Source organism: Pseudomonas sp. SJZ131 (assembly GCF_007828705.1).
In the GTDB taxonomy this organism is placed as follows: domain Bacteria; phylum Pseudomonadota; class Gammaproteobacteria; order Pseudomonadales; family Pseudomonadaceae; genus Aquipseudomonas; species Aquipseudomonas prosekii.
This window is the reverse complement of record NZ_VIVC01000006.1, coordinates 397,343-446,135: the sequence shown is the minus strand read 5'-3', so window position 1 is coordinate 446,135 and position 48,793 is coordinate 397,343. Positions and strand designations below refer to the sequence as shown.

44 protein-coding genes and 1 pseudogene (1 of these 45 only partly in view) are annotated in these 48,793 nt (G+C 59.9%); 27 read left to right on the top strand and 18 right to left on the bottom strand.

What is annotated here, in order from left to right:
* Positions 1-195 precede the first annotated feature (195 nt).
* Complete coding sequence (locus FBY12_RS25330; RefSeq protein ID WP_145256987.1) at positions 196-1,551, bottom strand: lysozyme inhibitor LprI family protein; 1,356 nt, start codon at positions 1,549-1,551, stop codon at positions 196-198.
* A 230-nt stretch (positions 1,552-1,781) separates the two neighbouring features.
* Between FBY12_RS25330 and FBY12_RS25325 the strand changes: the two genes are divergently transcribed.
* The 4 genes from FBY12_RS25325 (at position 1,782) to FBY12_RS25310 (ending at position 6,973) form a co-directional block, all read left to right on the top strand.
* Entirely contained in the window at positions 1,782-3,386 is a 1,605-nt protein-coding gene (locus tag FBY12_RS25325; RefSeq protein WP_121731413.1) for a tetratricopeptide repeat-containing response regulator, read from the top strand.
* Complete coding sequence (locus FBY12_RS25320; RefSeq protein WP_145256984.1) at positions 3,383-4,072, top strand: sensor histidine kinase KdpD; 690 nt, start codon at positions 3,383-3,385, stop codon at positions 4,070-4,072. The genes FBY12_RS25325 and FBY12_RS25320 overlap by 4 nt, the downstream gene beginning before the upstream one ends.
* A gap of 210 nt (positions 4,073-4,282) precedes the next feature.
* A complete protein-coding gene (locus FBY12_RS25315; protein ID WP_178111811.1) occupies positions 4,283-5,524 on the top strand; it encodes a glutamine synthetase family protein in 1,242 nt (413 codons plus the stop codon).
* 69 nt (positions 5,525-5,593) lie between these two features.
* Complete coding sequence (locus FBY12_RS25310; protein ID WP_145256981.1) at positions 5,594-6,973, top strand: MFS transporter; 1,380 nt, start codon at positions 5,594-5,596, stop codon at positions 6,971-6,973.
* 65 nt (positions 6,974-7,038) lie between these two features.
* Here FBY12_RS25310 and FBY12_RS25305 read toward each other — a convergent pair whose 3' ends face one another.
* The 4 genes from FBY12_RS25305 to flgA all read right to left on the bottom strand — a co-directional run bounded on the left by FBY12_RS25305 (position 7,039) and on the right by flgA (position 9,654).
* Complete coding sequence (locus FBY12_RS25305; protein ID WP_121731409.1) at positions 7,039-7,785, bottom strand: flagellar brake protein; 747 nt, start codon at positions 7,783-7,785, stop codon at positions 7,039-7,041.
* A 98-nt stretch (positions 7,786-7,883) separates the two neighbouring features.
* Positions 7,884-8,351 carry a flagella synthesis protein FlgN gene (locus FBY12_RS25300; protein ID WP_092279088.1) on the bottom strand — a complete coding sequence of 156 codons (468 nt, stop codon included), beginning with the start codon at positions 8,349-8,351 and terminating at the stop codon, positions 7,884-7,886.
* A gap of 47 nt (positions 8,352-8,398) precedes the next feature.
* Positions 8,399-8,725 carry a flagellar biosynthesis anti-sigma factor FlgM gene (flgM, locus tag FBY12_RS25295; RefSeq protein ID WP_121731408.1) on the bottom strand — a complete coding sequence of 109 codons (327 nt, stop codon included), beginning with the start codon at positions 8,723-8,725 and terminating at the stop codon, positions 8,399-8,401.
* Positions 8,726-8,892: 167 nt separating this feature from the next.
* On the bottom strand, positions 8,893-9,654 hold the full coding sequence (gene flgA, locus FBY12_RS25290) for a flagellar basal body P-ring formation chaperone FlgA (RefSeq protein WP_145256978.1): 762 nt from the start codon (positions 9,652-9,654) through the stop codon (positions 8,893-8,895).
* 87 nt (positions 9,655-9,741) lie between these two features.
* Between flgA and FBY12_RS25285 the strand changes: the two genes are divergently transcribed.
* Genes FBY12_RS25285 through flgE form a run of 7 tightly spaced genes read left to right on the top strand, consistent with a single transcriptional unit; the run spans position 9,742 to position 14,755 of the window.
* Complete coding sequence (locus FBY12_RS25285) at positions 9,742-10,674, top strand: chemotaxis protein CheV (protein ID WP_092279094.1); 933 nt, start codon at positions 9,742-9,744, stop codon at positions 10,672-10,674.
* 46 nt (positions 10,675-10,720) lie between these two features.
* On the top strand, positions 10,721-11,548 hold the full coding sequence (gene cheR, locus FBY12_RS25280; RefSeq protein ID WP_074879171.1) for a protein-glutamate O-methyltransferase CheR: 828 nt from the start codon (positions 10,721-10,723) through the stop codon (positions 11,546-11,548).
* A 34-nt stretch (positions 11,549-11,582) separates the two neighbouring features.
* Positions 11,583-11,777, top strand: a complete 195-nt coding sequence (locus tag FBY12_RS25275) for a hypothetical protein (protein WP_145256975.1) — start codon at positions 11,583-11,585, stop codon at positions 11,775-11,777.
* 31 nt (positions 11,778-11,808) lie between these two features.
* Positions 11,809-12,216 (top strand): flagellar basal body rod protein FlgB, encoded by a 408-nt coding sequence (gene flgB / locus FBY12_RS25270; RefSeq protein WP_092279096.1) that lies wholly within the window; start codon positions 11,809-11,811, stop codon positions 12,214-12,216.
* Positions 12,217-12,219: 3 nt separating this feature from the next.
* Positions 12,220-12,663, top strand: coding sequence for a flagellar basal body rod protein FlgC (gene flgC / locus FBY12_RS25265; protein WP_092279098.1), 444 nt, complete (start codon positions 12,220-12,222; stop codon positions 12,661-12,663).
* A gap of 15 nt (positions 12,664-12,678) precedes the next feature.
* Entirely contained in the window at positions 12,679-13,407 is a 729-nt protein-coding gene (gene flgD / locus FBY12_RS25260; RefSeq protein ID WP_145256972.1) for a flagellar hook assembly protein FlgD, read from the top strand.
* A gap of 31 nt (positions 13,408-13,438) precedes the next feature.
* Positions 13,439-14,755, top strand: coding sequence for a flagellar hook protein FlgE (flgE, locus tag FBY12_RS25255; protein ID WP_145256970.1), 1,317 nt, complete (start codon positions 13,439-13,441; stop codon positions 14,753-14,755).
* A gap of 356 nt (positions 14,756-15,111) precedes the next feature.
* Here flgE and FBY12_RS25250 read toward each other — a convergent pair whose 3' ends face one another.
* Positions 15,112-18,006, bottom strand: coding sequence for a ribonucleoside-diphosphate reductase subunit alpha (locus FBY12_RS25250; RefSeq protein ID WP_145256966.1), 2,895 nt, complete (start codon positions 18,004-18,006; stop codon positions 15,112-15,114).
* 733 nt (positions 18,007-18,739) lie between these two features.
* Between FBY12_RS25250 and FBY12_RS25245 the strand changes: the two genes are divergently transcribed.
* Both FBY12_RS25245 and FBY12_RS25240 read left to right on the top strand, forming a co-directional pair.
* Positions 18,740-19,462, top strand: coding sequence for a winged helix-turn-helix domain-containing protein (locus FBY12_RS25245; RefSeq protein WP_092279106.1), 723 nt, complete (start codon positions 18,740-18,742; stop codon positions 19,460-19,462).
* Positions 19,459-21,069: an ATP-binding protein gene (locus FBY12_RS25240; protein ID WP_145256963.1), complete on the top strand. Its 1,611-nt coding sequence runs from the start codon at positions 19,459-19,461 to the stop codon at positions 21,067-21,069. Before FBY12_RS25245 ends, FBY12_RS25240 begins: the two co-directional genes overlap by 4 nt.
* Positions 21,070-21,228: 159 nt before the next feature.
* Here FBY12_RS25240 and FBY12_RS25235 read toward each other — a convergent pair whose 3' ends face one another.
* On the bottom strand, positions 21,229-21,954 hold the full coding sequence (locus FBY12_RS25235) for a 4'-phosphopantetheinyl transferase (RefSeq protein WP_218570650.1): 726 nt from the start codon (positions 21,952-21,954) through the stop codon (positions 21,229-21,231).
* Positions 21,955-22,128: 174 nt separating this feature from the next.
* Positions 22,129-22,920, bottom strand: coding sequence for a dienelactone hydrolase family protein (locus FBY12_RS25230; RefSeq protein WP_145256957.1), 792 nt, complete (start codon positions 22,918-22,920; stop codon positions 22,129-22,131).
* Between the two features lie 146 nt (positions 22,921-23,066).
* Here FBY12_RS25230 and FBY12_RS25225 point away from each other — a divergent pair, with 146 nt between their 5' ends.
* From FBY12_RS25225 to FBY12_RS25215, 3 genes are all read left to right on the top strand, one after another.
* Positions 23,067-23,669 (top strand): outer membrane beta-barrel protein, encoded by a 603-nt coding sequence (locus FBY12_RS25225; protein WP_145256954.1) that lies wholly within the window; start codon positions 23,067-23,069, stop codon positions 23,667-23,669.
* Positions 23,670-23,788: 119 nt separating this feature from the next.
* Positions 23,789-24,466, top strand: a complete 678-nt coding sequence (locus FBY12_RS25220; protein WP_145256950.1) for a response regulator — start codon at positions 23,789-23,791, stop codon at positions 24,464-24,466.
* Positions 24,463-25,809 (top strand): ATP-binding protein, encoded by a 1,347-nt coding sequence (locus FBY12_RS25215; protein ID WP_145256947.1) that lies wholly within the window; start codon positions 24,463-24,465, stop codon positions 25,807-25,809. Before FBY12_RS25220 ends, FBY12_RS25215 begins: the two co-directional genes overlap by 4 nt.
* Before the next feature lie 159 nt (positions 25,810-25,968).
* On the opposite strand, the gene FBY12_RS25210 is transcribed toward FBY12_RS25215, so the two are convergent.
* Positions 25,969-26,967, bottom strand: a complete 999-nt coding sequence (locus tag FBY12_RS25210) for an AraC family transcriptional regulator (protein ID WP_145256944.1) — start codon at positions 26,965-26,967, stop codon at positions 25,969-25,971.
* Between the two features lie 339 nt (positions 26,968-27,306).
* Between FBY12_RS25210 and FBY12_RS25205 the strand changes: the two genes are divergently transcribed.
* Both FBY12_RS25205 and FBY12_RS25200 read left to right on the top strand, forming a co-directional pair.
* Positions 27,307-28,641 carry a dicarboxylate/amino acid:cation symporter gene (locus tag FBY12_RS25205; protein ID WP_121731395.1) on the top strand — a complete coding sequence of 445 codons (1,335 nt, stop codon included), beginning with the start codon at positions 27,307-27,309 and terminating at the stop codon, positions 28,639-28,641.
* Positions 28,642-28,820: 179 nt separating this feature from the next.
* Positions 28,821-30,002, top strand: coding sequence for a CaiB/BaiF CoA-transferase family protein (locus FBY12_RS25200; protein WP_145256941.1), 1,182 nt, complete (start codon positions 28,821-28,823; stop codon positions 30,000-30,002).
* Between the two features lie 119 nt (positions 30,003-30,121).
* On the opposite strand, the gene FBY12_RS25195 is transcribed toward FBY12_RS25200, so the two are convergent.
* Both FBY12_RS25195 and FBY12_RS25190 read right to left on the bottom strand, forming a co-directional pair.
* Positions 30,122-30,616, bottom strand: a complete 495-nt coding sequence (locus tag FBY12_RS25195) for a SprT family zinc-dependent metalloprotease (RefSeq protein WP_092279126.1) — start codon at positions 30,614-30,616, stop codon at positions 30,122-30,124.
* A gap of 182 nt (positions 30,617-30,798) precedes the next feature.
* On the bottom strand, positions 30,799-31,401 hold the full coding sequence (locus FBY12_RS25190) for a Yip1 family protein (RefSeq protein ID WP_145256937.1): 603 nt from the start codon (positions 31,399-31,401) through the stop codon (positions 30,799-30,801).
* Between the two features lie 437 nt (positions 31,402-31,838).
* Here FBY12_RS25190 and ttcA point away from each other — a divergent pair, with 437 nt between their 5' ends.
* Together ttcA and FBY12_RS25180 are read left to right on the top strand one after the other, a co-directional pair.
* The gene (ttcA, locus tag FBY12_RS25185; RefSeq protein ID WP_145256934.1) at positions 31,839-32,663 is read left to right on the top strand and encodes a tRNA 2-thiocytidine(32) synthetase TtcA; all 825 of its coding nucleotides are present in this window, start codon (positions 31,839-31,841) and stop codon (positions 32,661-32,663) included.
* Positions 32,664-32,708: 45 nt separating this feature from the next.
* Positions 32,709-33,383, top strand: a complete 675-nt coding sequence (locus tag FBY12_RS25180; protein WP_092279130.1) for a DNA-3-methyladenine glycosylase I — start codon at positions 32,709-32,711, stop codon at positions 33,381-33,383.
* 101 nt (positions 33,384-33,484) lie between these two features.
* On the opposite strand, the gene FBY12_RS25175 is transcribed toward FBY12_RS25180, so the two are convergent.
* Genes FBY12_RS25175 through arsC form a run of 3 tightly spaced genes read right to left on the bottom strand, consistent with a single transcriptional unit; the run spans position 33,485 to position 34,858 of the window.
* Positions 33,485-33,910 carry a DUF2069 domain-containing protein gene (locus tag FBY12_RS25175; RefSeq protein ID WP_145256931.1) on the bottom strand — a complete coding sequence of 142 codons (426 nt, stop codon included), beginning with the start codon at positions 33,908-33,910 and terminating at the stop codon, positions 33,485-33,487.
* Between the two features lies 1 nt (position 33,911).
* Positions 33,912-34,508: an NAD(P)H:quinone oxidoreductase gene (gene wrbA / locus FBY12_RS25170; protein ID WP_121731389.1), complete on the bottom strand. Its 597-nt coding sequence runs from the start codon at positions 34,506-34,508 to the stop codon at positions 33,912-33,914.
* Entirely contained in the window at positions 34,505-34,858 is a 354-nt protein-coding gene (arsC, locus tag FBY12_RS25165; RefSeq protein ID WP_145256928.1) for an arsenate reductase (glutaredoxin), read from the bottom strand. Before arsC ends, wrbA begins: the two co-directional genes overlap by 4 nt.
* A gap of 114 nt (positions 34,859-34,972) precedes the next feature.
* Here arsC and FBY12_RS25160 point away from each other — a divergent pair, with 114 nt between their 5' ends.
* Complete coding sequence (locus FBY12_RS25160; RefSeq protein ID WP_145256925.1) at positions 34,973-35,440, top strand: TlpA disulfide reductase family protein; 468 nt, start codon at positions 34,973-34,975, stop codon at positions 35,438-35,440.
* A gap of 539 nt (positions 35,441-35,979) precedes the next feature.
* Here the strand turns inward: FBY12_RS25160 and FBY12_RS25155 are convergent.
* The 4 genes from FBY12_RS25155 to FBY12_RS25140 all read right to left on the bottom strand — a co-directional run bounded on the left by FBY12_RS25155 (position 35,980) and on the right by FBY12_RS25140 (position 40,898).
* Positions 35,980-36,384, bottom strand: a complete 405-nt coding sequence (locus tag FBY12_RS25155; RefSeq protein WP_092279140.1) for an META domain-containing protein — start codon at positions 36,382-36,384, stop codon at positions 35,980-35,982.
* The gene (locus FBY12_RS25150) at positions 36,384-36,818 is read right to left on the bottom strand and encodes a hypothetical protein (protein ID WP_092279142.1); all 435 of its coding nucleotides are present in this window, start codon (positions 36,816-36,818) and stop codon (positions 36,384-36,386) included. The genes FBY12_RS25155 and FBY12_RS25150 overlap by 1 nt, the downstream gene beginning before the upstream one ends.
* Before the next feature lie 77 nt (positions 36,819-36,895).
* Positions 36,896-37,885: a 2-hydroxyacid dehydrogenase gene (locus tag FBY12_RS25145; RefSeq protein WP_145256921.1), complete on the bottom strand. Its 990-nt coding sequence runs from the start codon at positions 37,883-37,885 to the stop codon at positions 36,896-36,898.
* A 262-nt stretch (positions 37,886-38,147) separates the two neighbouring features.
* Positions 38,148-40,898 carry a response regulator gene (locus FBY12_RS25140; RefSeq protein WP_145256918.1) on the bottom strand — a complete coding sequence of 917 codons (2,751 nt, stop codon included), beginning with the start codon at positions 40,896-40,898 and terminating at the stop codon, positions 38,148-38,150.
* Positions 40,899-41,112: 214 nt separating this feature from the next.
* On the opposite strand from FBY12_RS25140, the gene FBY12_RS25135 reads away from it, so the two are divergent.
* From FBY12_RS25135 to relA, 6 genes and pseudogenes are all read left to right on the top strand, one after another.
* Entirely contained in the window at positions 41,113-41,835 is a 723-nt protein-coding gene (locus tag FBY12_RS25135) for a response regulator transcription factor (protein WP_145256915.1), read from the top strand.
* Positions 41,822-43,246: a sensor histidine kinase gene (locus tag FBY12_RS25130; RefSeq protein WP_145256912.1), complete on the top strand. Its 1,425-nt coding sequence runs from the start codon at positions 41,822-41,824 to the stop codon at positions 43,244-43,246. The genes FBY12_RS25135 and FBY12_RS25130 overlap by 14 nt, the downstream gene beginning before the upstream one ends.
* A 180-nt stretch (positions 43,247-43,426) precedes the next feature.
* Positions 43,427-44,061 (top strand): annotated as a pseudogene (locus tag FBY12_RS25125) (PDDEXK nuclease domain-containing protein); the annotation flags it as partial.
* 124 nt (positions 44,062-44,185) lie between these two features.
* Entirely contained in the window at positions 44,186-45,088 is a 903-nt protein-coding gene (gene cysM / locus FBY12_RS25120; protein ID WP_145256909.1) for a cysteine synthase CysM, read from the top strand.
* The gene (gene rlmD, locus FBY12_RS25115; RefSeq protein WP_145256906.1) at positions 45,088-46,440 is read left to right on the top strand and encodes a 23S rRNA (uracil(1939)-C(5))-methyltransferase RlmD; all 1,353 of its coding nucleotides are present in this window, start codon (positions 45,088-45,090) and stop codon (positions 46,438-46,440) included. Before cysM ends, rlmD begins: the two co-directional genes overlap by 1 nt.
* A gap of 123 nt (positions 46,441-46,563) precedes the next feature.
* A protein-coding gene (gene relA / locus FBY12_RS25110; RefSeq protein ID WP_092279156.1) for a GTP diphosphokinase crosses the window boundary here: on the top strand, positions 46,564-48,793 show its 5' portion. The gene runs 14 nt beyond the window's last position; 2,230 of the gene's 2,244 nt are visible here — the first part of the coding sequence; the start codon lies at positions 46,564-46,566; its stop codon lies beyond the right edge, outside the window.

The window sequence follows — 48,793 nt, the reverse complement described above, 5'->3', positions numbered from 1 at the left end:
GTGTGGGGTTTCCCCATGTGAGAGTAGGTCATCGTCAAGATTAAATTCCGAAACCCCTATCTGCGTATGCAGGTAGGGGTTTTGTTTGTCCGCTACAAACACAAAACGCGCCTACAAAAAAGCCCCACTCAGACAACGTCTGGTGGGGCTTTCTTACATCTACCGAAAATCAAACCACAGAACCAACCCAACCCACTAAATACCATTGTCGCCTTCAACTTTCCCAACCGAAGTCGTCACCCCCGTCATACTCCGTCGCCCATTAACCTGATAACCACGCCCGCCATCTACGGTCTCTGGCTTACGCATCAAAAGTTGCGCATACAGCCCGTCCTTGGCGTTATAACCTCCGAACCAATCCATCAATCGCCCGATATAACAATCGCTGCCCAGCGTGATCGACATATCACCGACAATTTCAAACGTGTAATGCCCGGTGCCATAAGAGGAATAAGCGCCGTCACCCTCACCTGTCGGTGGAATAGGGCACAACGGACGGCTCTGATCGCCCACATCTTTCGCTTCAGTCTTGCTGACTTCACTTAATGCTTGAGTCAGCGCTGTATGCAGCGCCGCGTCCAGCGTCGTTACCACTCCTGTTTCTTCATCTTTCTGAGTCTTGGGTACAGACAGCTCGTAGCGATAGTTGACACTTACCGTCGGGACATCGCCGTTCAGCTTCAATGGATTGAGCAGGTAAACATGATCAACCCCGTAATAACTATTCTGATAAGCCGCATAAATGCGTCCACGAATCTTCACCCACGTCACGGTTTGATTCGCCCCGCGACCACTCAGAGAAAAAAGAAAGCTTTCAGAACTCGTTTCAGAATCAGGCGCGGCGACTCTCTTTACAAAAACATCGCCACTGCGCCGAAACGTCTCAATGTACTCAAACAACCCAGTGCCGCCGGTATAGGTATCGACCACCAAATCCCGAAGTCCATCGCCGTCCAGGTCCATCAACGTGTATGACCGGGTTCCGTAGTCCCCGGGAATCTCAGAAGCAGCCAAAGCCTTCCATTCATCCTTTGTCACCCCCGCCGGGGCAGTCGTGGGCAGATGAGGCTCGTCATCAGCGCCCTCGCTTGAAAAATCGGTCGTTCCAACCTTGACCGCCAGCGAGCCTAACACCCGCTCCAAAGGAAACTCAGGGTCGGACTTTTCTATCGCTTGCCGTAAATCTTCAGATGCCAACTTGTCGACATCATCCGGCCTGTAAGCAACTGCATCACTCCAATGCGCCCTCAACTCCTGCAAGCGTTCGCGATAGCGCTGATCAAGACACGCAACATCTTCTACGCAACGATCACGACTCTTCAGCCACGCACGCTGCGCCGTTCGCAATTCAACCTGTTGTTCGGAACTGGCCTTGACCAGCGCCCGATAAGCCGCGCCCATCTGCGTATCCAACGCGTATAGCGCGGCATTCGCGCAGATGGATTTCTCGACGGTGCTCACCGCTTTCGTGCAATCCATTCCAGTCGCCAGCGCATGCTCAGTAGAGAGCAATGCACAGGCAGACAAAATCCAGCGTCCTTTGGTGTACACGTAATAAGACCTTGAGTTCGTAGAGTAAGTAAGTCCCGGCAAAGTGTGCATCAACCAGGCCTCTCAATACATGATTCTGCGCAGAACTCTTCAAGAGAACGCCACTGCTGGCCGATAACCCGAACGGCCGTTGTTTACTTTATCTGCAGCCGTTCGCCAGTCCCTCACGGGCGCGCGAAATCGTATGTTTGCCTTTGGGTTGTTCTTCTTAAATTGCCTGGAAATCTTCGATGCTGTCGTATCACCAAAAGAGTTTTCTGATCGTCGATGATTTCTCGGATTTCCGCAGCTCCGTCAGGTCCATGCTGCGTGAACTGGGCGTCAAGGATGTCGACACCGCTGATACCGGTGAGCAGGCGCTGCGCATGTGTGGGCAGAAGTCGTATGACTTCATCCTCCAGGACTTTCACCTCGGCGATGGCAAGAAGAACGGTCAACAGGTGCTCGAAGACCTGATGATCGAGAAACTGATCAGCCATGAAAGCGTGTTCGTCATGGTCACCGCCGAAACCAGCCAAGCCATGGTACTCAGCGCCCTCGAGCATGAGCCCGACGCGTACCTGACCAAACCGTTCAACCGCTCCGGCCTCGCTCAGCGGCTTGAGCGACTGGTGCAGCGCAAGACCTTGCTCAAGCCGATCCTGCAAGCGCTTGATCGCAACAAACCGGTGGAAGTGCTCAATGCCTGCATCGCCCTGTGCAAGCAGGACGTGCGTTATGCGCCGCTGTGCCTGCGTTATCGCGCCGATGCCTTGCGCGACCTGAATCAGAACGACGCGCTGGAACGCCTCTACGACAGCATCATTGCTGATCGGCCACTGCCGTGGGCATTCGCCGGGTTGGGCAAGTTGCTGTTCAAGCGCGGACAGGTCACTCAGGCCAAAGAAGTGTATGAAAAAGCCCTGAAAGTGTTTCCGATGATGCCGGCACTGTATGACGGCATGGCCGACGTGTTGATTGCTCAGGGTGATACCAAAGGTGCCCAGCGCATTCTGGAAGAAGCCATTCGCCTGTCGCCACTGGCGGTGCGGCGTCAGGCGTTGCTGGGTAAGTTGGCCATGACCAACGAAGATTTCGAAACGGCCTCCAAAGCCTATCGCCAAGCCGTGTCGCAAGGTGCGCAGTCGCGTTTCAAGGATGCCGAAAGCAACCTCGGCCTCGCGCATGCCTTGATTAGCAAGGGCAGCGACAAGGGCCTCGACACGCGCACACGACTGGAAATCAACACCACACTCAGCGCGGTGGCCAAGGAGAATCCTTCCGACCCCGGCCTGCAGGTGCGTGCGCGGCTGATGAAAGCCACCAGCCTGCTGCTCAACGATGCCGAGACCGCGGAAAAGCTCACCGAGCAAGCGATGATGCGCATCGAAGGCATGGAGCAATTCATGAGCGCCGACGCCGCGCTACTCGTCGCCAAGCAACTGCAAATGCTCGGTCAGGCGGACGCCGGTGCGTCGATGCTGAAAAACTGCGCGGAGATTTACGGTGACGACCCATCGGTGATGCAAGGCATCGCCAAGCTGACCGACGACCCGACTATCCTCAATGCCGGCAATGCCGCCGCCGACCTCAACCGCCAAGGCGTGCGCGTGTACAAGGCCGGCAACCTGGTGGAAGCGCGGGACGTGTTCCGCAAAGCTCTGGCGCTGCAACCGAAGAACATCAGTATCGCGTTGAACATGGCGCAATCGTTGCTGCACGGCACGGACACCAGCGTGCCGTCGGCGGAACTTGAGGCGTGTCGCGCCTGCCTGAAAACGGTCGGCATGATGCCCGATACTGATCCGCGTTTTCCCCGTTATCAGAAGCTGCGAAGCAAGGCGTTTGGCGAATGAACGACACTCAACAGGCTCTCGATTTTTCCACGGTGATTGCCTCCACCGTGCACGACATGAAGAACTCCCTGGCGATGTTGATGCAGGCCCACAGCCAATGGCTCGCGCGCTCGCCGGATCAGCAGCAGAGCAAGGAGCAAGGCGTTATCGAGTTCGAATTCGCCCACCTTAATGGCATGCTTGTGCAGTTGCTCGGGCTGTACAAGCTTGGCGTCAATCAGATGCCGTTGCAGCCGGCTTACCACGAGCTCGACGACTTCATCGAAGCGCAACTGGCCGCGCATCAGGACGTGTTCGCCAGTCGCGGCATCATGGCCACCTACGAGGTCGATCCGCTGAGTCCGTTGGGTTTCTTCGACCGCGAACTGATTGCGACGGTGCTCGGCAACAGCATCAACAACGCGATCCGTTTTGCCCGCGATTCGTTGTTGATTACGGTCAGCGACGAGGCCGGTCAGTTGGTTATCACGGTCAACGACGATGGCGAAGGCTACCCGGCGCAGATGATCGAGCGCCAGGCCGATTACGTGCAGGGCATCAACCACAGCAGCGGCAGCACCGGCCTGGGTTTGTATTTCGCCGGACGGATTGCCGCGTTGCATCAGCGCAATGGCGTCGGCGGTTTCACCCGCATCAGCAATGGCGGCCCGCTTGGCGGCGGCGTGTTCAGTGTTTATTTACCCTGAAACGATGCAGCAGGCCTTTTTGTTCGCCGGTGCTTGATATTCCGAACGGGCGGAGCCTATTTTGTTCGGGTCGCCGTTCGCGGCTCGCACAACAACAAGGATTGCGTCATGACAACCGATGGCCAGCGCTCACTCGCTCAGCGATTGACCGGCATTGATGAGATTGAATGTGTCACGCCGGATTTGAACGGCGTACCACGGGGCAAAGTGATGACCGCCGAGGGATTCCTCGAAGGGCGACGGTTGCAGATGGCGCGGGGCGTGCTGCTGCAATGCATCATGGGCGGATATCCGCCAGCGCGGTTTTATGGCAGCGATGACGGCGACCTCGCGTTGGTGCCGGACCCCGCGCAGATTCACCGCTTGCCCTGGAGCCGCCAGCCGCGCGCGTTGGCCATTTGCGACGCCGACGAATTGAGCGGCGAGAGCTCGGCGCTGTCGACGCGCGGCCAGCTCAAAGCGGTCATTGCCCGTTACGCCGCGCGCGGTTTGGCGCCGGTGGTGGCGACTGAACTTGAGTTCTTCGTGTTCGCGCCCAATCCCGATCCGACCCAACCGTTCCAGCCGCCGCTGGGCCTGGACGGTCGTCGCGAGGACGGGCATTCGGCATTCAGCGTCAGCTCCAACAACGGCCTGCGCCCGTTCTTCAGCGAAGTCTACGAATGCATGGCCGCGCTGGGCTTGCCGCGCGACACCTTCATGCACGAGATGGGCGTCAGTCAGTTCGAGATCAATTTGCTTCATGGCGATCCGTTGCTGCTGGCCGATCAGACATTCCTGTTCAAGCACCTGTTGAAAGAAGTCGCGCTCAAGCACGGTTTGACCGTGGTGTGCATGGCCAAACCTTTGGCGCACACGCCAGGCAGTTCGATGCATATTCACCAGAGCATCGTCGAAATCGGCAGCGGGCGTAATGTGTTCAGCGACCAGCGTGGCGAACCGACCGCGACGTTCCGGCATTTCATTGGTGGGCAGCAGGCTGGCATGGCGGACTTCACCGCGCTGTTCGCGCCCAACGTCAATTCGTACCAGCGCTTGTGCCATCCGTTCGCCTCGCCGAACAACGCTTGCTGGTCCGAAGATAACCGGGCGGCCGGTTTGCGCATTCCGGCGAGTTCGCCGGTGGCCCGGCGCGTGGAAAATCGCCTGCCTGGCGCCGATGCCAATCCGTACCTGGCGATCGCCGCGAGCCTGGCTGCCGGGCTGCACGGCATCGAAAACGAGCTCGAACCGAGCGCGGCAATTCAGGGCGAATTTGTCGTGCCGGATAATCTTTCGTTGCCATGTACCTTGCATGCCGCTCTTGAGCGTCTGAAGCGTAGTCAATTGGCGATGGAACTGTTTGGCAAGGAGTTCATCGAAGGCTACGTCGCTTCGAAGACCATGGAATTGACCAGCTTCTTTGATGAAATTACTCCCTGGGAACGGCGTGTTTTAGCAGCCCAGGCCTGACGATCCGTCGTCTTCGGGCTATCGATTACCGATAGCCCGATCCACTGCAAGGAGCCGCTCGGAACGCCGATGCGCCAAATCTGGAAATCCTTTCGAGCGCTGTATTTTGCCTCGCTGATGATGTTGATCGGCTCAGGCCTTTTAAGCACCTATCTGGCCTTGCGCCTGGCCGCTGACAACGTCGACAGTTTGTGGGTCGGTGCGTTGATGGCGGCGAACTATTTCGGCCTGGTATTGGGCGGCAAGATTGGTCACCGGCTGATTGCCCGGGTCGGCCACATTCGTGCCTATGCCGCGTGCGCCGGGATCGTCGGCGCCGCCGTGTTGGGCCACGGGTTGATTGACTGGCTGCCGGCGTGGCTGTTTTTGCGGGTGATCGTCGGTCTCGGCATGATGTGCCAGTACATGGTCATCGAGAGCTGGCTCAACGAGCAGGCTGAGGCCAAGCAACGCGGTCTGGTATTCAGCGGTTACATGATCGCTTCGTACCTGGGGCTGGTGTTGGGCCAACTGATCCTGGTTCTGCATCCGGGATTGGGCCTGGAACTGCTGATGCTGGTCGCGCTGTGTTTCGCCTTGTGTCTGGTGCCGGTGGCCCTGACCCGACGCATTCACCCGGCGGCGCTGCACCCGGCGCCGATGGAGCCGCGCTTCTTTATCAAACGTGTGCCGCAGTCATTGAGCACGGTGCTCGGTGCCGGTTTGATCGTCGGTTCGTTCTACGGTCTCGCGCCGCTGTATGCCTCCCAGCAAGGGCTATCGACGGAGCAGGTTGGTCTGTTCATGGGTAGCTGCATTTTTGCCGGTCTGGTGGTGCAGTGGCCGTTGGGCTGGTTGTCCGATCGTTATGATCGGGCGCTGCTGATCCGCTGCTTTGCGCTTTGCCTGGCGGTGGCGGCGTTGCCACTGGCGATCATGACCGAAGTGCCGCTTGAGGTGCTGTTCATCGCCGGTTTCCTCTGTTCGCTGGTGCAGTTCTGTTTGTATCCGCTGGCCGTGGCGTTCTCCAATGACCACGTCGAGGGTGATCGCCGAGTGTCGCTGACGGCGATGTTGCTGGTGACTTACGGCGTCGGTGCGAGCATCGGGCCATTAGCCGCCGGCGTGCTGATGAAGCTGTTCGGCAGTCAAATGCTCTATGCCTTTTTCAGTTTCTTCGCGTTGGTGCTGGTGTGGCGGATTCGCCCGAAAGCGGTGACCAATCTGCACGTGGTCGACGATGCGCCGCTGCATCACGTCGCCATGCCGGACAGCATGTCGAGCTCGCCGCTGGTTGCGGCGCTCGATCCGCGTGTCGACGAGCAAGTAGTGCAGGAGCAGATGCACAATCCGGTCGAGCCTGAACCAGAGCCTGAGCCGGAACAGCAACCAGAATCCGACCCCGCCACCGACGAGCCGGAAGACCCGGACGCCGGACGCGAACAAAGCTTTACCGAAGCCAGGCCTTGAAATAGGCGCAAAAAAACGGGCAGTCACCGCAAGGGACTGCCCGTTTTTATTGGCGCGGGATAATTCTACATGTCGTCTTTATCAAAGCGCCGCGCTTCGCGTTGCAGCTGATAGACGAAGCGTTCGACCTGCCGTTGCACCAGCCCGCTCATATTGTGAAAGCGCACGCCAGCGAACGTTGTGGAGATTCTTTCTTCGAAGTGCAGGTAACGCAATTCAACCGGCGCGGTCATGCTGCCGAAGGGCAGGGCGGCGATGAAACGGTCGTAGACCTGGCCCAGTTGCAGGCTGGAGGTGATATCGCCCTCGAAGCGCAACTTGCAGCCGGTCGCGGAGATATCCAGCAACTTGCCGCTGATGGGCGACTTGAGTTTGTCGCCGCCCAGTTCGACGCTGACCAGTTGGGCCAGTTTCAACGCGGCGCGGAAGGCGTTGCGGCGCTGGTGATAAACCACTTCGGCCGGCAGCGCGCCACGGTAGCAGCGCGCGCCATCGGTTTCGCTGATGGTCAGCGGGCCATTGCTGTCCCAGGCGATGCGCACACCGTCGTGGAAGCCTTCGACGCGATAGGGTTCGCCGGCCAGCAGAAAACGTTCACCGTCGCGCGGGATCATCTCGTCCAGCGCCATTGTGTTGCTGTCGCGATCGATGTCCACCAGATAGCTCTGGAAACGCTGGCTACGTTCGTGGAACGTGATGATCAGCGGATCATGGCTGTCTTGCAGCTGGCGCAGGTTGCCGGAGATTTCCAGGGCAGTGGTGAGCACCTTGGGTGGCTGCGGAGCATCATCCGCGCTTGAGGCATTGAACACGGTTCATCAATCTCCAGACAAAATATGACTACTAGCAGCATTGGCTAGCATTCTGCCAGCATGTTTCGTGTCTTGATAGGGCGTGCTGATTTGCGCGCTCACGCCTGGCTGAGCGGGCGGGGCTTGGCAAGCTTGGCGGTGGAGCCGCGGGCGTCATATAGCGCTGGAGGTTCACCGCCGGTGAGAATCTTCAATTGATTGGCGGTGGCGGCCTGCTGCATCAGGATCGACTGGCCATTTTTGACGTTGGCCGCTTGGCATTGAGCCAGCAGATCGGTCAGCACGTCGCTCTGCGCCAGCAACTGGTCGCCGATGCTTGAATGGCTGGCGAGTTGCTCAAGACCCTCGCGGGTCATGGGCAGGTTGAGGCTGACGAGGATTTCGCTGCGCTTGCGGCCATGCTGTTCGAGCAGAATGATCAGTGCCTGTTTCTGCGCCAGAATTTCTTCGAGCAGTGGCATGTCACGACCGTGCAAAGCGAGGGACTCGGTTTGCAACAACTCCAGCAAACGTTGAGCTGGAGCAAAGTCATCGGTGATCAATTGCAATAAATTAGTGTCGTGCATGGCTGGCCTTGGGTTTTAAGCGTCCAAAAGCCGGCGCAGGCGAAGGCCTAGCGCTGGGCTTCGAAGTTGAGCAGTTTGCTGGCTACACGGCTGCTGTCGACTTTATAGCTGCCATCGGCGATTGCTGCTTTCAACTCGGCCACACGGGCGTTGTCGACGGCAGGTTGATCGCGCAGCTTGTCAGTGACCTTCTGCAACTGTTGAGCCTCATTGCTGAGGTGTACCGATTCCCCGCTTTTAACGGTAGCGGCCTGTTCGGCCGGAGTATTCAGCGCTGCGGATTTGCCGGCGTCGGCGTTTTCCTTGGCGGCGCTGGTACGTGTACTGCCCGAAAGTGACGAGGAGTTATTTAGACGGCTGAAATCGATGACCATGACAAAAAACCTCTGGGTATTTGGACGCTTGCCATGTTTTCGGCACTCCCTGCGAAAACTTTAGGCTCATTTAAACAATGAGCTGCAACGCGCCACCACTTGAGTTGCATGGGCACAGTTTAGGCATGCGCCAAGCGGCGCGCCATAGGTTCGCTACATCCCTGACCTCACATGGACACTTCCACCTGACCCGGCGCGGTGACTTGCGCCTTGATCACGCGCATCGAATTAAGGTTTTTCACCCGTATTTGCTGGGCCATGCCGCCATTGGACAACGCTTCGCCGGGCATGCGCACGCTGAGCGTACCGCTGCGGGCGGTGATCACCACTTGATCGCCCTTGCGCACCACTTCTGCCTGTTCGAGGTGAACCAGGGTCATCACCTGATCGGCAACCGTTGGTCGGGTAAGTTTCTGCCCAATCGCTTGGTCAACCGAGGTGAAGTAACCCTGATTGATCAGGCTGATGTCGCGCTCACGCAAAGCAACATCGCCAGGTTCGATAATGCCGCTACGCTTGAGAGGCCGAGTGGTGGTGACGACTTCCCGAAACAGGCGTACTTGAGCGGGTACGAACACCGTCCACGGTGAATTGCCTTCACACCGCAGCTTGACCGTAACCCGGCCAATCGGCGTTGCCGGACTCTCCAGCGTGGCTGTCAATTCCTTGTCGCACATGGGCATGCGCATACGCGGATCGAGCTGTTTGACTTCGATCTCGTAGCGGCCCTCGGTTTGACTGGTCGCCAAATAGTCTTCAACAGTGAACTCAAGAAACCCCTGAGTCACGCCGATAAGCATATCAGGCAAGGTAACCGCGTCAGCAACGGCAGGGCTGCCAAGGGGCAAAAGGCAAACGGCCGACATCACGCAAAGCAATTTGCGGTAGTTTGATGTCAGGCGTCGGAAAAATGTCGTTTGTTCGTTCATACGGGTTAAAAAGCAAGCGCCGTGCCGTTTAGTGATGAATGTGCGTCGCAACACAACTTAGCGTTGGTGGGTGTGGGGAGTCTGGGCATGGCTGGTGTAATGGATTCGGTAAACCAGCGCACGCAACTGGTAGGGCAGAATCGCCTGGAGCTGTTGTTGTTCCGTCTCGACGGCAAACAGCTTTATGGGATCAACGTATTCAAGGTTCGTGAGGTGCTGCAATGCCCCAAGCTGACCGTGATGCCCAAGTCCAGTCCCGTCGTGTGCGGTGTGGCAAATATTCGCGGGGCAACGATTCCGATTCTGGATCTGGCGATGGCCACAGGTTCCGGAGCGTTGAAAGACAAGAACAGTCCTTTCGTGATCATCACGGAGTACAACACCAAGACTCAGGGTTTCCTGGTTCGGTCGGTGGAGCGCATCGTCAACATGAACTGGGAGGAGATTCATCCGCCACCCAAGGGCACTGGACGCGATCATTACCTGACGGCTGTGACTCGGGTCGACAATCAGTTAGTCGAAATCATCGACGTCGAGAAGATCCTCGCTGAAGTCGCGCCGACCCCGGAAGCGATTTCCGCCGGTGTGGTCGATGTCGAAACCCAGCACAAGGCGTTGTCCTTGCGCGTTTTGACGGTTGATGACTCGTCGGTGGCACGCAAGCAGGTCTCGCGTTGTCTGCAGACGGTTGGCGTCGAAGTGGTGGCGCTGAACGATGGTCGGCAAGCGCTGGATTACCTGCGCAAACTGGTCGACGAGGGGAAGAAACCGGAAGAAGAATTCTTGATGATGATTTCCGACATCGAGATGCCGGAGATGGACGGGTATACGCTGACGGCCGAAATCCGCAGCGACCCGCGCATGCAAAAGCTCCATATCATCCTGCATACTTCGTTGTCGGGTGTATTCAATCAGGCGATGGTCAAGAAAGTCGGTGCCGATGACTTCCTGGCCAAATTCCGTCCTGATGACCTGGCATCCCGGGTAGTCGACCGGATCAAAGCAGCAGACATCAGCTAGGGGCCTTTTGCCCCTGGCAGTTCACACGATTTAAGAGGCGGTATCTTTGTCTACGGGTAATTTGGATTTCGAACAGTTCCGGGTATTCCTGGAAAAAGCCTGTGGCATTTTGCTTGGTGAAAACAAGCAATACCTGGTGTCGAGCCGTCTCAACAAACTGATGGAACAGCAGGGCATCAAGTCCCTGGGTGAGTTGGTGCAGCGCATCCAGACCCAGCCGCGCAGTGGTTTGCGTGAAATGGTGGTGGATGCCATGACCACCAACGAAACCCTGTGGTTTCGTGACACCTATCCGTTTGAAGTCTTGAAGAACAAGGTCTTGCCTGCGGCGATCAAGGCAGCTCCCGGCCAGCGTCTGCGGATCTGGTCGGCGGCGTGCTCGTCGGGTCAGGAACCGTATTCGCTGTCGATGTCGATCGACGAGTTCGAGCGCGTCAACATGGGCCAGTTGAAGATGGGCGTGCAGATTGTTGCCACTGACCTGTCCGGCACCATGTTGACCAACTGCAAGACCGGCGAATACGACAGCCTGGCGATCGGTCGCGGTTTGTCGCCCGAGCGCCTGCAGCGTTACTTCGACCCGAAAGGGCCGGGCCGCTGGGCGATCAAGGCACCGATCAAGAGTCGCGTCGAGTTTCGCTCTTTCAACTTGCTCGACAGCTACGCGGCGCTGGGCAAGTTCGACATCGTGTTCTGCCGCAACGTGTTGATTTACTTCTCCGCCGAGGTGAAGAAAGACATTCTGTTGCGCATCCACAGCACGCTGAAGCCGGGCGGTTACCTGTTCCTTGGCGCATCGGAAGCGCTGAACGGTTTGCCCGATCATTACCAGATGGTCCAGTGCAGCCCGGGGATTATTTACCAGGCGAAGTGATGCAAAAAGCAGCGCGCTTAAAAAGGGAGTCCTCATGGACTCCTTTTTTATGCGCGCTGCTTTTGCATCCCTACAGGTGATTGATGTTGTCCGTGGCAAAGCGGCAGAAAAGCGGCAGCCAGCGGAAACCGGTTGCCGCTTTTCTGGCATTGCCGCGTTGCCGCTGCCCGCAAACCCCCGGTTTACGGGGTTTTTTGAATTGGCACGCTGCTTGCTATGGTCCAGTTAACGAAAAATCCGGTCACCCGAAGGTTCCCGCCATGAGCATCAGCTTCGATAACGCGCTCGGTATCCACGAGAAAGCCCTGGGCTTCCGCGCCCAGCGTGCAGAAGTCCTGGCCAACAACATCGCCAACGCCGACACCCCGAACTACAAGGCTCGGGATCTGGACTTCTCCGCCGTGCTTGCCGCGCAAAGCGAGAAAACCAAGAACGGCGCATTCGCCTTGAACATGACCAACAACCGTCATATCGAAGCCGAAGGCCTGAGCAATGGCGACGAGTCGCTGCTGTATCGCACGCCGATGCAGCCGTCGCTCGACCAGAACACCGTGGACGCGCAACTGGAACAGTCGAGCTACGCGGAAAACGCGGTCAACTTCCAGGCCAGCTTCACCCTGCTCAACAGCAAATTCAAAGGGCTGGTTGCAGCCCTGCGCGGAGAGTAAGTCATGTCCCTAGCCAGTGTTTTCAACATTGCCGGTAGCGGCATGAGTGCCCAGACCACACGTTTGAACACCGTCGCCTCGAACATCGCCAACGCCGAAACCGTCTCGTCGAGCATCGACCAGACCTATCGCGCGCGCCACCCGGTATTCGCCACCATGTTCCAGGGCGGCCAGGCTGGCGGCAGCGATTCGCTGTTCCAGAACCAGGACGCTGCCGGTCAAGGCGTGCAAGTACTGGGCGTGGTCGAGGACCAGGCCGAACTCGAAGCGCGTTACGAGCCGGGCCATCCGGCGGCGGACGCCAAGGGTTACGTCTACTACCCGAACGTCAACGTCGTTGAAGAAATGGCCGACATGATTTCCGCGAGCCGTTCGTTCCAGACCAACGCCGAGATGATGAACACCGCCAAAACAATGATGCAGAAGGTGCTGACCCTCGGTCAGTAACAAGGGGCGACTCAGATGAGTGTTACCGATTCCACCGCTGGCCTGAGCATGAACGACATTCTGGCGAACTCGTCAGTCAAGTCGAGCAGCTCCACGGGTGACGGCATTGCCTCCGCGACCAACAGCGCCACTGGCAGCCAGAAGCTGGGCAAAGATGCCTTCCTGCAACTGCTGGTTACCCAACTGAAAAACCAGAACCCGCTGGACCCGCAAGACAACAGTGCGTTCGTCGCGCAGTTGGCGCAGTTCAGCAGCCTGGAAGGCATCACCACGTTGAACGACACGGTGACCTCGATTGCCGGCAACTACAGCTCTTCGCAAGCGTTGCAGGCGTCGTCGCTGGTCGGCCGTTCGGTGATCGTGCAGACCGGTTCGGTGCAGGTCGATGATCCGACCAAACCGGTGACCGGCTCGGTCAACCTGTCGACGTCGATCGCCGGCGGCACCGTGACCATTACCGACAAGGATGGCAAAGCGATCCGCACCATCGACCTTGGCGCACGCGCGGCCGGCAGTGCCAGCTTCACGTGGGATGGCAAGGATTCGAGCGGCGCCGTGGTGCCGGTCGGCACCTATAACGTCAAGGCCAGTGCGCCAATCGACGGCAAGGCCACGGACCTGGCGGTGTATCTGCCGGCCACGGTCAACAGCGTGACCCTCAGCCAGACCGGCGGCGAGCTGATGCTCAACCTCGCAGGCCTGGGCCCGGTCGCCCTGTCCAAAGTTCAAACCATTGGTATATAGAGCCGACTAACCCGGCACAAAGGAGTGGAATATGTCTTTCAATATCGGCCTTAGCGGTCTCTATGCAGCCAACAAACAACTGGACGTGACCGGCAACAACATCGCCAACGTCGCGACCACCGGTTTCAAATCGTCCCGTGCAGAATTCGAAGACGTGTACTCGGCGACCAAGCTGGGTTCGGGCAGCAAAACCGTCGGTAACGGTGTGCGCCTGGCCAACGTTTCCCAGCAGTTCACCCAGGGCGACATCAGCAACACCGGCAACGTACTGGACATGGGCATCAACGGTTCGGGTTTCTTTACCCTGAGCAACAATGGCTCGCTGTCCTACACCCGTGCCGGTACGTTCAAAGTCGACAAGGAAGGTTTTGTTACCAACTCCGACGGCACTGCAAAACTGCAGGGCTACGGCGTCGATGCCAGCGGCAAGATCGCCAACGGCGTTCTCAGTGACCTGCGCATCGACACCTCGAACCTGGCGCCGAAAACCACCACCAGCATTGCTTCGACGATCAACCTGAACTCCACTGCAACGGATATCGATCAGGTTGCCAACCCGTTCGACCCGAGCAAATCGGCGTCCTTCACCAAGCAGTTCACCACGCCGGTCTACGATACCCAGGGCAACAAGCACGACATGGACCAGTACATGGTCAAGACGGGCGCTAACACCTGGAAAACCTACACGCTGATCGATGGCCGTAACCCGGATGGCAGCGATCCGACCAACGCAGCGACCCCGCCGGTTGCTTCGACCATGTCGTTCAACAGCTCGGGCAAACTGGTCTCGGTGACCACGCCGGCCACGCCGACGCCAATCGTCAGCCCTGATCTGAAAGTCACCGGTTGGGTGCCAGGCACCGTGACCAATGGTGTGTGGGCGCCGAACGGCGCTTCCGCCGATCCGGCCGGCATGAGCATTTCCATGGCCGACACCACGCAGTACAACGCTGACACCGCACGTTCGATTCCAACGCAGAACGGTTACGCAACTGGCCAGATCACCAACCTGACCATCGACGGCAGCGGTGTGTTGCTGGCCAACTTCAGCAACAACCAGACCAAGCCGATCGGGCAGATCGCGCTCGCCAGCTTCACCAACGAGCAGGGCCTGCAACCGGTGGGTGGCACTAGCTGGAAAGAAACCTACGCGTCGGGCATCCCGGGCTACGATTCGCCGGAAACCGGCACCTTGGGTTCGATCCAGTCCAACGCGCTGGAAGAGTCCAACGTCAACCTGACCAACGAACTGGTTGATTTGATCAAGGGCCAGAGCAACTACCAGGCGAACGCCAAAACCATCTCGACCCAGAGCACCATCATGCAGACCATCATTCAGATGGCTTGATGTTGGTTGGGTTGTAGCGCTGCACAAGGAGCCCCTCGGAAGAGGGGCTTTTTTGTGGCCGGGGTTTGGTGGCTGGCAATGGGATTTGTGTTGGCGGGGAGGGCGCCTTCGCGAGCAAGCATCGCTCCCACAGTTGGCCGTGCTTGATGGCCTCTTCGCGGGCAAGCCTCGACCCTACAGGTGGCAATGATTGCGCCGAGGTATGCGAAACCTGTAGGAGCGAGGCTTGCCCGCGAAGGCGTCAGCTCGGCCAACCCTTTCCTGCGGGCAAAAGAAAACCCCCGGTCCGCCAGAGGCAGATCGGGGGTTTCAGACAAGCGCCTCGCAGCGCTTATCGATTCAACGTACCGCTCGGCTTATTGGCAAGCTTCGCAATCCGGCTCGTCGATGGCGCAAGCCTTCGGCACTGGAGCAGGCCCGGCAGGCGCAGCCAATACTGAATCGTCACCGTGGTTGCCGCCGCTGGAAACCGCGTTCAGCTTGCCGGTGTTGATGGTCGACTTCTCGGTGCTGGTCGCGGCCAGGGCACGGAGGTAGTAAGTGGTTTTCAGACCACGGTACCAAGCCATGCGGTAGGTCACGTCGAGCTTCTTGCCCGAAGCGCCGGCGATGTACAGGTTCAGCGACTGAGCCTGGTCGATCCACTTCTGACGACGGCTGGCCGCGTCAACGATCCACTTGGTGTCCACTTCGAAGGCAGTCGCGTAGAGCTCTTTGAGTTCTTGCGGGATGCGCTCGATCTGCTGCACCGAACCGTCGTAGTACTTCAGGTCGTTGATCATGACCGAGTCCCACAGACCGCGAGCCTTGAGGTCGCGAACCAAGTACGGGTTGATCACGGTGAATTCGCCCGACAGGTTCGATTTCACATAAAGGTTCTGATAAGTCGGTTCGATCGACTGCGAAACGCCAGTGATGTTGGCGATGGTCGCGGTCGGCGCGATGGCCATGATGTTGGAGTTACGAATGCCTTTCTGTACACGGGCGCGAACCGGTGCCCAGTCCAGGGATTCGTTCAGGTCAACGTCGATGTACTTCTGGCCACGTTGCTCGATCAGGATCTGTTGCGAATCCAGCGGCAGAATGCCTTTGGACCACAGCGAACCCTTGAACGTCTCGTAAGCGCCGCGCTCGTCAGCCAGGTCGCAGGAAGCCTGGATCGCGTAGTAGCTGACCGCTTCCATCGACTTGTCGGCGAACTCGACGGCAGCGTCGGAACCGTAAGGAATGTGCTGCAGGTACAGCGCGTCCTGGAAGCCCATGATGCCGAGGCCGACCGGACGGTGCTTGAAGTTGGAGTTCTTCGCTTGCGGCACCGAGTAGTAGTTGATGTCGATAACGTTATCGAGCATGCGCACGGCGGTGTTCACGGTACGTTCCAGCTTGGCGGTGTCGAGCTTGCCGTTGGTGATGTGGTTCGGCAGGTTGATCGAGCCCAGGTTGCAAACGGCGATTTCGTCCTTGTTGGTGTTCAAGGTGATTTCGGTGCACAGGTTCGAGCTATGGACCACGCCCACGTGCTGCTGCGGGCTGCGCAGGTTGCACGGGTCTTTGAAGGTCAGCCAAGGGTGGCCGGTTTCAAACAGCATGGAGAGCATTTTGCGCCACAGGTCTTTGGCCTGAATGGTCTTGAACAGCTTGATCTTGCCCGGGTATTGCGACAGCGCTTCGTAGTACTCGTAACGCTCTTCGAACGCCTTGCCGGTCAGGTCGTGCAGGTCCGGCACTTCGGATGGCGAGAACAGGGTCCACTGGCCATCATCGAAGACGCGCTTCATGAACAGGTCAGGGATCCAGTTGGCAGTGTTCATGTCGTGGGTACGACGACGATCATCACCGGTGTTCTTGCGCAGCTCGATGAACTCTTCGATGTCCATGTGCCAGGTTTCCAGGTAGGCACAGACCGCGCCTTTGCGCTTGCCGCCCTGGTTGACCGCTACGGCGGTGTCGTTGACCACTTTCAGGAACGGTACAACGCCCTGGGATTTGCCGTTGGTGCCCTTGATGTACGAACCGAGCGCACGAACCGGCGTCCAGTCGTTGCCCAGGCCGCCAGCGAATTTCGACAACATGGCGTTGTCGTGGATCGCGTGGTAAATGCCCGACAGGTCATCCGGCACGGTGGTCAGGTAGCAGCTGGAAAGCTGTGGACGCAGGGTGCCGGCGTTGAACAGCGTCGGGGTCGAGGACATGTAGTCGAAGGACGACAGCAGGTTGTAGAACTCGATTGCACGGTCTTCTTTGTGCTTCTCTTCAATCGCCAGGCCCATGGCCACGCGCATGAAGAAGATCTGCGGCAGTTCGAAGCGGATACCGTCCTTGTGGATGAAGTAACGGTCGTACAGGGTTTGCAGGCCCAGGTAGGTGAACTGCTGATCGCGCTCGTGGTTGATAGCCTTGCCGAGTTTTTCCAGGTCAAACGTGGCCAGGATCGGGTTGAGCAATTCGAATTCGATACCCTTGGCGATGTAGGCCGGCAGCGCTTTGGCGTACAGGTCGACCATCTCGTGGTGGGTCGCGCTTTCGGCCACTTCGAGGAAGCTCAGGCCTTCGGCACGCAGGGTGTCCATCAGCAGGCGGGCGGTCACGAACGAGTAGTTCGGCTCACGCTCGACCAGCGTACGGGCGGTCATCACCAGTGCGGTGTTGACGTCGGTCAGGGCCACGCCGTCGTACAGGTTTTTCAGGGTTTCGCGCTGGATCAGGTCGCCGTCGACTTCTTCCAGGCCTTCGCACGCTTCAGTGACGATGGTGTTCAAGCGACCCATGTCCAGCGGGGCAAACGTGCCGTCGGCGCGGGTGATGCGGATCGATGGGTGTGCGTTGACCGCTTCCTCGACCGGCGCGTGGGCAGCGCGTTCTTTCGAACGACCGTCACGGTAGATCACGTAGTCGCGCGCCACTTTCTGCTCGCCGGCACGCATCAGGGCCAGTTCAACCTGGTCCTGGATTTCTTCGATGTGGATAGTGCCGCCCGAAGGCATGCGACGCTTGAAGGTTGCGGTGACTTGTTCGGTCAGGCGGGCAACGGTGTCATGGATTCGCGACGAGGCGGCAGCGGTGCCGCCCTCAACTGCGAGAAACGCTTTGGTGATAGCGACGGTGATTTTGTCATCGGTATAAGGGACGACAGTGCCGTTACGCTTGATCACGCGCAATTGACCAGGCGCGGTGGCGGACAGATCCGAAGTCGAATCAGCGGCCTGCGGCAAGGTGCCCTGCGGGTTCTCGCGAGTTGTGTCGGTTTGCATGGGGGGTTGTCTCCGCATTCTCTATGTTTGTTTGAGCACCGTCATGGTGCTCACCGTTCTGTCCTGAAGCACTACAACCGACGGGCGCCGGCATAACGACTTCTGGACAGTAGGAAAAAGGCTAATGACGCCGCATCCTTGCCGAAGTCTTTGGCAGCGAGCTGGGCTCGACACCGGATTCCTTTCAGGGGTGCAGAAATGACTGCAACACCCGTACCGTTCCGACCGTTTCGGTCTTAAAAAACGGTGCCATCCGCAAGTGCGGTTTGGGCTTTGAAAAACACGCTTGGTTCAACCGTAAACAGGCAATAAAGCACTTGAGTTTCAGGTCTGAAATGTGGTTGGGCTTTTAAGCAAAAACCCTACATGTAGGGTTTGGTTTCGCGCCGGGCTACAAGATAAAGCGTTTTGGGGCCCGATTGCAACGGACAACCTGTGGATAAGACGTGGGTAAATCGTGTGGGAATCGTGGAACAGGCGTGTAGGCCGCGACGCTGCTGCATCGCGCGCATTTTCACTGTTTTTCAATCATTGAAAACAGTCGTTCGGATTTTTAAGGGCGCGAACCCTACCACAAAAAAGCGGCTTGTCCGAACGCATTTGCCGACTTGTTTTCTCGCCGGGCGACGTTTATACAATCGGCCGGTGCACACGCATTCTTGTCCTCCCCAATCATTACAAAAAGACGGGCGGATCCTTCCTTATAAGTGTTGTTGGCAAGCAGAGGTCACCCGTGGAGCAAGAAGCCTGGCAGGTATTGATTGTCGAAGACGACCAGCGACTGGCCGAGCTGACCCGCGATTACCTCGAAGCCAACGGCCTGCGCGTGTCGATCGAGGGCAACGGTGCGCTGGCGGCCGCGCGGATCATCAAGGAACAACCGGATCTGGTGATCCTCGACTTGATGTTGCCCGGTGAAGATGGCCTGAGCATTTGCCGCAAGGTTCGCGACAAGTTCGACGGGCCGATTCTGATGCTCACCGCGCGCACCGACGACACCGATCAGATTCTCGGCCTCGACCTCGGCGCCGACGATTACGTGTGCAAACCGGTGCGCCCGCGCTTGCTGCTGGCACGTATCCAGGCCTTGTTGCGCCGCAGCGAAGCGCCGGAAGTCGCCCCGGAAAAACTCCGGCGCTTGCAGTTCGGGCCGCTGATCGTCGACAACGCGCTGCGTGAAGCCTGGCTCAACGACAACGGCATCGAACTGACCAGCGCCGAATTCGACCTGCTGTGGCTGCTGGTGGCCAACGCCGGGCGCATCCTCTCCCGCGAAGAAATCTTCACCGCCCTGCGCGGCATCGGTTACGACGGCCAGGACCGCTCCATCGACGTGCGCATCTCGCGCATCCGTCCAAAAATCGGCGACGACCCGGACCATCCACGCCTGATCAAAACCGTACGCAGCAAAGGTTACCTGTTCGTGCCGGAAGCCTGCGCAGACCTACCGCTGTGAACTCGATTTTCCTGCGCATCTACGGCGGCATGTGCGCAGCGCTGATCCTCGTGGCGGTGCTCGGCGTGCTGGCGCTGCACCTGCTTAATCAGGTGCGCAGCGAGCAATACCGCGAGCGCCTGGCCCACGGCACGTTCTCGTTGATGGCCGACAACCTGCAACCGATGAACCAGACCGAGCGCCACCGCGCGCTGCTGGTGTGGGAACGCTTGCTGGGCATTCCGCTGGCGCTGCAAACCTTCGCCCAGACCGACCTCGACCTGACCCAGCGCACCCGGGTGCTGCGCGGGCAGGCGCTGGTCGAACAGACCGGGCCGCACGCGGCGAAGGTTTATCGCTTGGTCAGCGACAAGGAGCAACTGGTGCTGACCGGCGAAGTGCAGCAGATCAGCGAGCAACTGGCCCGCGCGACTATTTATCTGTTGGCCGACGAACTGGTGCGCTACCCGGTCGCCGAGCAGCCGCAGCGCCTGGCGCAATTGAAGGAAGACAAGGGTTTTGGTTTCGACCTGCGGCTGGTCAAAGTCGAACAGGCTGACATGGATGAAGACCAGAGCCGGCGCGTGTCCGAGGGCGATACGGTGATGGCGCTGGGCAAGGGCGGCGATTCGATCCGCGTGTTTGCCGGCATGGTCGGCACGCCGTGGGTGCTGGAAATCGGTCCGTTGTTCCAGATGAATCCGTATCCGCCGGAATGGCTGGTGTTGATTGCGGCGTTGGGCCTGAGCTTGATCGGGTTGATCGTTTATTTGCTGGTTCGGCAACTGGAGCGGCGTTTGCGTGGCCTCGAAGCCGCCGCCACGCGCATCGCCAAGGGCAGCCTGGAAACCCGCGTGCCGGCGCGCGGCGCGGATTCGGTCGGGCGGCTGGCGGCGGCTTTTAACGGCATGGCCGAGCATTTACAGCAATTGTTGGCGATTCAGCGCGAACTGGTGCGCGCGGTTTCCCACGAACTGCGCACACCGGTCGCGCGCCTGCGTTTTGGCCTGGAGATGATCGGCTCGGCGACCACGCCGCAAGCGTTGGAGAAGTACCGCGAAGGCATGGACCACGACATCGAAGACCTCGACAAACTGGTCGACGAGATGCTGACGTATGCGCGTCTGGAGCAGGGTTCGCCGGCGCTGAATTTCCAGCGCGTCGATCTCGATGCGCTGGTCAATCAAGTCATCGAGGAACTGGCGCCGTTGCGCGCGGAGGTCACGGTGCAGCGCGGTTTGTGTCTGTCCGCCGCCGATTGCGACGACGCCTGGGTTGAAGCCGAACCGCGTTATCTGCACCGCGCGCTGCAAAATCTGGTCGGCAACGCCATGCGCCACGCGCAATCGCGGGTCACGGTGAGTTATCAGGTCGGGCAATTGCGCTGTCGGGTCGATGTCGAGGACGACGGGCCGGGCGTGCCGGAAGCGGCGTGGGAGAAAATCTTCACGCCGTTCCTGCGCCTCGACGACAGCCGCACTCGCGCGTCCGGTGGGCATGGGCTGGGCTTGTCGATTGTGCGGCGCATCGTCCATTGGCACGGCGGCCGGGCGCTGATCAGCAAAAGCAAAAGCCTCGGCGGCGCGTGTTTCAGTTTGAGCTGGCCGAGAAATCAGGAGAAGCGTTGAGGCTTGACGAGCACCTGTAGCAGCTGGCGAAGCCTGCGTTCGGCTGCGAAGCAGTCGTAAATCCTGCGCACGCGGTTTACCTGAAACACTGCGGTGTCTGGTTTGGCGACTGCTGCGCAGCCGAACGCAGGCTTCGCCAGCTGCTACAAGGGGTGAGGCTCAAGCCTTGATACTGACCAGACTCAACAACTGCCCATCCTTCACCGCGAACTGCGCATCCAGCTCGGTGCCATGGCGCCACTCGCTGGACAAATCCGTGAGCAAACGCAGGCGCAGCTGACCGTCCGCCGACCATTCCAGCACTTCAGCGTGTTCAAAATAGAAGCGCTGCTGGACGATCGGGTACAGCGCTTTGAACAGACTTTCCTTCACCGAAAACGTCAGCGTCACCAGCAGCGCCAGATGCTCACTGCCAGCAGCGGCCATGCGCTGCAGCTCCGGCGCTGTGAGGATTTCCCCGGCCAGGCGCTCGGCGCGTTCGAAGTTCAGCAGGTTTTCCAGGTCCATGCCCAAACCGCGCCAGTGCGCCTTGTTTGCGACAATCGCGGCGGCGCGGCCGGTGCTGTGGGTGATCGAGCCTGCAATGTGCGCCGGCCAGACCGGCGCGCGATCCTCGCCGATGGCCGGCACACAATCCAAGCCTTCAAGCTGTTGCAACGCGGCGCGCGCGCACACCCGTCCGGCAAGAAACTCGGCTTGGCGCTTGGCTACCGAACGCTGAATGCTCGCCGGCGGCGCGATGACGCTGCGCTGGAAATCATCGGCGGCCAGTTGCGCAGGGTCGAAGTGCGTGCTGAGCAACACCGTTTCCGCCAGCCGCAATGGCAGCGGCCAATGGGCATCGAGCGGGGTGCAGCAGGCGGGCAGGGCAGGGGTTGAATTCATGGTGGGCATTTTGCCGGGTTGCTCTCAGACTGGGTAGTAGCAACAGCTTTTGTGGCGAGGGGGCTTGGCCCCGTTGAGGCGCGAAGCGGCTCCCGGCATTCGTCCATGCCAGCCGGTTTTGCGACTGCTTCGCAGCCAAACGGGGGCAAGCCCCCTCGCCACAGGGTTCACTGATCAGCCAAAGATTTTCTTGAAGAACGCCTGCATGTCCGCCCACGAACGCTCGTCCGCCGCTTTGTTGTAGCCGATATCCGGCCCGCCATGCTCGCCATGCCCGAGCCGGTCGGCGTCAGGGTTGCTGAACCCGTGCTTGGCGTCCGCAAGGCTGACGAATTGATAATCGGCGCCAGCCTTGTCCATTTCCGACTTGAACGCGGCGACGTTATCCGGGGTGATCATGCTGTCTTTCGCGCCATGCTCGACGAGGATTTTCGCCTTCACGCTGCCCGGTGCCGCGGGCGTCTTGGTCGCTAGCGCGCCGTGGAAACTCACCACACCCTTGAGCGGCAGGCCCTGACGCGCCGCATTCAGCACCACCGCTCCGCCGAAGCAATAACCGATCGCCGCGAGATTCTGCGGATCGGTCTGCGGTTGTTTCTTCAGCAGATCGAGCCCGGCCTGAAAGCGTGCGCTCGCCACCGCGCTGTCCTTCAGCGCCTCTTGCATGAACGCCATCGCGTCCTTCGGGTGTTCGGTGTTCTTGCCGCCGCCGTACATGTCGATGGCCAGCGCGCTGTAACCGAGACCGGCGAGATCGCGGGCGCGGCGCTTGGCGTAATCGTTGAGACCCCAGAACTCATGCACCACCACCACGCCGGGGCGCGGGCCTTTGATCGCGTCGTCATAGGCGTAATAACCAATCATCTGCGTGCCGTCGCTGCTCTGGTAAGGCATTTCCTGGGTCTTGATCGCAGCGTTGGCCAGCGTGCTGGCGGCTAGTAATACGAGGGCGAGAAACAGGCGCATGGTCGGGTCTCCTGAAAAGAAAGTGGTCAAATCAGCCTAGTCGATTTGATTCAGCTCAGGTTCAGAGAGCGTTCAGGGGCAGTTCAGGGGCCGGTGAGTAACCTTGCCCCGTACCCAAAAAACGCCAGTGCATAAGGAAACTTCCTATGACTTCTCTGAAAAAACTGCTGTTGGCTTTCACCGTGTTGAGCGCCAGTGCTGCGGCGCACGCGACCGACGATACGTTCGCCGGCCTGACGCTGGGGCAAACCAGCGACAAGGTGAAAAAATCCCACGCGCTCAACGACAACCTCGATCACCCGAACGCCGACGGCGTCATCGGCAAAGACACCACGTGGGGTGTGCGTCTGGGCCAGCAAAACAACCAGGGCCGCTACTACGCCACTTACGACAACGTGTCCGGCTCGCACAATGGCATTAAACTGCGCCAGGAAAACCTGCTCGGCAGCTACGATCTGTTCTACCCGGTGGGCGGCAGCACTAAATTGTTCGGCGGCGCCACGGCCGGTTTCACCAAGCTGACTCAGGAATCCCCAGGCTTCAGCCGCGACAGCGACATCGGTTACGCCCTCGGCGGCCAGGTCGGCGTGTTGCAGCAAGTTTCGCAAAACACCTCGGTCGAGCTGGGTTACCGTTACCTGCGCAGCAATGCCAGCACCGAAATGAGCGAACGCGGTGGCAGCAAACAAGGCTCGCTGGCACTTAACAGCAGCGCCCAGACCTACCTGTCCGCCAACTACGCTTTTTAAAAGCAGTTCGCGACAGACCTGCGCCGGGTCACCCAAAAAGGGTGATCCGGCGTTGCCATGTTGACCATTGAGGCATCTGCGCGTGCCTCTGGAGATGTTGTTTTGCCCGGGAGAGCGATATGAAATTGCTGGTCGTCGAAGATGAAGCGCTGCTGCGCCATCACCTGCAAACCCGCCTGACGGACAGCGGCCACGTGGTCGAATCCGTGGCCAACGCCGAAGAGGCGCTGTACCAGACCGAGCAATTCAACCATGACCTGGCGGTGATCGACCTCGGCCTGCCGGGCATGGGCGGCCTCGACCTGATCCGCCAATTGCGCTCGAGCGGCAAGACCTTCCCGATCCTGATCCTCACCGCGCGCGGCAACTGGCAGGATAAGGTTGAAGGCCTCGCCGCCGGCGCCGACGACTACGTGGTCAAGCCGTTCCAGTTCGAAGAACTCGACGCGCGGCTGAATGCGCTGCTGCGCCGTTCCAGCGGTTTCACCCAGTCGACGGTCACCGCCGGGCCGCTGCTGCTCGACCTCAACCGCAAGCAGGCGACCCTCGATGAACAGCCGCTGGCGCTGACCGCCTACGAGTACCGGATTCTCGAATACCTGATGCGCCATCACCAGCAAGTGGTGGCCAAGGATCGTTTGATGGAACAGCTCTACCCGGATGACGACGAGCGCGATCCGAATGTCATCGAAGTGTTGGTCGGGCGCTTGCGGCGCAAACTCGAAGGCCCGGCCGGGTTCAAGCCGATCGATACCGTGCGCGGCCTCGGCTACCTGTTCAACGAGCGCTGCACTTGATTCGCTCGCTCCGCGTTCGCCTGATGCTCGCCGCCACGCTGTTGGCGGTGTTGTTCATGCTCGCGTTGCTGCCGGCGATGCAAGGCGCGTTCAGCCTCGCGTTGCAGGATTCGATCGAGCAACGCCTGGCCTCGGACGTGACCACGCTGATTTCCGCCGCGCGGGTCGAAGACAATCGCTTGCAGATGCCGGCGCAGTTGCCGGATGAGCGCTACAACCTCACCGACAGCCGTTTGCTCGGCTACATCTATGACCGCGAAGGACGGCTGGTCTGGCGCTCGAAAGGCACCCGCGAAGAGAACATCAACTACAAACCGCGTTACGACGGACGCGGTAACGAATTCGCCAGAATCAAGGAAACCGACGGCCAGGAATTTTTCGTTTATGACGTCGAGGTCAAACTGCTCGGCGGCAAAAGCGCGGCATTCAGCATCGTCGCGCTGCAACCGGTGCGCGAATACGAAATCACCCTCGAAGGCCTGCGCGAAAACCTCTACCTCGGTTTCGGCGCGGCGTTGCTGGTGTTGCTGGCGCTGCTGTGGATTGGCCTGACCTGGGGTCTGAAAGCCCTGCGCCGCTTGAGCCAGGAACTCGATGAAATCGAAAGCGGCGACCGCCAAAGCCTCACCGAGCAACACCCGCGCGAACTGCTGCGCCTGACCGGCTCGCTGAACCGCTTGCTGCACAGCGAACGCGAGCAACGCAGCCGTTACCGCGATTCGCTTGACGACCTTGCGCACAGTTTGAAAACCCCGCTGACCGTGTTGCAAGGCGTCAGCGAAGACATGGCGCAGCGCCCCGAAAATCGCGATCAGGCGTGGGTGCTGCAATCGCAGATCGAGCGCATGAGCCAGCAGATCGGCTATCAATTGCAGCGCGCCAGCCTGCGCAAAAGCGGCCTGGTGCGCCATCAGGTGCGCCTGCGCCCAGTGCTGCAAAGCCTCTGCGACACGCTGGACAAGGTCTATCGCGACAAACGCGTGCGCGTCGCTTTCGATTTGCCGGAGCACTGTTACGTGCCGATCGAGCAGGGCGCGTTGCTGGAAATGCTCGGCAATCTGCTGGAAAACGCCTATCGGCTGTGTTTGAGCGAAGTGCGCGTCAGCGTTCGCGACACCCAGAGCGGCATTGAGCTGTGCGTCGAGGACGACGGGCCGGGCGTGCCGCCAGACCAGCGCGCGCGGATTCTGCAAAGGGGCGAACGGCTGGATCGCCAGCATCCGGGGCAGGGGATTGGTTTGGCGGTGGTCAAGGACATCATCGAAAGCTACAGCGCCAAATTGACCCTGGGCGACTCGGCGCTGGGTGGCGCGGCGTTTCGGATTCATTTCCCGGCGCTTTGATCTGAACCTGAGGTGTGCCGGCGAACGGCATCGCGAGCAAGCTCGCTCCCAGTGGGGACTGTGGTGAACACACTGTGGGTGAACGCCGCGAACCAAATGTGGGAGCCAGCTTGCTCGCGATGAGGCCGGAGAAAACACTCGAAAATCTGATGCCGAGATTCAGTTTTCCTGCGCGCGATAAGCCCCTGGTGTCAGCCCGGTCCATTTCTTGAACGCCCGATGAAACGCCGACGGCTCGGAAAATCCCAGCTGTTCGGCGATCTGTTGCAACGACAGGTCGGCGCGCCCGAGGTGATAAATCGCAATGTCGCGGCGTAACTGATCCTTCAATTCCTGAAAACTGCTGCCTTCTTCACGCAAATGCCGACGCAGGGTTTGCGGGCTGATGTGCAGGTGCGCGGCCACTGCTTCCAAGTCCGGCCAACGGGAACTGTCGCGGCTGAGCAAACGACGCAACTGGCTGCTCAAACTGTCGCCGTCATCGGGGCGCGACAGCAGGTCGGCGGGGGAGCGTTCGAGAAAATGCTTGAGCGTGCGTTCGTCCTGCAACAACGGCATCGCCAGATAACGGCTGTGAAACAGCAGACTGCTCTGCGGCTTCGAGAACTCCAGCGCACAAGGAAACAGCAAATCGTATTCGGCGCCGTGCTCGGGCCGCGCATAGCTGAACGTCGCTTGCTCCAGCCGAATCCGTTGGCCGATCAGCCAACTGCCGAGGCGATGCCAGATCACCAGCAGGCATTCCGTCAGAAAATGATCCGGGTCCCACAGCTGCGCATCGTCGAGGCTCAGGCGAATCATTTCGTCCTCGCGGCTCAGGGTCAGACGCGGAGCGTCGGGGAATAGGCTATAAAACAATAAGCCGCGATGCAGCGCCTTATCCAGATTGCGACAGTGGATCAGCGCGTGGCACATCATCGCGAAACTGCCGGGTTTGCTCGGCGCCGGGCCGAAACCCAGGTATTCGTCGTCGAGCGCCAGCCACAGGCTCTGGATCAACCGCGTGAATTGTTCCGGGGCGATCCGCGCACGCGGCTCGTCGAGCAATTCAGGGCTGATCCCCAGTTGTAACAAGAGCGCGGAATAATCCAGGCCACGACGGCGCGCACCGCCAAGGGCGGCGCGGGCGAAATGACTGGCGATTGTGCGTTCACGCATGGCTGGCAGGTCCGTCCGATAAGCCGCGAATGTTAGCCGCACGGCTCGGCGCTGAACAAGGCGGATATCCGCCATATTGTAGGACGAGGTTGGGTGATCAGGCGGGAATCCGCCACATTGCGCTGCCCGTTTGCAGCGCGGCAAAAACCTGCAGCCCTTGATGTCAAAAGGCTAACGGGGATTCAGGTGAAGGTGGCACGGGCTTTGCGATACAAGCGGTAGATGCCTGCCGCTGCGCAGCTCGACAAAACAAATCCCTCCAGTGCAGGAGGGTTCGCAATTGAAGTGTCTTGGGCAACAGATGGATGTTGTCATCGGGCACTCTTGAGGAACTTTGCAATGACGACTCGTCAGCCACTGTACAAATCCCTGTATTTCCAGGTGATCGTTGCCATCATCATCGGCATTCTGATCGGTCACTTCTATCCGCAGACCGGTGTGGCCCTCAAGCCATTGGGTGACGGGTTCATCAAGCTGATCAAAATGATCATCGCGCCGATTATCTTCTGCACCGTCGTCAGCGGTATCGCTGGCATGCAGAGCATGAAATCGGTCGGCAAAACCGGCGGCTACGCGCTGCTGTATTTCGAAATCGTTTCGACCATCGCCCTGCTGGTCGGCCTGATTGTGGTCAACATCGTGCAGCCGGGTGCCGGCATGCACATTGACGTGACCACCCTGGATGCCTCCAAAGTCGCGCAGTACGTAGCGGCCGGTGCTGATCAAAGCGTCGTTGGCTTCCTGCTCAACGTGATCCCGAACACCATCGTCGGCGCGTTCGCCACTGGCGACATCCTGCAAGTGCTGATGTTCTCGGTGATCTTCGGTTTCGCCCTGCATCGCCTCGGTTCGTTCGGTCGGCCGTTGCTGGACCTGATCGATCGCTTCGCCCACGTGATGTTCAACATCATCAACATGATCATGAAACTCGCGCCGATCGGTGCCTTCGGTGCCATGGCGTTCACCATCGGTGCCTACGGTGTCGGTTCGCTGGTGCAACTGGGTCAGTTGATGGCGTGCTTCTACATCACTTGCGTGCTGTTCATCCTGATCGTGCTGGGCGGTATCGCTCGCGCTCACGGCTTCAGCGTGCTGAAAGTGATTCGCTACATCCGTGAAGAACTGCTGATCGTGTTGGGTACTTCTTCTTCGGAATCGGTACTGCCGCGCATGCTGATCAAAATGGAGCGTCTGGGCGCACAGAAATCCGTGGTTGGCCTGGTCATCCCGACCGGTTACTCGTTCAACCTCGACGGCACCGCGATCTACCTGACCATGGCCGCAGTGTTCATTGCCCAGGCAACTGACACGCACATGGACATCACGCACCAGATCACCCTGTTGGTGGTGTTGCTGCTGTCCTCCAAAGGCGCGGCTGGCGTGACCGGTTCGGGCTTCATCGTCCTCGCCGCCACCCTGTCGGCAGTGGGCCACTTGCCGGTGGCCGGTCTGGCGCTGATCCTCGGCATCGACCGCTTCATGTCCGAAGCCCGCGCGCTGACCAACCTGGTCGGTAACGCCGTAGCGACGCTGGTGGTGGCCAAGTGGGTCAAGGAACTCGACGTCGACACCATGAATGCCGAGCTGGCTTCGGGTGGTCGTGGGATCTCCGACGAGCGCGTTGAAGACGACCTGGGCGTGGCTGAAGGCCCAACCCCAAGCAACGTCAAGTAATCTCAGCTGCACCTGATCTAACCTGAGCTGCATTGAAAAACCCGCTTCGGCGGGTTTTTTCATGCCTGCGATTTGAGCGTAACGGTCACAGTTGCTGACACATCAAGTGATTGCCGCAATGCGATTGCCTGCCTAGGCTCAAGCCATTGCATACAAGCCTTCGCAAACGGGGAACATTCATGCTCGGTCCACTGGCATCACTCAAGGTTCTGGATTTCTCGACACTGCTGCCGGGGCCGTTCGCCTCTTTGTTGCTGGCGGACATGGGCGCCGAAGTGCTGCGCATCGAATCGCCGACCCGCGCCGACCTGCTGCGCGTGTTGCCGCCGCACGATCAAGGTGTGTCGGCCAGCCACGCCTACCTCAACCGCAACAAGCGCAGCCTGGCGCTGGACCTCAAGCAACCGCAAGCGCTGGAACTGATCAAGCAATTGCTGCAGGACCACGACATTTTGCTGGAACAGTTTCGACCCGGCGTGATGGAGCGGCTGGGCCTGGGTTATGCAGCGCTGAAGGCGATCAACCCGAAGCTGATTTACGTATCGATCAGCGGCTACGGCCAGACCGGCCCGTACAAGGATCGCGCCGGTCACGACATCAACTATCTGGCGCTGGCGGGATTGTCGAGCTACACCGGCCGCGCCGACAGCGGCCCACTGCCGTTGGGCATGCAAGTGGCGGACATTGCCGGTGGCTCGCTGCACGGCGTGATCGGCCTGCTCGCGGCAGTGATCGCGCGCCAGCACAGCGGGCAGGGGCAACATCTGGACGTGAGCATGACCGACTGCGCGTTCAGCCTCAACGCCATGGCTGGCGCCGGTTACCTGGCTTGCGGCGTCGAGCCCGGGTGCGAAGAGCAGATGCTCAATGGCGGCAGCTTCTACGACTATTACCGCTCGCGCGATGGCCGCTGGATGTCGGTGGGCAGCCTCGAACCTGCGTTCATGCAGCAATTGTGTTCGGCGCTGGGCCGCCCGGAGCTGGCGGCCCAGGGTTTATCGACTAAACCGGAGCAGCAACAGGCGTTGAAAAATGAGCTGAAAATGGAATTCGAGAAGCATGACTTTGCCGAGTTGTGTGCGTTGTTCGGCGCGGTGGATGCGTGCGTCGAACCGGTGTTGAGCGTCGGCGAAGCGCTGCAGCATCCGCAGTTGCAGGCGCGGGCACTGGTGACGCAAGTGCCGCGCGCGGATGGCTCGACGCAGGCGCAGATGGCGTGTCCGCTGAAATTTTCCGAAGGCTTGCCGGCACCGCGATTTGTCGGCGCAGCGCTGGGCGAGCATACGGATCAGGTGTTGGCGGAGTTGGGATTGAGTGCGCAGCGGATTGAGCAATTGCGGCGTGCCAAGGTGATCGTGTAGCGCCTGCCAAGACGCTATCGCGAGCAAGCTCGCTCCCACATAGGGCCGTGTCGCGCCGAATATCCCCTGTGGGAGCGAGCTTGCTCGCGATCAGGCCGGCAGGCACACAAAAATCTGACTTACTCGACGCGCATCTCGCCGCTGAACACCAATGTGCTGCGGCAGCGCCGGCACAGATACCGCCGACCCTGGCGCACCAGGCTATGGCGCTGCGCTGAGAACGGGAAATCGCTGTCGGCGCACGGGCACTTGTAGATGTAGCGCGTCACGCTGCGGCGTTTCACGTCATAGGTGTGGCAACGGTTCGGCGGCAGTTCGTAAACGCCGCGCATGATCAGTTGCCATTCTTCGCCATGCGGCTGAATGCGATCGCCAAACAATTGATGCGCGATCAGGTGCGCGACCTCGTGGGCCACGGTTTGCTTGAGGAAATCTTCGCTGTTTTCCCGGTACAACTGCGGATTGAAACGTAGCAGGTTCTCGTGCAAATGCGCGACACCGGCCTTTTGCCCGCGCAGCTTGAGGCTCACCACGGGGCGTTTGAAAGTTCGTTTGAAAAAGGATTCGGCTTGTTGGTAACAGTCTTCGACGCGGGTATTGAGTTGCTCGGGCATGCTTGATGGGTCTCCAGAGACGTCGAGTATGCCGCAACCCTCGGGGCTTGCGAATCGGTCAGGCGCCGAATGGTCGTTGTCCCGGATGTTTTGCGCCAGCCATTAAAAGGCCGCCCGGTGGCGGCCTGTGTTGGCAGATCTTGTTCTGTTGGTCCAGTGCCGTGGCCATTCCTGGCTGATGGCTAATTGGTATAGACCGGCCCCACGCCGAGTCCCCAGACGATCACGGTAAACGCCATGATGGCCACCAGCACCACCAGGCCGACGGCGAGCACTGAACTGGAAAACAGAAAACCCTCGTCCGATGGAATGTTCATGAATGTCGGCAACCCCACGTATAGCAGGTACACCGTGTAGCAAATGGCAGCCGTGCCGACGACCATTCCCAGCCACATATGCGGATACAACGCCGCCAATCCGCCGATGAACAGCGGTGTCGCCGTGTAAGTGGCGAAGGCAACGCAACGCGCCAGGCTCGGATTGGCGTCATACGTGCGGGCCATCCAGTGCACAAATGCGCCCATGACCGCCACGCCGCCGAGCATCGCCAGGTACGACATGATCGTCATCCACAGCGCGCTTTCCTGAGTCAGCATCACTGGCGGACGGTTGCCGATGACCCAGCCGACCTGCGTGGTGCCGATAAACGCCGAGACGGCGGGGATCGCTGCCAGGATCAGCGTGTGGGTGAGGTACATGTGGCTGATGCTTTCCTCGTGGTCGCCACGGATTTCTTTCCATTCCTGGTCGGGGTGGGTGAAGAGCCCCACTACGTGATGGATCATGCCAGTCACTCCTCTTGTTATTACCATCGCCCCCCAGCGGAGCGCCTACGGGCCAAAGTGGCCAAGTAAGGAAAGGTCTGAATACGTGTGCGACCTTATGTCGCAGTATAGAAAGGTCTGCACGGCACGGGTTGCGGGGCTTTAGAGCAAATCGCGCTGTAAAGATCGCTGTTAATCGCCGGCAGGTCTGTGCATTGCACCGCAAACCTGTAGCAGCTGGCGAAGCCTGCGTTCGGCGACGAAGTCGTCGCTGATTCGGTACACGCGATACGCCTGATACACCGAGGCGGCTGGTTTTACGACGACTGCGTCGCCGAACGCAGGCTTCGCCAGCTGCTACAGGGGGAGTGGAGGGCTGAGGGAATCGGCGGCCCTTCGCCCATGCGGGATTTTTGCGTAAAATGCCGGCCTTTCGTCACACCTCACGGATTCGTTGCATGGGCACTCTCACGGTCAACCAGAACAAATTGCAAAAGCGCCTTCGCCGCCAGGCCGGTGAGGCTGTTGCCGATTTCAACATGATTGAAGACGGCGACAAGGTCATGGTCTGCCTGTCCGGTGGCAAGGACAGTTACACCATGCTCGACGTGCTGCTGCACTTGCAGAAGGTCGCGCCGATCATGTTCGATATCGTCGCCGTGAACATGGACCAGAAGCAGCCAGGTTTCCCCGAGCACGTGCTGCCGGCGTATCTGCAAGAACTGGGCGTGGAATATCACATCGTCGAGAAAGACACGTACTCGGTGGTCAAGGAATTGATCCCGGAAGGCAAAACCACGTGTTCGCTGTGTTCACGCCTGCGTCGCGGCACGCTGTACACCTTCGCCGACGAAATCGGCGCAACCAAAATGGCCCTCGGTCACCATCGCGACGACATCGTCGAAACTTTTTTCCTCAATATGTTTTTCAACGGTTCGCTCAAAGCCATGCCGCCGAAACTGCGCGCCGACGATGGCCGCAACGTGGTGATCCGGCCGCTGGCTTACTGCAACGAAAAAGACATCCAGGCCTACTCGGACTTCAAGCAATTCCCGATCATCCCGTGCAACCTCTGCGGCTCGCAGGAAAACCTGCAGCGCCAGGTGGTCAAGGACATGTTGCAAGAATGGGAACGCAAGACCCCGGGCCGCGTCGAAAGCATATTCCGCAGTTTGCAGAATGTGCAGCCGTCGCAATTGGCGGACCGCAACCTGTTCGACTTCGCCAGTTTGAAGATCGACGAAAGCGCCGCGCCGCGCTTCGTCAACGTCGTCAACCTCTAAGCAGAACTGCTGCAGGTTTTATCTTTTCAATCCTCAGGAGAGGGCATGCGCGATTACAAGTGGCTACACGAGTACTGTCTGAACCGTTTTGGTTCAGCGGCTGAACTGGAAGCCCATCTGCCGGTACCCAAGACCCCGGCACAATTGCGCAAGATCAGCGACGACCGTTACCTCTCGACCATGGCGCTGCGCGTTTTCCGCGCCGGGCTCAAGCACAGCCTGGTGGACGCCAAGTGGCCGTCCTTCGAAGAAGTGTTTTTCAGGTTCGACCCGGAAAAGGTTGTGCTGATGAGCGCCGAACACCTCGAGCGCCTGATGCAGGACGCGCGGATCATCCGCCACTTGGGCAAGCTCAAAAGCGTGCCGCGCAATGCGCAGTTCATTCTCGATGTGACGCACGAAAAGGGCAGTTTCGGCGAACTGATCGCTGAGTGGCCGGTGACCGATATCGTCGGTTTGTGGACCTTCCTGAAAAAGCGCGGCCATCAACTCGGCGGGCTGTCGGCGCCGCGGTTTTTACGGATGGTCGGCAAGGACACGTTTGTGCCGAGCTACGACGTGGTCGCGGGACTGAATGCGCAGAAGATCGTCGACAAAGTGCCGACCAGCCAGCGTGATCTGGCGTTGGTGCAAGACGTGTTCAACCAGTGGCATGAACAGAGCGGCGGGCGGCCGATGAGCCAGATATCGATGATGCTGGCGTATACGGTCAATCACTAAGACCGAGTTGCCTGCATCGCGAGCAAGCTTCGCTCCCACATTGGATCTGTGTCGTTCACAAATCCCCTGTAGGAGCGAGGCTTGCCCGCGAAGGCGTCAGATCAGGCAACCGAGATCTCACCCTCGCCAGCAAGTTTGCGATTCAACTGAAACCGCCACCGCACGTACAGCAACGCCGAACAAAACACTGCCAGGCTCGCCGCCATTTCCAGCAGGCCGAACAACTGCCGGTTTGGGTCATACGCGGCCAATGCGCCTTTGATGAAATACAGATTCACCACAAAACACATCCACGAATGCCCACGCGTGCTGCCGCTGATCATCCCCGGCGCCAGCAACAGCAGCGGCACCAGCTCGATCAGCAGAATCACCCACGGTCGCGCGCCGTGCAGATCGGCGACCAGCAAGTAATAACCGCAGAGCAAACCCACCAAGGCAAAAAAGCACAGCAGGCTGATCACACGCATCGCCCGTACGCGCGGTTCGAGCCATGCAATCGACGGCAGAATTTTCGGCTTTTTGGCCATCTCAGCGCTCCAGTTTCTGCGCGGTTTTGGCCAGGCGCAGGCCCAGTGCCCGGCACAGCGACACTTCATGCTCGTTCAAACCGAGTTTGCCATCCGCGCCAGCGTGGTGACTGGCGCCATAGGGCGTGCCGCCACCACGGGTTTCCAGCAACGCCGACTCGCTGTAGGGCAGGCCGGTGATCAGCATGCCGTGGTGCAACAACGGCAACATCATCGACAGCAGGGTGGTTTCCTGGCCGCCGTGCAGGCTCGCGGTGGAGGTGAACACGCCGGCCGGTTTGCCGACGAGGGCGCCGGTCAGCCACAGGTTGCTGGTGCCGTCGAGAAAGTATTTCAGCGGCGCCGCCATGTTGCCGAAACGCGTCGGGCTGCCGAGGGCGAGGCCGGCGCAGTTTTTCAAATCGTCGAGGCTGGCGTACAACGCGCCTGCGTCCGGGATGTCCGGCGACACTGCTTCGCACTCGGTGGAAATCGCCGGCACCGTGCGCAGGCGCGCTTCCATGCCCGACTGCTCGACGCCACGGGCAATCTGCCGGGCCATTTCATTGGTCGAGCCGCTGCGGCTGTAATACAAAACCAGAATGTACGGCGCGCTCACGGCAGCAACTCCAGGACATTCTCCGGCGGACGGCCGATGACGGCTTTGTCGCCCACTTCAAGAATCGGTCGTTCCATGAGTTTCGGGTGCGCGGCGATGGCGGCAATCAATTGCGCCTCGGTCAGCGTCGCATCGGCCAGGTTGAGGGTTTTGTATTCGTCCTCACCGGTGCGCAGCAGTTCGCGTGCGGTGATCCCGAGCTTGTTCAGCAAGCCCTGCAATTGCGCGGCATCCAGCGGGGTTTCGAGGTAGCGGACCACGTTCGGGGTCAGGCCACGGGCTTCGAGCAGTTCCAGCGCACCGCGGGATTTCGAGCAGCGCGGGTTGTGATAGAGCGTCAGATCGGTCATGTGCGGGTCGCATCTTGCGTAAGGTGGCGGCTATTCTAACTGTGCAGCGCGCAATCCAGAACCTCGGGAGGCGATGGGTCGCAGGCGCATTCAATTTTCAACAAGGAAAACCACATGACCAGGCGATTGGCAGCGGTATTGGCGATCATCGGCGCGTTGATGCTGGGGGGCTGCGGTAACGACTACGGGATTGACCAGGACGGTCAGAAAGTCGCGTCCGGGCGACTCGATAAACAATGGCTGGTGGTCAATTACTGGGCCGAATGGTGCGGCCCGTGCCGTACCGAGATCCCGGAATTGAACACGTTGGCTGAAGAATTGAAGGGCAAGAAGATCGGCGTGTTCGGGGTTAATTTCGACAACGTGCAGGGCGAAGAGCTGAAGAGCGCCAGCGAAAAACTCGGGATCAGGTTCACCGTGCTGGCGCAGGACCCGGCGGAGATTTTTGATCTGCCACGCAGCGAAGCGCTGCCGGTGACGTACATCATCGACAACCAGGGCAAAGTGCGCGAACAGCTGATGGGCGAGCAGACAGCGGCGGGGGTGATGGCAAAACTTGAAGAGTTGAAAGCGACGAATTGAGCAGGACTGAAATGGGAGTTGATGCTTGGATCCAGCCCCTCACCCCAGCCCTCTCCCCACAGGGGAGAGGGGGAAAGGGAGCAGACCGCATGCTTTTCAAATCCTGAGTTTGACTTGGTTTTTTAGGTCGATGCAGCGCCGAGAGCAACTCGGTCAGCCCCCTCTACCCACAGGGGAAAGGGAGCAGACCGCATGCTTTTCAAATCCTGAGTTTGACTCGGTTTTTCAGGTCGATGCAGCGCCGAGAGCAACTCGGTCAGCCCCCTCTAACCACAGGGGAAAGGGAGCAGACCGCATGCTTTTCAGATCCTGAGTTCGACTCGGTGTTTCAGGTCGATGCAGCGCCAAGAGCAACTCAGTCAGTCCCCTCTACCCACAGGGGGAAGGGAGCTGACTGCATGCTTTTCAGATCCTGAGTTCGACTCGATGTTTCAGGTCGATGCAGCGCCAAGAGCAACTCGGTCAATCCCCTCTACCCTCTGGGGAGAGGGTTAGGGTGAGGGGTGGATCTGCCTGACGGAACACACTCGAACAGCCAATCAACCCTCTTCAAGCCACCAGCGCAGCGGCTTGCCTTCGGCGGGCCAGAAGCGCATCTGGTCGATCGGCGAGATGTCCCAGCGCTGCACGTTTTCCAACGCTTGCAGGAAGCGTTTTTCCTGCTCCATCAGCGCTGGAGCGCAGAGTTTGCGGGTGCTGCCGATTTTGCCGAAGCTCAGCTTGTCGCCGTCCTGCGTGTACGGCGCGAACCAATGGTTGCAGCCGCCGTTACCGTAGGCGCGACCGTCGTCACCCAGGGTAATGGTCAAGTGGCTGTAATCCATCAATGGCCGTTCGCCGATCCATTCCAGAATGTAGCTGCGGTTGTGTTGCAGTTGAACCGGTTCGGCGGCGCAGCCCATCAGGCTGGCGCCGACCATCGCCGCCAGAGCCAAACGTTTCATCACGCGGGCTCCTGACATTTCGGACACAGGTGTTTGTCGCCAACGGTGGACCAGCCCAACTCGGCAATCCGCGCGGTGGCGGCAGGCTTTTCGGCCTTGTTGCCAAGCTTGGCGTCGACCGCGAATTCGAAGCTCAGTTCTTTCGCACAGCTGTCGCAGTTGACCTTCCACGTATGGATCGCCAGTTCGCCGAACACCGGACCACTGGCCACCGCGACCCATTGGCCGGGCGGGTTGATCAAGTGGCGAACGGTTTCGACGGTCAGGCGCATGGACAAGTCCTTGGCACCTTTGAGGGTGACGACCAGCACGTCATTGTTGCGAATCGAGCCGCCATTGCCGGTGACTTGATAACGCCCCGGCACCAGGGCGCGGCATTCGGTCAGGGTGTGCTGCGGGTTCATCAGGTTGTAGCGGAAATCGTGTTCGACCATGGGTCCTCCAAATATGCGCGGTATGCTAGCACGGGCATCGGCGCAGCATGGCGCGGGCGTGTGACCTTCGATCAGGTTCAGCCCTCGACCAGATTCTGCGGCGTCCCGGCCGCCCACGCCGCGATGTTGTGCAAGGTCGTGGCGGCAATCGAGCCCAGCGCTTCGCGCGTGAGAAAGGCCTGATGCGCGGTGATGATCACATTGGGAAACGTCAGCAAGCGCGCCAGCACATCGTCTTGCAGCGGCAAGTCCGAGCGATCCTCGAAAAACAGTTGCGCCTCTTCTTCATACACGTCGAGTCCCAAATAACCGAGTTGACCGTCTTTCAGCGCGTCGATCAGCGCCGGTGTATCCACCAAACCGCCGCGCCCGGTATTGATCAGCATCGCCCCCGGTTGCAGGTGCGCCAGCGACTCGCGGTTGATCAAGTGTTTACTTTGCTCGTTGAGCGGGCAATGCAGGCTGATGATCTGCGACTCGGCCAGCAGCTCGGGCAGGCTCAGGTAACGTGCGCCGAGGGCTTCGACTTGCGGATTGGGGAAAGGATCGTAGGCCAGCAATTGGCAGCCAAAACCGTTCATGATTTTTGCGAACGTCGCGCCGATCTGCCCGGTGCCGACCACGCCGACGGTCTTGCCGAAAAGGTCAAAACCGGTCAGTCCATGCAGGCTGAAATCGCCTTCGCGGGTGCGATTGTAGGCGCGGTGCAAACGTCGATTGAGCGCGAGGATCAGCGCCACCGCATGTTCGGCCACCGCGTGCGGCGAGTAGGCCGGAACCCGCACAATCGCCAGCCCCAGGCGTTTCGCCGCCAGCAGATCGACATGGTTGTAACCCGCCGAGCGCAGGGCGATCAGGCGCGTGCCGCCGGCCGCCAAATGTTCAAGTACTGGCGCGCTGAGGTCGTCATTGATGAACGCGCACACCACTTCGTGATGTTCGGCCAGCGCCACTGTATCGAGGCTCAGGCGCGCCGGTTGAAACTGCAACGCAATGCCGGCGGGCAAGTCGGCGCCGAGAAAACTCTCGCGATCGTAAGTCTGGCTGCTGAAAAGAATAGTGCGCATGTCGTCCTCCTGGAAAAAACCACTGTAGCGGCCAAGTCGCGCCCTGTAGCAGCTGCCGAGCCTGCGAGGCTGCGTTCGGCGGCGCAGCCGTCGTCAAATCAGCCGCCGCGGTCTATCAGGTAAACCGCATATAGCGGATTGACGACTGCTGCGCAGCCGAACGCAGCCTCGCAGGCTCGGCAGCTGCTACAAAAAACTGATCGTAGCGTTTTGGGGATTTAAGGATCCTGGCATTTTGCGGATTCTGCCGTGTTGCCCTGGATCACGCGCTGATGCGTGCCTGCATCGCCAGCCGGTTGATCGAGCGCTCCAGTTCTTCGAGGGCAGCGGTGGCTTTCGGGTCCTGTTGCTTGAGCAAGGTCTCGCTACGCTGACACGCCGCCCGCAGTTGCGGAACGCCGCAATAACGCGTGGCGCCGTGCAGGCGATGCACGCGTTCGATCAACGCATTCTGGTCGTTCGCCTCGCGGGCCACGCGAATTGCCTCGCGATCAGCTTCCAGCGAGGCCAGCAGCATCGCCAACATGTCCGCCGCCAGATCAGCCTTGCCCGCAGCCAGACGCAAACCTTCTTCGTGATCGAGCACCAGCAATTCGCTGCCGCCATGGCTGTCGCTGGAGCGCTCCGGCCCCTGATTGCGCAGGGCCAGCCCGGTCCATTTCAACACCACTTGCGCCAGTTGCCGCTCGCTGATCGGTTTGGTCAGGTAGTCGTCCATGCCGCTTTGCAGCAGCGCGCGTTTTTCGTTGGCCATCGCATGAGCGGTGAGGGCGACGATTGGCAGCGGCGTGCAATGCCGCTCACTTTCCCACTGGCGAATCGCTTCGGTGCTCTGGCGCCCATCCATGCCGGGCATTTGCACGTCCATCAGCACCAGATCGAAGGTTTCGCTCTGCACCGCTTTCACTGCGGCGTAACCGCTCTCGACCGCGAGCACTTTCGCGCCCATGTCTTCGAGCAGGGTTTGCACCAGCAACAAATTCGCCGGATTGTCGTCGACGCACAGCACTTTCGGGGCGCGGCTGGACACCGGTTCGCCGGGCTCGCTGCGCTGCTGGCGCGGGTTGACCAGATCGGCCAGCGCCCGACGCAACTTGCGCGTGCACGCCGGTTTCGCCTGCAACTGACTGTGCGGGTTGGGCACCGAGAGATGGAACAGCGTCTGCTCGGTGGTCGGGCACAGCACCAGCACTTTGCAGCCGAGGTGTTCGAGGTCCCAGATGTGCTGGTTGAGGCGCTCCGGCGGCATGTCGTTGCTGGTGATGCCGAGCACCGCCAGATCGATCGCCTGATCGGTTTGATGCGCGCCAGTGACGCCATTGGTCAAACTTTCCAGAGTATTGAACGGCGTGACTTCGAGGCCGCAATCTTCCAATTGATGCTGCAACGCCTGGCGCGCCAGTTCGTGATTTTCCAGCACCGCCACGCGGCGCCCGAGCAAGGGCGGGCCGGGCAGATCTTCGGCATCGTCGCGGGTTTTTGGCAGGCTCAGGCTGATCCAGAACTCCGAGCCTTCGCCCGGCGTGCTTTCGACGCCGATTTCGCCGCCCATCTGTTCGATCAAACGCTTGGAAATCACCAGCCCCAGCCCGGTGCCACCCGGTTGCCGCGAGAGTGAATTGTCAGCCTGACTGAACGCCTGGAACAGCGCGCGCACGTCCTGATTCGACAGGCCAATGCCGGTGTCCTGAATACTGATGCGCAGTTGCACGCTGTCGTCGTGTTCTTCTTCGAGCATGGCGCGGGCGACGATCGTGCCTTCGCGGGTGAACTTGATCGCGTTGCTCACCAGGTTAGTCAGAATCTGCTTGAGCCGCAGCGGGTCGCCGATCAGCGACAGCGGCGTGTCGCGATACACCAGACTGACCAATTCCAGCTGTTTGGCGTGGGCGGCGGGGGCAAGGATGGTCAACGTGTCCTGCAGCAGATCGCGCAGGTTGAACGGAATATTGTCGAGCACCAGTTTGCCGGCCTCGATTTTCGAGAAGTCGAGAATCTCGTTGATGATCCCCAGCAGGCTGTCGGCGGATTTTTCGATAGTGCCCAGATAATCGAGCTGGCGCGGGGTCAGTTCACTTTTTTGCAGCAGATGAGTGAAGCCGAGAATGCCGTTCAGTGGCGTGCGGATTTCATGGCTCATGTTGGCGAGGAACTCGGATTTGATCCGGCTCGCTTCCAGTGCTTCCTTGCGCGCCAGATCCAGCTCGATGTTCTGGATTTCGATGGTTTCCAGATTCTGCCGCACGTCTTCGGTGGCCTGATCGACGCTGTGTTGCAATTCTTCCTGCGCGTTTTGCAGGGTGCCGGCCATGCGGTTGATGCCGGACGCCAGCTCATCCAGTTCCTGGCTGCCGAGCGGCGGCAAGCGCGTTTCCAGGTGACCGTCCTTGAGTTGCGCCACCGCCAGTTTGATCTGGCTGATCGGCCGGTTGATCGTGCGGCCCATGCGCAACGCCAGCAGCGCCGCGCCGGCCAGCCCGGCGCCGATCAACAGCAGGCTGGCGAACAGGCTGCGGTAACCGCGCAGCAGCATGCCGTTGTGCGTGAGTTCAAGTTCGACCCAGCCGAGCAGGCGTTCCGACTCGTCGGGAATCAGCTCGCCGGCGAAATTACGGTGCTTGCCGAACACCGGCAGCAAGTAGCGGGTGGCGTCATTGCCGCTGCGCCGGAGCATGTGCGCACCGTTGCCGATCGGCGCGGCGTTGAGCATGGTCGGCCCGGCGTGGGCCAGCGGCGTGCGGTCGGGCGCGAGGAAAGTCACGGCGCGCACGTCGGTCTGTTCCAGCGACAGGGTGGCGATGCGCTCAAGCAATTCGGTGTTCTGGTGGCCCATGGCCGGGGCTACCAGCGGCGCCAGTTGCTCGGCGATCATCTCGCCGCGCTGCATCAATTGGGTTTGCAGGTCCGATTGCTGCGTCCAGGTGAAATAGCCGCCCAGAACCAATGCCATCAGGCTGGTCGGCAGCAAGGTCAGCAACAGCACGCGGCCTTTAATTCCCAGTTTCTTGAGCACGCATTTCTCCTGCATCCCGCTATTTATTGGACCCGCGCGTGCATCCGGCACGCACCACTTGCGCAGTGTAGCGATTTGCTTGCGGGCAATCTTCGTAAATTGATGTCGTCATTCGTCGGTTGGATCGGCGCTTTCGCCCGCCCGGCAAACCTTGGGTTGCCCCTGACGAGGCAATCTTGAATAATCGCCAACTGAGAATTATTTGCAGATACTCATGAATCCCATCAATGCCGTTCTCCCTCGCATCCTCTCTATAGAAGACGACCTCGTGCTCGGCGCGTACGTCCACGAACACTTGGGCCGTTGCGGTTTTCAGGTGACCTGGTGCCAGAACGGTCAGGAAGGTCTGGCGATTGCGCGCGGTCAGCCGTTTGATGTGGTGTTGATGGACATTCTGCTGCCGGGCCTCGATGGCTTGAACGTGCTGACACAGTTTCGCCAGAGCCATTCGACGCCGGTGGTGCTGATGTCGGCATTGGGCGCCGAGGCCGATCGCATCAGCGGTTTTCGCCTCGGCGCCGACGATTACCTGCCCAAACCGTTCAGCATGGCCGAGCTGCGCGTGCGCATCGAAGCCATCCTGCGCCGCGTGGCGCTCGACCGTCGGCCCGAGCCGCCAGCGCCGGTCAGTCCCGTGCACAGTTTGTTGTTCGACGACGATCAGTGCGAAGTCTTCTACCGTGAGCAGCCCGCCAGCCTGACGCGCAGCGAATACCGACTGCTGGAAACGCTCAATCGCAACAACGATGAAGTGCTGAGCAAAGCCTTCCTTTATCAGCACGTGCTGCAACGCGGTTATGCCGCCCACGACCGCAGCCTCGATATGCACATCAGCCAGATCCGCCGCAAACTCAAGGCGATCGGCTACACCGAGCGCGAAGTGCGTACCGTCTGGGGCAAAGGTTATGTGTTGAGCGCCATCGATGAAATGGTCTGACCTGCCGGGCCGGCACTCGCTGTTCTGGAAACTCGCCTGTCTGCTAGTGGCGTTTTGTCTGCTGATGATCTGGCTGAGCTGGTCCTGGGGCCGCTACATGGAGGAGCGCAACCAGTTTCTCTCCGATGACGCCCGAGGCACGTTGACCCGCTATGCCGCCGAAGCCGAACGGGCGTGGCATCAGGGCCAGCGCAGCGGAGTCGATGTCTGGCTGCAAGGCATGCGCCAACGCGAAAAAGGCTGGGTCGGGGTGATTGGCGGCGACTTGCAATCGCTGAGCACGCAGCCGCTGACCGACAAGGACATCGAGCGCCTGACCTTCCTGCGCGGCCTCGATTGGCCGATCCACAAGAAAAACCTGCCGTGGCTGCGCGTGCCGTTTCCCGGTGACCCGCACGCCGGCAATCTGGTGATCGAATTGCCACAGCGTTTCATGCCGGGGCGTTATCAGGTGTTTTGGCGCGTCATCACCAATGGAGTGATTCCCGGGCTGTTTACGTTGCTGCTGTGCGTCGGTTTGTATCGGTTGCTGGTGGTGCCGCTCAACAGCCTGCGCGAACAGGCCAACGCCTGGCGCGCCGACCAGTTGAACGTGCGCTTGTCGAGGCACACCACCAATCGTTCGGATGAGCTGGGCGAACTCGGCCGCGCCTTCGATCACATGGCCGAGCGCCTGCAAAGCACCGTGGCCCTGCAACAACAATTACTGCGCGACCTGTCCCACGAACTGCGCACGCCATTAAGCCGTCTGCGTGTCGCCAGCGAAAGCGCGCAGGGCGTGGCGCAACTGCGCGAACGCATCAGCCGCGAAGTCGATGGCATGCAGCGTCTGGTCGAAGACACCTTGCAACTGGCCTGGCTCGACACCGAACGCTCGCGCCTGCCCGACGAAGCGATTCAGATTCAAGCGCTGTGGGACATGCTCACGGAAAACGCCTGTTACGAAACGGCGTGGCCGGCGCGCCAGTTGCACTGCGCCGTCGACTCCACCTGCTGGGTGCGTGGCCATCTCAACACCTTGGCTCAGGCGCTGGAAAACATCCTGCGCAACGCCATTCGGCACTCGCCGAGCGACGGCGTGATCACCCTCGGTGCACAGCGCGATGGCGACTTTTGGCTGGTGTGGCTGGAAGATCAGGGCGGCGGCGTGGCTGAAGCCGATCTGGAACGCATCTTCTCACCCTTCATCCGCCTCGACGGCTCGCGCCCGGGCGACGGCGGTTTTGGCTTGGGGCTGAGCATCGCGAGGAATGCGGTGCAACGCCAGGGCGGGTCGCTTTGGGCGGAGAATGCCGGCGCGGGGTTGCGTCTGAATATGCGCCTGGTGGCGGATATCGGCGCTGCTGCTGAGGACGTCATCGCGAGCAAGCTAGCTCCCACCGTGGAATTGCGTCGCCCACATATCCTGTAATAACGACGACCCCCTGTAGGAGTGAGCCTGCTCGCGATGAGGCCCTCAAATTCACCGCGCCGCTGAGGTTGCCGGACCATTCCCGTATTCCCGTACGACATTTCCTAAAGGCGTTTACCGGTCCCTTTGCCCTTCCTGGACGGTCTAAGCTCGGGTTCACTTGCCTTCAAGGAATCTGGCATGACCGCGCTCAGCACCGCTGACAACCGTTTCAACGAAGTGCTCGCACTGATTCAGAGTGCCAAACAGCAAGCCGTCCAGGCAGTAAATACTCAACTGATCGAATTGTATTGGCAGGTAGGGGCTTACATCAGTCGCAAGCTGGAAGACGCTGAATGGGGGGATTCGGTGGTCAGTCAGTTGGCTGAACACTTGGCTCGGACTCAGCCAGGATTGCGTGGGTTTACTCGGTCAAACTTGTTTCGGATGTGTCAGTTCTATGAGACTTACCGGGCCGAGGAGAAAGTCGCACCACTGGTGCGACAATTGTCCTGGTCACACAACCTGATTATTTTCAGCCAGAGTAAACGCCCGGAAGAGCGGGAGTTCTACGTACGCATGGCGATCAAGGAGAGGTGGTCAAGGCGTGAGCTTGAACGTCAATTCAAAGCTGCACTATTCGAACGCAGCATCACCCAACCGGTGAAAGTCTCAACGGCATTGAGACAAACTCATCCTTCGGCGCTGGAGATTTTTCGCGATGCGTACATGGTCGAATTTCTCGGCCTCCCCGGCGGTCATGCCGAGACCGACCTCATCAGGGATTGCTCACACGTCTCAAGGAGTTCCTGAGCGAGTTGGGGCGTGACTTCTGTTTGCGGGAAGGGCTGATCCACCCCCTTATTCCCATAAGCCATAAGCACCGCACTTTGCGTGATATGGCCTGCCAACGTTTGCCGGTATGATAGGCGCCCCCGCAGTCTGGATTGCGAATACGCCATGACCTTGCAGTACCCAACCATCGCCGATTGCGTCGGCAACACTCCGCTGGTCCGCTTGCAGCGCCTGTCTGGCGCCACCAGCAATACCCTTTTGCTCAAGCTTGAGGGGAATAACCCGGCGGGTTCGGTCAAGGACCGGCCGGCGCTGTCGATGATTACCCGTGCCGAGTTGCGCGGGCAGATCCATGCCGGCGATACGCTGATTGAAGCGACCTCGGGTAACACCGGGATTGCGCTGGCCATGGCCGCCGCGATCAAGGGTTACAAGATGATCCTGATCATGCCGGACAACTCCAGCGCCGAACGTAAAGCCGCGATGACGGCGTATGGCGCCGAGCTGATTCTGGTGACCCAGGAAGAGGGCATGGAAGGCGCTCGCGACCTCGCCCAGCGGATGGAAGCCGAGGGCCGCGGCAAAGTCCTGGATCAGTTCGCCAACGGCGATAACCCCGAGGCGCACTACACCAGCACCGGCCCGGAAATCTGGCGTCAGACCCAAGGCTCGATCACCCATTTCGTCAGCTCGATGGGCACCACCGGGACGATCATGGGTGTGTCGCGCTACTTGAAAGAGCAAAATCCTGAAGTGCAGATCGTTGGTCTGCAACCGATGGAAGGCTCGGCGATCCCGGGTATTCGTCGCTGGCCGCAGGAATACCTGCCGAAGATCTATCAAGCTGATCGTGTCGACCGCATCGTCGACATGGCGCAAAGCGAGGCCGAGGACGTAACCCGTCGTCTGGCCCGCGAAGAAGGGATCTTCTGCGGCGTGTCCTCGGGCGGCGCCGTGGCAGGGATGTTGCGCCTGTCGAAGGAAGTGGAAAACGCGGTGATCGTTGCGATCATCTGCGACCGTGGCGACCGTTACTTGTCGACCGGCATTTTCGACGCGCCCAACTGATGGCCAAGCAAGAGAGAGGCCTGCGCTTCCAACCCACGGGCGGCAGCAAGGCCCCACAAATCCCGACCGGCAAAAAGCAGCGCTTGAGCATCGAGCGCCTGGCCAATGACGGTCGCGGCATCGCGTTTTTCGAAGGTCGCACCTGGTTCGTCATCGGCGCGTTGGCTGGTGAGGAGGTTGAGGCGCGCGTGCTCAATGCCCACGGCAAAGTGGTCGAGGCACGCACCGAGCGGGTATTCCAGGCCAGCGAACTGCGTCGCCCGGCACCGTGCCCGCACGCCGGTCGTTGCGGTGGTTGCAGCGTGCAACATCTGCCGCACAGCGAGCAGCTTGCGCTGAAACAGCGCATGCTCGCCGAGCAATTGTCCAAGGTCGCCGGGGTCGAACCGCAAGAGTGGGCGGCGCCGCTGAGCGGTCCGGAATTCGCCTACCGTCGTCGCGCCCGCGTGGCGGTGCGCTGGGACATGAAGGCGAAAAAGCTCGAGGTCGGGTTCCGTGCTGCCGGCAGTCAGGACATCGTCGCCATCAGCGAATGTCCGGTGCTGGTACAGCCCTTGCAAACGATCATGACGCGCTTGCCGGAAATGCTTCGGCGCCTGAGCAAACCTCAAGCGCTGGGGCATGTGGAATTGTTCAGTGGTTCTTCGCTGGCGGTGTTGTTGCGGCATATGTCGCCGTTGTCCGACGCCGACCTGACGATTCTCAAGGATTTCTGCGCGTTTCATGAAGCGCAATTGTGGCTGCATGGCGATGGCGAACCGTACCCGGTCGAGGCTGGCCAGACGTTGGGTTATCGCTTGGAGCAGTGGGATTTGGACCTCGCGTATCGGCCAGGGGATTTCATTCAGGTCAACGCCGGGGTCAACGAAGCCATGGTCGCGCAGGCGCTGGAATGGCTGAAGCCGGCGGCGGATGAGCGGGTGCTGGATCTGTTCTGCGGTCTCGGCAATTTTGCCTTGCCGCTGGCCAAAGTCGTCCGTGAAGTGGTCGCGGTCGAAGGTGTGCAGACCATGGTCGAGCGCGCCGCTGCCAACGCTGCCAGTAACAATTTGCATAACACCAAATTTTTTCAGGCCGATTTATCCCAGCCTTTGGCCGATGCCGAATGGGCGCGCGAAGGCTTTTCTGCGGTACTCTTGGACCCACCACGCGACGGTGCTTTCGAGGTGGTGCGCAAGCTCGCATCCCTGGGCGCCAAACGGTTGGTGTACGTGTCGTGCAACCCGGCAACGCTGGCGCGCGACACGGTCGAATTGGTCAAGCAGGGCTACCGGTTAAAACGTGCCGGGATTCTCGATATGTTTCCTCAGACGGCACATGTCGAGGCCATGGCGTTATTTGAAGCGAGCTAGGACGGCTCGTCTGGTCCGACTGGCCGCCCGTGCAGCCGCCGCGCAACCGCCCGGCGCGGGCGCATGGGCAGTGAAGGTCAGCGATTTGACGCATTGAACTGCGTCGTAGGGAAGGTAAGCAAGATGGTACAGGTGAGAGCACACCAGCCGATCAACACCGACGGCAGTATCAATCTCGAGGCTTGGCTCGATCATGCGGTCAGTGTCGATCTGGCACTGGATCGCGAAGCCTTGAAGGAAGCGTGCGAGTTCGCGCGCATGTCCGAACAACAGGCCAATGCGGCAAAAAACCTCTGGTCCGAGGGGACCTCAAGTTTTCGCACCGGTCTTGAGATCGCCGAGATTCTCGCCGACCTCAAACTCGATCAGGATTCGTTGGTGGCGGCGGTCCTGTACCGCGGCGTGCGCGAAGGCCAGATCGAACTGCCGGCAGTCAGCCAGCGCTTCGGCCCGGTGGTCGCCAAGCTGATTGACGGCGTGTTGCGCATGGCGGCCATCAGCGCCAGCCTGAGCCCGCGTCAATCGCTGGTGCTGGGCACCCAGGGCCAAGTCGAAAACCTGCGCAAAATGCTCGTGGCGATGGTCGATGACGTGCGCGTTGCGCTGATCAAACTGGCCGAACGCACCTGCGCGATTCGTGCGGTGAAAACCGCCGACGACGAAAAGCGCAATCGCGTTGCCCGTGAAGTCTTCGACATCTATGCACCGCTGGCCCACCGTCTCGGCATCGGCCACATCAAATGGGAACTGGAGGATTTGTCCTTCCGTTACCTCGAGCCCGACCAATACAAACAGATTGCCAAGTTGCTGCACGAGCGGCGGCTGGATCGCGAGCGCTTTATCGGCGACGTGATGAACCAGCTGCGCAACGAATTGACCGCCACCGGCGTCGATGCCGACATCAGTGGCCGGGCGAAACACATTTATTCGATCTGGCGCAAAATGCAGCGCAAAGGTCTGGAATTCAGCCAAATCTACGACGTGCGGGCCGTGCGCGTGCTGGTCCCGGAAATGCGCGACTGCTACACCGCGCTCGGCATCGTCCACACCTTGTGGCGACACATCCCGAAAGAATTCGACGACTACATCGCCAACCCGAAAGAGAACGGCTACCGCTCGCTGCACACGGCGGTCATCGGCCCGGAAGGCAAGGTGCTGGAAGTGCAGATCCGCACGCACTCCATGCACGAGGAAGCCGAACTCGGGGTTTGCGCGCACTGGCGCTATAAAGGCACCGACGTCAAATCCGGCTCCAACCACTACGAAGAGAAGATTTCCTGGCTGCGTCAGGTCCTCGAGTGGCACGAAGAGCTGGGCGATATCGGCGGTCTGGCCGATCAATTGCGCGTCGATATCGAGCCGGATCGGGTGTACATCTTTACCCCCGACGGCCACGCCATCGACTTGCCGAAAGGCTCGACGCCGCTGGACTTTGCCTACCGCGTGCACACCGAAATCGGTCACAACTGCCGTGGCGCCAAGATCAACGGGCGCATTGTGCCGCTCAACTACAGCCTGCAAACCGGTGAGCAGGTCGAGATCATCACCAGCAAGCACGGGACGCCGAGTCGCGACTGGCTGAACTCGAACCTTGGTTACGTCACCACCTCGCGAGCGCGGGCAAAGATCGTTCACTGGTTCAAATTGCAGGCCCGTGACCAGAACGTCGCGGCCGGCAAAACCTTGCTCGAACGCGAACTGACGCGTCTCGGCTTGCCTGCGGTGGATTTCGACAAGTTGGCCGAAAAAGCCAACATGAAAACCGCCGAAGACATGTTCGCCGCCCTCGGAGCCGGCGATTTGCGCCTGGCGCAACTGGTGAATCTGGCGCAGCAACTGGTCGAGCCGGAACGCGGCAACGAACAGTTGGAGCTGATCCCGCGCAAAGCCACCGGTTACAAACCGGGCAAGCGTGGCGACATCCAGATTCAGGGCGTCGGCAACCTGATGACGCAAATGGCCGGCTGCTGCCAGCCGTTGCCGGGCGACGCGATTGTCGGTTACATCACCCAGGGCCGTGGCGTGAGCATTCACCGCCAGGATTGCGCCTCGGTGCTGCAACTCGGCGGGCGCGAGCCGGAGCGGATCATCCAGGTCAGCTGGGGCCCGGTGCCGGTGCTCACCTATCCGGTGGACATCATCATCCGCGCCTACGACCGTTCCGGCCTGCTGCGTGACGTTTCGCAAGTGCTGCTCAACGAGCGGATCAACGTGCTGGCGGTCAACACCCGCTCGAACAAAGAGGACAACACTGCGTTGATGTCCCTGACCATCGAGATTCCGGGGCTGGACGCGTTGGGCCGATTGCTCGGGCGGATTTCGCAGTTGCCGAACATCATCGAAACCCGGCGTA

Excerpts from the sequence above, each read along its gene's own strand:
- FBY12_RS25315 (WP_178111811.1), top strand. The coding sequence starts at position 4,283 with ATGACCGCCGAGGGATTCCTCGAAGGGCGACGGTTGCAGATGGCGCGG.
- FBY12_RS25195 (WP_092279126.1), bottom strand. The coding sequence starts at position 30,616 with ATGCCCGAGCAACTCAATACCCGCGTCGAAGACTGTTACCAACAAGCC.
- FBY12_RS25130 (WP_145256912.1), top strand. The coding sequence starts at position 41,822 with ATGAAATGGTCTGACCTGCCGGGCCGGCACTCGCTGTTCTGGAAACTC.
- rlmD (WP_145256906.1), top strand. The coding sequence starts at position 45,088 with ATGGCCAAGCAAGAGAGAGGCCTGCGCTTCCAACCCACGGGCGGCAGC.
- flgB (WP_092279096.1), top strand. The coding sequence starts at position 11,809 with ATGAGCATCAGCTTCGATAACGCGCTCGGTATCCACGAGAAAGCCCTG.
- FBY12_RS25275 (WP_145256975.1), top strand. The coding sequence starts at position 11,583 with ATGGACTCCTTTTTTATGCGCGCTGCTTTTGCATCCCTACAGGTGATT.
- FBY12_RS25285 (WP_092279094.1), top strand. The coding sequence starts at position 9,742 with ATGGCTGGTGTAATGGATTCGGTAAACCAGCGCACGCAACTGGTAGGG.
- FBY12_RS25225 (WP_145256954.1), top strand. The coding sequence starts at position 23,067 with ATGACTTCTCTGAAAAAACTGCTGTTGGCTTTCACCGTGTTGAGCGCC.
- arsC (WP_145256928.1), bottom strand. The coding sequence starts at position 34,858 with ATGACCGATCTGACGCTCTATCACAACCCGCGCTGCTCGAAATCCCGC.
- flgA (WP_145256978.1), bottom strand. The coding sequence starts at position 9,654 with ATGAACGAACAAACGACATTTTTCCGACGCCTGACATCAAACTACCGC.
- FBY12_RS25205 (WP_121731395.1), top strand. The coding sequence starts at position 27,307 with ATGACGACTCGTCAGCCACTGTACAAATCCCTGTATTTCCAGGTGATC.
- flgC (WP_092279098.1), top strand. The coding sequence starts at position 12,220 with ATGTCCCTAGCCAGTGTTTTCAACATTGCCGGTAGCGGCATGAGTGCC.
- FBY12_RS25300 (WP_092279088.1), bottom strand. The coding sequence starts at position 8,351 with ATGCACGACACTAATTTATTGCAATTGATCACCGATGACTTTGCTCCA.
- FBY12_RS25135 (WP_145256915.1), top strand. The coding sequence starts at position 41,113 with ATGAATCCCATCAATGCCGTTCTCCCTCGCATCCTCTCTATAGAAGAC.
- FBY12_RS25190 (WP_145256937.1), bottom strand. The coding sequence starts at position 31,401 with ATGATCCATCACGTAGTGGGGCTCTTCACCCACCCCGACCAGGAATGG.
- FBY12_RS25310 (WP_145256981.1), top strand. The coding sequence starts at position 5,594 with ATGCGCCAAATCTGGAAATCCTTTCGAGCGCTGTATTTTGCCTCGCTG.
- FBY12_RS25200 (WP_145256941.1), top strand. The coding sequence starts at position 28,821 with ATGCTCGGTCCACTGGCATCACTCAAGGTTCTGGATTTCTCGACACTG.
- FBY12_RS25250 (WP_145256966.1), bottom strand. The coding sequence starts at position 18,006 with ATGCAAACCGACACAACTCGCGAGAACCCGCAGGGCACCTTGCCGCAG.
- FBY12_RS25155 (WP_092279140.1), bottom strand. The coding sequence starts at position 36,384 with ATGAAACGTTTGGCTCTGGCGGCGATGGTCGGCGCCAGCCTGATGGGC.
- FBY12_RS25325 (WP_121731413.1), top strand. The coding sequence starts at position 1,782 with ATGCTGTCGTATCACCAAAAGAGTTTTCTGATCGTCGATGATTTCTCG.
- cysM (WP_145256909.1), top strand. The coding sequence starts at position 44,186 with ATGACCTTGCAGTACCCAACCATCGCCGATTGCGTCGGCAACACTCCG.
- FBY12_RS25230 (WP_145256957.1), bottom strand. The coding sequence starts at position 22,920 with ATGCGCCTGTTTCTCGCCCTCGTATTACTAGCCGCCAGCACGCTGGCC.
- flgD (WP_145256972.1), top strand. The coding sequence starts at position 12,679 with ATGAGTGTTACCGATTCCACCGCTGGCCTGAGCATGAACGACATTCTG.
- FBY12_RS25235 (WP_218570650.1), bottom strand. The coding sequence starts at position 21,954 with ATGAATTCAACCCCTGCCCTGCCCGCCTGCTGCACCCCGCTCGATGCC.
- FBY12_RS25150 (WP_092279142.1), bottom strand. The coding sequence starts at position 36,818 with ATGGTCGAACACGATTTCCGCTACAACCTGATGAACCCGCAGCACACC.
- FBY12_RS25180 (WP_092279130.1), top strand. The coding sequence starts at position 32,709 with ATGCGCGATTACAAGTGGCTACACGAGTACTGTCTGAACCGTTTTGGT.
- flgM (WP_121731408.1), bottom strand. The coding sequence starts at position 8,725 with ATGGTCATCGATTTCAGCCGTCTAAATAACTCCTCGTCACTTTCGGGC.
- ttcA (WP_145256934.1), top strand. The coding sequence starts at position 31,839 with ATGGGCACTCTCACGGTCAACCAGAACAAATTGCAAAAGCGCCTTCGC.
- flgE (WP_145256970.1), top strand. The coding sequence starts at position 13,439 with ATGTCTTTCAATATCGGCCTTAGCGGTCTCTATGCAGCCAACAAACAA.
- FBY12_RS25220 (WP_145256950.1), top strand. The coding sequence starts at position 23,789 with ATGAAATTGCTGGTCGTCGAAGATGAAGCGCTGCTGCGCCATCACCTG.
- FBY12_RS25320 (WP_145256984.1), top strand. The coding sequence starts at position 3,383 with ATGAACGACACTCAACAGGCTCTCGATTTTTCCACGGTGATTGCCTCC.
- FBY12_RS25175 (WP_145256931.1), bottom strand. The coding sequence starts at position 33,910 with ATGGCCAAAAAGCCGAAAATTCTGCCGTCGATTGCATGGCTCGAACCG.
- FBY12_RS25210 (WP_145256944.1), bottom strand. The coding sequence starts at position 26,967 with ATGCGTGAACGCACAATCGCCAGTCATTTCGCCCGCGCCGCCCTTGGC.
- FBY12_RS25160 (WP_145256925.1), top strand. The coding sequence starts at position 34,973 with ATGACCAGGCGATTGGCAGCGGTATTGGCGATCATCGGCGCGTTGATG.
- FBY12_RS25145 (WP_145256921.1), bottom strand. The coding sequence starts at position 37,885 with ATGCGCACTATTCTTTTCAGCAGCCAGACTTACGATCGCGAGAGTTTT.